This is a genomic window from Paracoccus sphaerophysae (genome assembly GCF_000763805.1).
Taxonomy (GTDB): Bacteria; Pseudomonadota; Alphaproteobacteria; order Rhodobacterales; family Rhodobacteraceae; genus Paracoccus; species Paracoccus sphaerophysae.
Genome location: NZ_JRKS01000020.1, coordinates 1 through 50,832, shown reverse-complemented (window position 1 = coordinate 50,832; position 50,832 = coordinate 1). Strand labels below are relative to the sequence as shown.

Genomic DNA, 50,832 nt, shown 5'->3' with positions numbered 1-50,832 from the left:
CAGCCGGCCCCGTCGGTTCGCCCCCTACCCCGCCGGGGCCGGCTGCGCCCGCTCCACCAGCCGCGCCAGGAAGCTGGCCCCGATCGGCGCGATCTCGTCGTTGAAGTCATAGGCCGGGTGATGCAGCCCCGCGCCCGGGCCCTGCCCCAGGAACAGATAGGCGCCGGGCCGGGCCTGCAGCATATAGCTGAAATCCTCGGCCCCCATCTCGCGCGGGCACTCGGCGTCGACGTGATCGACGCCCGCCACCTCGCGCGCCACCTGTGCCGCGAACGAGGCGCAGGCGGGGTCGTTCACCGTCGCCGGATCGCCGGTCTGGTAGTCCAGCACCGCCTCGACCCCGAAGCTCGCCGCCTGGCCGGCGACGATCTCGGCCATCCGCCGCATGACCATCGCCTGCACCTGCGCGTCGAAGGTCCGCACCGTGCCGTTGATATAGGCGGTGTCGGGGATCACGTTGTGGGCCGATCCGGCGTGGATCTGGGTCACCGAGACCACCAGATCGTCGATCGCCTTGTGGTTGCGGCTGACGATCGACTGGATCGCCTGCACGATCCCCACCGCAGCGATCACCGGGTCGGCGGTCTCGTGCGGCATCGCGCCATGCCCGCCGCGGCCCTTGATGTGGATGTCGAACGCATCGACCGCGGCCATCAGCGGACCGGGCGTAGTCTCGAACCGGCCCAGCGCGACATTGGGCGAATTGTGGAGGCCATAGACCTGCGTGATCCCGAAGCGGTCCATGATGCCTTCGTCCACCATGACCTTGGCCCCGCGCCCGCCTTCCTCGGCCGGCTGGAAGATCAGCGCCACGCGGCCCGAGAAGTTGCGCGTCTCGGCCAGGTATTTCGCCGCCCCCAGCAGCATCGTGGTGTGCCCGTCATGCCCGCAGGCGTGCATCTTGCCGGGGTGTTTCGAGGCATGCGCGGCCCCCGTCGCCTCTTCGATCGGCAGCGCGTCCATGTCGGCGCGCAGGCCGATGGTGGGGCCGTCACCCTGCCCGTTGATGATCGCCACCATGCCGGTCCGGGCGATGCCCTCGTGCAGCTCGTCGACGCCAAATTCGCGCAGACGTTCGGCGACATAGGCCGCCGTCTCGCCCAGGTCGAACTGCAGCTCGGGGTGCTGGTGCAGGTGACGGCGCCAGGTGGTCATCTCGTCGGCATAGCCTGCGATGCGGTTCAGGAGGGGCATGGGTGGACTCTTTCGGGCTGTCTGTGTCTGGTGCGGCCAGTCCATCCGAAGCGGGCAGGATTGTCCATGACCGACGCTACCTACGAAACCGGCCGCCTGATCGGGATCATGGCCGCGCTGCGCGATCCTGCCACGGGATGCCCGTGGGACATCGAGCAGGATTTCGCCTCGATCGCCCCCTACACGATCGAGGAGGCACACGAGGTCGCCGACGCCATCCATCGCAAGGCCTGGGACGAGCTGCCGGGCGAGCTGGGCGATCTGCTGCTGCAGGTGGTGTTCCACGCCCAGATGGCCTCCGAAGCGGGGATGTTCGACTTTGCCGACGTGGCGCGGGCGATTTCCGACAAGCTGGTCGCGCGCCATCCGCATGTCTTCGGCGACGAATCGCGCGACAAGTCGGCCGCCCAGCAGGTCCGCGACTGGGAGACGATCAAGGCCACCGAACGCGCCGCGCGGGCCGAGCGTGGCGCGCTGGACGGGGTGGCGCTTGGCCTGCCGGCGCTGACCCGGGCGATCAAGCTGCAGAACCGCGCCGCGCGGGTGGGCTTCGACTGGCCCGCGACCGATCAGGTGCTGGACAAGCTGGCCGAGGAAACCGCCGAGCTGGTCGCCGCCCGCGACAGCGGCGATGCCACGCACCTGGCCGAGGAAATGGGCGATCTGCTGTTTGTGGTGGCCAACCTCGCTCGGCATCTGAATATCGACCCGGAAGAGGCGTTGCGGGCCGCAAACGCCAAGTTCACCCGCCGCTTCCAGTCGATCGAGGCGGCGCTGGCCCGCGACGGCCGCCGCCCCGAGGAGTCCGACCTGGCAGAAATGGACGCGCTGTGGGACGCGGCCAAGGCGGCCGAGCGGGGCCAGGCGCTATAGCAGCGCCTTGCGCAGCATGTTGAGGCCCACGGCCAGCAGGAACAGCGCAAAGATGCGCCGCAGCCGCCGCGCGTCGGTGCCGTGGGCGAGACTGGCCCCGATCGGGGCGGTCAGCAGCGTCATGGCGATGGTGATTGCAAAGATCGGCAGGTTCACCGACCCGACCGTCCCCGGCGGCGCGCCCGCGGCGGGCACGAACAGGAACGAGGCGACCGAGGGCAGCGCGATGATCGCGCCGAACCCCGCCGCCGTCGCCACCGCCCGGTGCATCGGCCGGCCGTGCAGCGTCAGCATCGGCACCCCCAGCGACCCGCCGCCGATCCCCAGCAGTACGCCGACCAGCCCGACGATGGTGGCCATCGCCCCGCGCCGCAGCCCGGTCGGGGGCGCGTCGGCGACCCGCCAGTCGGGCCGGCTGACCAGCATGAAGCTCGCCACCGCCAGGACCAGGACGCCGAAGATGAGCTTGAGGCTTTGCGTCGACAACCGCGACACCAGCCAGACCCCAAGGATCGCGCCGGCCATGATCCACGGCGCCCAGCTACAGATGATGTCCCACTCGACCGCGCCCTTTCGGTGATGGGCCAGCACCGAGCGGATCGAGGTGACGAAGATCGTCGCCAGCGAGGTCGCAAGGCAGACCTGCATCAGATCGCCCGTGCCATAGCCCGCCGCGGTCAGGATGGCAACGAAGGCGGGGACCAGCACGATCCCGCCGCCCACGCCCAGAAGCCCTGCGAGGATGCCGGCGAACGCACCCGCAGCCAGCAGCGCGGCAAGATAGGGCAGCATGTCCGCGGTCATCGCCAAGGTCGTCATCCCGTTCCGTCCGTCGTTCCGTCGGGCTTTAGCGCGCTATGCCGCGGGCGGAAAGCCACGCCCGTGTCATGCGCCGTCCGCCGCTCGGGCGGTCTGAAATATCCCGGGGCCGCGCCCCGGTCCGGCCTCGACCTCTACGCCGCGCCGACCGCAGCCAGCGCCGCGTCGTAATCCGCCAGCGACCCGGCCGCGCCGCGCTCGGACAGGATACGCTTCCAGGCGCGCGCGCCGGGGCGGCCGTGGAACAGCCCCAGCATGTGCCGGGTGATCTGGTGCATCCGCCCGCCCTGCTCCATGTGCCGCGCGAGCACAGCGCGCATCGCCTGCGCCGCTTCGACCGGACCGGCCAGCGGCGGCGCGTCGCCCCACAGCCGGTCGGCCTCGCCCAGGATCGCCCAGGGTTCGTGATAGGCCGCGCGGCCCAGCATCGCGCCGTCCATGACCGCAAGCTGGTCCCGCGCCTGATCCAGCGTCCCGATCCCGCCATTGATCGACAGGTGCAGCGCCGGGAAGGCCGCCTTCATCGCGTGGACCAGCGGATAGTCGAGCGGCGGGATCTCGCGGTTCTCGCGCGGGCTCAGCCCCTGCAGCCAGGCCTTGCGGGCGTGGATGATGACGCGGCGGACGCCGGCCTCCTGCATCGCGGCCAGGAAGGCGGGCAGCACCTCGTGCGGGTCCTGGTCGTCGACGCCGATCCGGCATTTCACCGTCACTTCGACCGGGCTAGCGTCCTGCATCGCGGCCACGCAGTCGGCGACCAGAGCGGGGGTCTTCATCAGGACCGCGCCAAAGCAGCCCGACTGCACCCGGTCGCTGGGGCAGCCGACATTCAGGTTGATCTCGTCATAGCCCCAGTCCGCGGCGATCCGCACGGCCTGGGCCAGCTGCGCCGGTTCCGACCCGCCGATCTGCAGCGCGACCGGGTGCTCGCCGTCGTGATCCAGCAGCCGGGTGCGGTCGCCGTGGACGATGGCGGGGGCGGTGATCATCTCGGTATACAGCAGCGCCCGGCGGCTGAGCAGGCGGTGAAAGCCGCGGCAATGCCGGTCGGTCCAGTCGATCATCGGCGCCACCGCCAGCCGCGCCGCCTGACGGGCCGCGCTGCCGGCCCACGGGTCTGGGGAGGCCGACAAGGCGGTGGAGACGCGGGCAAGGGTCATCGGGGGATCCGGGGCGGCTGGCAGACACCGTGCCTAGCACGACCCGCCCCGGCAATTCCAGCGCGCGGCTTGAGCCGGGGGCCGCCTCGCGGCCGGCGCGCGCCTGCGGGGGGCAAACCGCCCAGCGAGGAGTGCGGCGGGACTGGTTCCAGCCGTATCGCCCAAGCGCCAGCTTGCGACGGGCATCTGCGAGGCGGTGGAAGATTTCCTCACTGAGGCAGCGCTGTGAACGAGGGACAACGAAGAAAGACCAGGCGCACCACGGGGGCGGGATCAGGCTCCACCCGGGAAAAGGCCGCCCATGCGGGACACGGAGGCCTATGGGTGTCAATGCCGCTCGCTGTCTCAGGCAGAATTCCGTTCAGGACCGGCGGCCGGGAAATCCACGGGGTTCCGCCCACCAGCTTCGCCGGGGGCATGAACGGCAAGGCGGTCCCACGCCATGTCCAAGGCCAGCGGCAGCAACCGGCCGCTGCCAGGACAAAGGGCAAGGACAAAGGCCGCCTGCATGGAGGCGGACTGCATCTCGGTCAGGCCATCACGCCTCGGCAATGATATGTGCATCGGCCGGATTCCAGTGCACGAACAGTTCGCGCCCGATTTCGAGAGGAAGCGCGGCCAGCTGGTCATGACCCTTCTGGACGCGAATTTCCTGTCCGCCCGCTGCCTCCAGATAGATCGTGGCGACCGAGCCCACGAATTCCTCGCCGATCATGCGGGCTGCCAAGACGTTGCGCTCCCCCGCCGGGCGTTCGGCTGCAAGGTGGGTCTTCGTGTCGAGCACAGTCATCGTCGCCTGGGCTCCAGCCTCGAGACCGGTGATATTTTCTGTCGCAAAACTGCCGAGCGGTGTTTCGAGCGCGCTTCCGCCCTGCGCATCACGCGCCAGCGTTCCCTGAAAGATGTTCGACGATCCCAGGAATTCGGCGACGAAGCGCGTTCCGGGACGGCGGTAGATGTCCTGGGGCGTGCCGATCTGTTCGATCTTGCCCCGGCTCATGATCACCACACGGTCGGCCATGGAGAAGGCCTCGGACTGACTGTGGGTCACATAGACGAAGGTAATGCCCGTCTCGCGCTGGAGGTTTTTCAGGACCGACTGCATGCGGACCTTCAGCGCCGCATCGAGCGCGGACAACGGCTCGTCGAGCAACAGGATTTCCGGCTCGACCACCAGGGACCGGGCGAGGGCCACGCGCTGGCGCTGCCCGCCTGACAGCTGCGAGATGTTGCGTTCGGCGAATTCGCCGATGTGCATCCGCTCCAGCCACTGCTCGGCCCGGCGCCGTCGTTCGGCCTTGGGCGTCCCGCGCATCTTCAGCGCGAATTCGACATTCTCGCGCACATTGAGGAACGGAAACAGCGCAAGGCTCTGCCAGACCATCGGCGTGTCACGGCGCCAGGTCGGCAGGTCGTTGACCGGTTGACCCGACAGCCGGATCACCCCTTCACTCGGTGCCTCAAGCCCGGCGAGCATCCGGAGCGTCGTGGTCTTGCCGCAGCCGCTCGATCCCATGATGGCAAGAAATTCACCCTTGCGGATTTCGAAATCGAGGCGCTGGACAGCCACGAAACCACCGAACCGTTTGACCACGCCTTCAAAGGAAACGAGGGTGTCGGGGGTCATGCATTACTCCTCGTCGGCCGGTCGGGCATCACGCCGCGACAGCAGAAGTTGCGCCAGAATGACCAGCGTCATGGACAGGATGAAGACGAACGTGCCGATCGCGTTGATGCGCGGGCTGACCTGGCCCTGCAGGAAACCCAGCACCTTGACCGGAAGGGTCTCATTCAGGCCCGAGACGAACCAGGCGACGGCGAACTCATCGAACGATAGGGCCATGGTGATGAACAAAGCCCCGAAGATCGCCGGCGCGCAGAAGGGCAGGATGACATGGCGCATCGCCGCCCATTCCGAGGCGCCGAGGTTCCACGCGGCGGGTTCCAGCGCGGGGTCCATCTGCGACAGGCGCAGGCGTATGATCGCCATCGCGAAGGGGGCGCAGACGACGACATGGCTGATGATGACCGACAGCGCATTTCCCGACAGGTTGATGCGGGAGAGATAGGCCAGCATCGCCAAGCCGAGGATGATGACCGGGATTGTCGGCGGCAGCAGCGCCAGCGCCAGGTAGACCTGCTTGCCCGCGAACTTGTAGCGATAATCCGTATACGCGGCCCCGAACCCCAGCAGGGTCGAGATGACGCCCACGATCACGCCCACGATGAACGTGTTGCGTGCCCCGCTCCATACCAACGGATCATCTGCGACAGCGCGATACCAGTCGAGCGTGAAGCTGCCGAGCGGCAGCGAGGGGAAGCGGTCGGAGTTGAAGGAGAACACGAAACTCGCCGCAATGGGCGCGAAGACAAAGGCGTAAGCCAGGACCAGGTAGATCATCAGCCCCCGGTCGACCGTCCGATTGCGGTTGGGGTCATGGGCGCTCATTTCGTCTTACCCCTGTAGGCAAAGGTCACGGCCGTGAAGGCCACGATCATCAGCGTGCCGATCATCGACAGCGCGATGACCGCGGCGCGCGGCCATTGCTGGCCGGATTTCGTGGTGTCGGTGATCAGGATCGACAGCGTCGTGGGCTTTCCGCCCCCCAGATAGACAGGGCTGACGAAATCACCGAATGACAGGATGAAGCAGAACAGCGCCGCGATCACGAGCCCCGTTCGGGCGGACGGGATGATCACTTCGAACACCGTGCGCAGGCGCCCGCAGCGCAGATTGTGCGCAGCCTCGATCAGCGTGCGGTCGATGAAAGTCAGGCTGAATACCTGCAGCAGCACCACCAGTGGATAGCTGAGCGTCAGATAGCCCATCATCGTGGCACCCGGGGTGTTCAGCATCGCAAAGGGGCCAAGCCCGATCCAGCCAAGGATGGCGTTGAAGATCCCGTTGTCTGACAGGAAAATCTGCCAGGAATAGACCCGCACGAGGTAGCTGGTGAAGAAGGGGATCACCATCAGGAACACCGCCCAGCGCCGCGCCGTGTCGGACAGCTTGAAGGCAATGGCGTAGGCCGCCGGAAACGCCAGGACAGTGGTCAGGACCGAGGCCGCAGCGGCAAGGGCAAGCGTCGTGCCGTACGCCTGCCAGAACACGGCGCGGCCATAGATCGTCGTCCAGTTGACCGTGTCGAAGCCAGGCCGGAGGGCGAAGTTCTTGACGGTCCAGAAGGACAGAGCCACCAGGAACAGCAGCGGAAAGACGAAGAACAGGACCTGCCAGATCAAGAGCGGCAGCGAGAACGTCAGACCATAGAGAGAGATCGGGCGTCGCATCTACGGGTGGTCCTCTGGCGGGGGAAAATGGACCAGCGGGCTTCAGCACCGCCGGTCCGCACATGGAGGTGAGGTCACCCGATCAGGCGCCCTTGTACTCTGACCAGAAGTCGTTCCATGTCTCGAAATCCTGCTGGATCGGCCACTGGCGGAACTTGACGCGGCCGGTGCGGATCATGTCCATCGCGTTGCCCGGGTCCTTCGTCATGCCCTGACGCTTGGCCTCGTCGGGGTTCTCGGCCTGCAGGACGTCCCAACCCTTCTGGTTGGGGATCAACGCGGGATAGGCAGCCATCTGCGCGGACTTCGCCTGCCCCTTGGCCGAGGTGATGTACTGGATCCACTTCTTTGCCAGGTCGGCCTTGGCCGATCCCTTGCCGATCGAGAAGCATTCCGACCACTGCAAGCCGCCCTCTTCGGGGATGACGCTGTCCACCTTGGCGCCGTTCTTGCGCAAGACGCCGGTGATCCAGTCACCGATACCGCAGAAGGCGAGCATCTGGCCGTCGTTGAGCGACGAGAACGTCCCGCCGTAATCGAAGAACCCGCCGACCTGCGGGCGCAGGGACATCGTGCGTTCCTTCACGGCTTCCCAGCCGGCCTCGTCGATGTCGTAGGGTTCGGGATTTCCGTTCAGCAGGCTCATCTGGCCGAGATTCGGCAGGTGCCAGTCGAAATGTCCGACCTTGCCTTTCAGCTTGGGATCCCAGAACACCTTGTAGGTCGACGCCTCGGCCGCGGTCAGGGCGTCGGTGTTATAGGCCACGCCCAGAAAGCCGAAGCGGGCGATCAGCGAGAACAGTTTCCCGTCCTTCCAGTTGCCGGGGAAGTTCTGGAATTCGGGGAAGTAGTCAGCGATGTCGTAATCGGCCGGGTCGAGTTCCTCGACATAGCCGTTCTCGTTCAGTGCCGTCACGTATTCGGCGTCCGACAGGATGACGTCGAAGGTGCCGGGCGGCGATTGCGAGATCAGCCCCAGCATGTTGTCGCCACCGGTATAGTACTTGGGCACGAACTTGACGTTGTTGGCGGCTTCGAACTCGGCGACGATGTCGGGCTCGGCATGGCCGTACCAGGCGAGCATGGTCAGCTCGGTCGGCGCGGCAGAGGCGCGGCGGGCCAGCATGGGGGTCGCCAGCGCCGCGACCCCTGCGCCCAGCAAGGTGCGTCTTGTCAGGTCGACCGACATCCGGTGGGTTCTGGTCATTCAGGTACTCCCTCTTCATGGCCCGAAGGGTGCGTTGTTTCCGTGAGGTTAGGAGATGGGGCAGAGGCCGCAAAATCGGTTCTTGAAATCCACGCATAAGCGCGGGTTATCGGGAGATGCGTCCTGTCACGTCGGCACCGTACGGATACCTGATCCGACGCCCTCGATTCCGGCCACGAGGTCACTGACCAGCTGCAGTCCCGCCGGCGACAGGCGTGGATGCTTGTAGAACAGCCCGATCCGCAGCGGTTCGAGCCTGGGAAACCCCTCGTCTTCGGTCAGCAACCGCATCCCGGGCAGATAGGTGGCATGGGTCAATGCGGTCACGCAGAGCCCGTTCAGCACCGCGTTCTGCAGCCCCGAGATACCCGGTCCGGTGTAGACGATCCGCCAGCGCCGCCCGGCCGCATCCAGCGCGTCGATCATGCGCGCCCGGTAATCACACCCCTCCAGGTGGGCCCCAAGCGGCGCTGGACGCGCCGGATCGATGGCGAGGGTCTCGGACGCTGCCCAGACCGGCTGCTCAAGCCAGGCGCGTGAGAGATAGGGCATGCGCGTCTGCTCCATCGTCGCCACGATGACGTCCAGCTTGTCCGTCCGCAGCAGCTGGTGCAGTTCGCGGCTGAGGTCGCAGTGGATTTCCAGATCCACGCCGGGATGATGGTGAAGGAAGGTCGTCAGGGTGTTCTGAAGGAATGCCACTGCATAGTCCGTCGGCAAACCGATCCGCAGTACTCCAGCCACTTCCGAGCGATGGAAATAGCGCACCGCCTCGTCGTTGATGCGCACCATCTCGCGGGCATAGGACAGCAGCGCCTCGCCCGCAGGGGTCGGCAGTATGGTGCGCCCCTCGTGCGCCAGAAGGGGCGTGCGGACCAGATCTTCAAGTCGGCGGATCTGCAACGAGATGGCCGGTTGACTTCGACCGAGCAGTGCCCCCGCCTTGGAGTGCCCGCCCAGCTCGACCACGGCGATGAATGTGCGCAGCAAGTCGGTCGGGAGGTTGGTGAGCAGCGGCATGGATTTGCCCCGTCAATGGACGTATTGTCACAATCTATTTTTCTGATCGAGACCTCGCAACGTAGCTTTTGCAGCATGTCGGTGTAGGGGGTCCATTCATGAAGTACGCCACTGCGTTTGCCTCGGAAATGACCTGGCCGGATTATCACGCAGCAGTCCGTGAGGGGCAGACGCCGATCCTCATCCCCATCGGCTCGATGGAACAGCACGGCCACCACATGCCGCTGCATGTCGACGTGCTGCTGCCAACCGAATTCGCCCGGCGCGTGGCACTGGCCATCGGGGCGCTGGTCGCGCCGCCATTCACCTACGGCTACAAGTCGCACCAGAAATCGGGAGGGGGAAACCATCTGCCCGGCACCACCAGCCTGGACGGCGCCACGCTGGTCGCCAGCTTGAAGGACGTGGTGAAATCGTTCGCGAAACAGGGGGTGCGCAAGATCTGCCTGGTGAACGGGCACTTCGAGAATTCGTGGTTCATCGTCGAGGCGATAGACCTTGCGCTGCGCGAGGCGCGCTGGGACGGGATCACCGACCTCAAGATCGTGGTGCTTTCCTACTGGGATTTCGTCCACAACGAGGCGATTGCTCAGCTTTATCCCGGCGGTTTCCCCGGTTGGGACGTGGAACACGGAGGCGTTCTGGAAACCTCGCTGATGCTGGCGCTGCACCCGCATCTGGTCCATCTCGACCGCGCTGTGGATCACCCCCCCGCGACCTTCCCGCCCTACGACGTCTATCCCGTCCGCCCGGAATGGACGCCGCCCTCGGGCACCCTGTCCTCGCCCAGGGAGGCGTCGGTGGACAAGGGTCACATCCTGCTCGAGGTCTGCACGGCGGGGATCGTCGCAGCGCTGCGGACCGAGTTCGGCTGAGCGCACCCTCCGCGGAAACGGCGAAGGGGCCGGGTCGTCCGGCCCCTGTCCCTTGAACACCCGAAGGGTCAGTTCCGGATGATGTTGTGTTCGGGGCCGAAGGGGAAACCCGTGATGTTCTCGGCCCCGGTTTCGGTCACGATCAGGATGTCGTGTTCGCGGTAGCCGCCGGCGCCGGGTGCCCCTTCGGGCAGCATCACCATCGGCTCCATCGACACGACCATGCCTGGCTTCAGTTCGGTCTCGATATCCTCGCGCAGTTCCACCCCTGCCTCGCGGCCGTAATAGTGCGACAGCACGCCGAAAGAATGGCCGTAGCCGAACGACCGGTATTTCAGCAGGTCCCAGCCGCGATACATGTCATTCAGTTCCAGCGCGATTTCGTTGCACTTGGCGCCCGGGCGGATCAGCTCCAGCCCGCGGCGATGCACGGCCACGTTCTTTTCCCAGATATCAAGGCTCGCATCGTCGACATGATCGCAGAAGAGCGTGCGCTCCAGCGCGGTGTAATAGCCGAAGATCATGGGAAACGTGTTCAGCGACAGGATATCGCCCGAGGCGATCTTCTTGTTCGTGACCGGGTTGTGCGCCCCGTCGGTGTTGATGCCCGACTGGAACCAGGTCCAGGTGTCCATCAGCTCGACGAAGGGAAAGGAATTCGCGATCTCGCGGATCATCGCATTTGTACCCGCGATGGCGACCTCGTGTTCCGGCACACCCGCCTTGACTGCACCCGCCACGGCCCAGCCACCGACGTCGCAGATGCGCGCGCCGGTGCGGATCAGGGCGTGCTCTTCGGCCGACTTGATCGAACGCATCCACATCGAGGGCTGGGCGATGTCCACGAACTCAACGCCCGGCAGCGCGGCCTCCAGCGCTTTGCGATAGTCGAGGTGGACGTGGTCGAACTCGATCCCCAGCCGCCGGACGCCGGGCGTCAGCTGCCGCACGGCGCGGTAGAAGTTGTCGCGCCGCCAGTCGGTATAGGTGATGTTGTCGCCAAAGCTGCGCCGCCACGGCTGGCCGCCGTCGATCCCGGCCGAGATGGTGGTGGCGGCGTCCTGGGTGATGACCATCCCGTACTTGCGGCCGAAATAACAGTAGAGCCAGCCCGAGTAATAGTTGATGCAGTGATAGCTGGTGAACAGCGCAGCATCGACATCGTTCTCGGCCATCCAGCCACGCACGTCGTCCTGGCGGCGCTTCATTTCGGCGTCGGAGAACGGGGAATAGTCCTTGTCGCCATTGTGCCATTCCATGACGTGCAGCATGTCGTCGGTCATCGTGCGCCTCCCTTCGCGCGGTTCGGATCTCGCTGCGAAAGTAGCTCCCGAATGGGAGGCGCAGAAATTTGTTCTGGTTATGGCTGCATTTGCGCCGCGGCGGTGCGGGGGCGATCGACTGCCCGCGCCGTCAGTCTGAGCGCAAATGCTCCCAGCGATAGAACGCGCCCGGGGATGCGCGCGTGTTCCGGCTGTTCACGACCGACAGGGGCAAGGCCGTGCGCCAGACCGCGCCGGGTGTCCGAGCGGCTGGAAATCATCCTGACCGGGCCCTTGTCGCCGGCAGGACCCAGGACGCTGAACGACATGCTGGCGCGTCCGGGCGCCTGGGTCACATCCGAGCCCCATCGCGCCGCACGCGAGCAAGCTGATGACTGAGCCGCGTTCAGTCCCCGCGGCCAAGCCAAGGCGGGTTTTCGGCATAGATCTCGGCGATGGTCTCGCGCACCGTCGCGATGGCCGGCGAGCGGTCGCCCGTGCGATGACTCAGGATGACGGGCGAGACCGCCTGGGGGTCTGCAATCACCCGGTAACGCAGATCGGACCGCACCTGCCGCGCCGAGAGTGGCACGATACACAGGCCCGTGCCCGCCGCCACCAGGCCGAGAGCCGTCTGGATCTCTCGCACTTCCTCGACCTGTGCCGGTGGGACCTCGGCCTCGCGCAGCATGGCCAGGATGAAGTCGGCATAGCTTGGACGCGGCTCACGCGGATAGACGATCATCGCGCGCCCCGCGAGGTCGGCCAGCGGCATGGGGTCAGGCTCTGCGGCCAGGGGGTCATCGAAAGGCAGCGCCACGACCAGCCGTTCTTCGCGCAGCGTCGTGCCGGTGACGCCGGGATCCGAATGGCGCAGGCGGCCGAAGCCGATGTCGATTCGTCCTTCCTTCAGCGCGGTGATCTGTTCGGTGGACAGCAAGTCGATCAGCCGCAGGTCCAGGTCAGGCGCGCGGGCCCGCAGCTTGCGGATGAGCGCGGGCAGCCCGCCATAGAGGGTCGAGGCGACAAAACCGATGGACAGCACGCGGTTCTGGTTGCGGCCCACGCGGCGCGTGGCTTCGGCCATCTGTTCGACGCGGCCGAGGATCTGCAGCGCCTGCTCTTGAAACAGCCGCCCCGCTTCGGTCAGCCGCACCGGGCGGTGGCTGCGCGACAGCAGCTCCACCCCCAGTTCCTCGTCGAGGATCTGGATGTTGCGGCTGAGCGGAGGCTGGGCGATGTGCAGCTGTTCCGCCGCGCGGGTGAAATTGCGCTCGCGCGACGGTCACGAAATAACGCAGCTGGCGCAGGTCCATCCGTCATGCTCCGTTATAACGCCGCTTGGCGTCCCAGCCCACGCGGGAACGTGCCGTCGCATCATACTCTCAAGGTATCGTATCAAATACAAATGGTCTTGGACCCGCAGGCGGCGAATCAGGCAGTGTTCGGTGCATGGACCAGATCATCACCCCCCTGCACCTGACCAGCGCCGCCCCCGTGATCGAACGGGTCGACACGATGCTGATCGACTTGCCGACCATCCGGCCCCACAAGCTTTCGGTCGCGACCATGGACGGCCAGACGCTGATGCTGGTGCGCATCCGCTGCAGCGACGGGATCGAGGGCTGGGGCGAGGGCACCACCATTGGCGGTCTCGCCTATGGTGCCGAAAGCCCCGAGGGCATGAAGCTGACGGTGGACCGCTATGTCGGCCCGCTGCTGATCGGGCAGGACGCGACCCGCATCCAGGCGCTGATGGCCCGCGTCGGGCAGATGGTGAAAGATAACCGCTTTTCGAAATCCGCCGTGGAAACCGCGCTGCTCGACGCCCACGGCAAGCGGCTGGGCGTACCGGTCGCGGACCTGCTGGGCGGGCGGCGCCGCGACCAGCTGCCGGTCGCCTGGACGCTCGCCTCGGGCCAGACCGCCCGCGACATCGCCGAGGCCGAGCAGATGCTCGATGCCCGCCGCCACGACGTCTTCAAGCTCAAGATCGGCACCCGGCCCGTGCGCGAGGACGTGGCCCATGTCGCGGCCATCGCCCGCGCGGTCGAGGGACGCGCCACGGTGCGGGTGGATGTGAACATGGCCTGGTCCAAAACCGACGCCGCCTGGGGCCTGCCTGCCTTGGCCGATGCGGGCTGCACCCTGGCCGAGCAGCCGGTCGCCTCGGCCGCCGCGATGGGGCGCCTGATGCGCCGTTTCCCCCTTGCGCTGATGGCCGACGAGACGCTGACCGGGCCGGACAGCGCCTTTGTCATTGCGCGGGACGCGGGGGCGGACGTGTTCTCGGTCAAGCTGGAACAGTCGGGCGGCGCGTTCGGCGCGCTGCGCGTCGCGGCCATCGCCGAGGCGGCGGGCATCGGCCTTTACGGCGGCACGATGCTGGAAGGGCCGGTCGGGACCATCATCTCGGCCCATGCGTTTGCGACCTTCGCGCGGCTGGACTGGACACCGAACTGTTCGGGCCGCTGCTGCTGACCGAGGACATCCTGACCGAGCCGCTGTCCTACCGCGATTTCCACCTGGACCTGCCCACGGGGCCAGGCCTTGGCCTCACCCTCGATCCCGACCGGCTGGCGCGATTTGCCCGCAACGGGTTCGACCGGCGCACGAGAGGATAGCCCGTGCTGTTTCACGTCCGCATGGATGTTCACCTGCCCCGCGACCTGCCCGCCGGTGAACGCGACGCGATCCTCGCCCGCGAAAAGGCGTATTCCCAGGAATTGCAGCGCAGCGGCGAATGGCGCCACATCTGGCGCATCGCCGGGGCCTACGCCAACGTCAGCATCTTCGACGTGGCCGACAACGCCCGCCTGCACGAGATCCTGTCGGGACTGCCGCTGTTTCCCTTCATGACCATCGCCGTGATGCCGCTGCTGCGGCATCCGTCCGCCATCCGCGACGACGACACCTGAGCTGTCCGACCGACACCCCTTAGGAGGAGGAGCCTAGCCATGAGCGTCACCATCTTCGACCACCCCGACACCCAGGAGTTCCTGCGCGAGCTCAGCGGGCTGAACAACAGCGCGGGCAGCGCGCGCATGAAGGAAATCACCCATCGCCTGATGTCGGACCTGTTCCGCGCCATCGACGACCTGAACATCACGCCTGACGAATACTGGCAGGGCGTGGCGTGGCTCAACGACCTGGGCGCCGCGGGCCAGGCGGGGCTGATCTCGCCCGGTCTGGGGGTCGATCACTTCCTGGACGAGCGGCTGGACGCCATCGACGAGGCCCTGGGGATCGAGAACCCGACCCCCCGGACCATCGAAGGCCCCCTGTACGTGGCCGGGGCCCCGGAATCGACCGGCTTCGCGCGCCTGGACGACGGCACCGCCGAGGGCCAGACGCTGGTGATGCACGGCGTGGTTCACGACGCCCAGGGCCCCCGCTGCCGGCGCCAAGGTCGAGGTCTGGCATTGCGACACGCGGGGCTTCTATTCGCACTTCGACCCCACCGGCCAGCAGGCGCCCTTCAACATGCGCCGCACGATCTATGCCGACGAGAACGGCCGCTACAGGTTCCAGTCGATCCTGCCCTCGGGCTACGGCGTGCCGCCCGGCAGCCCGACCGAGAAGCTCCTCTCGGCGCTCGGGCGTCACGGCCAGCGGCCCGCGCATATCCACTTCTTCATCAGCGCGGACGGGCATCGCAAGCTTACCACCCAGATCAACATCGAGGGCGATCCGCTGATCAACGACGACTTCGCTTATGCGACCCGTGACGGGCTGGTGCCCGCGGTGCGCGAACGCAGCGACGAGGAATCGATCCACGCCAACGGCCTGAACGGTCCCTTCGCCGAGATCGAATTCGACATCCACCTGACCCCGCTGGTCGACGGCGTGGACAACCAGGTCAACGAACAGCGCCGCCGCGCCGCCGCGTAAGGCGCGACGCGTCCACCACCCGAACGTCAACCCGTGAACCGGCAGGGGCCAAGCGCCACGCGCTTCCCCTGGGAGGAGGCCCCATGACCGCGATCATCCGACCCCAAGACGACCTCGCGACGCTGTTTGCCACCGCCGTCGAGGACAATCACCAGAACGGCACGCTCCGCAAGCGTTCTCATTTCGGGTTCCTCCTCGCTGCTTTATGCGAGCGTGGCGCAGCTTTACGATCTGCCGGTGCGGGGTGCGGGGCGCGGGGCTTGGCTGGGCCTCGGGCGTTGGACGGAGCGGGGCCATCGTCGGCCCGACGCTGGGGGGCGTGCTGCTGGCCCAGCAACTGCCGCTGCGCGAGGACTTCCTGATCTTCGCGATCCCGGCCGCGGTTGCCGCCGCCGCCATGCTGGTCTTTGCGCTGGCCAGCGCGCGTACCCGCGTCCCCGTCGCGGTGGCTTCGGCTTTGGAATGACACTGAGCCGGCGCGGGGCCATCTCCTCGGGCCGGACCTGCCGCTGGAAGGACCCATCATGCGCAGCGTGACCGTGAACGGCGTCGATCTGCATGTCCGCGACGATGGCCCGGCGGACGACCGCCCGCGCGGCCCTAAGTGCAGTTCGTGATGGGGGTGAAGAACGCGATGCCGGTCGATCGCGACGTGTTCGACTATTACATCCGCACCGTGCATCGCCTGTTCGGCACGGACGCGCCGTGGTGTGCGGCGGGCATCGAGGCGCATCAGGTCACGCTGAACGAATGGGCCATCGGGGCCGGCGGGCATGCGCGCACGGGGCTCGAGGACAACGTGCGGCTGGACCGCACGATGCTCGCGCCGTCGAACGCCGCGCTGGTGCGCCGCGCCGCCGAGATCGCCGCACGCCACGGCCGGCCCGTCGCCACACCCGAACAAGCGCGCGAGATCCTGGGGCTCACGCAAGTGACACACAAAGATTCGTGATATCGGCTGGATAGGTTATCTGCGCATGGATGAGTTCGCCATGGCGTCTCGCGCGGGGGCCGGGGCGGCTGGCAGACGCCGGCCCTGGCACGACCCGCCTCGGCAATTCCCGCGCGCGGCTTGAGCCGGGGGCGCCGCGCCCCTATCTTTGGCCCAAGCGCGAAAGGCATCCCCATGTTCTCGATCCCCGGCAAGCCGCCCGTCACCATCACCCCCGCCGCCGAGGCCCGCATCGCCCGGCTGATGGGGGACAGGAACGCCTCGGGGCTGCGGATCGGGCTGAAGAAGGGCGGCTGCGCGGGCATGGAATACACGATGGAGCTGGCCGAATCCGCCAATCCCGGCGACGAGGTGGTGGAGCAGGGCGCAGCGCGGGTGCTGATCGCGCCCACCGCGCAGATGTTCCTGTTCGGCACCCAGATCGACTATGCGAGCGGGCTTCTGGACAGCGGCTTCCGCTTCGTGAACCCGAACGTGACGGATTCCTGCGGCTGCGGCGAATCGGTGCGGTTCGAGCCGCTGGCCGGGTCGGCCGCGCAGCAGAATGGCTGAGCGCCCCCCCTCGCCCTTGGTCCCCCGCCCCTGACACCGCGCCCTTGAACCCGGGAGGTGTGGCGGCTAGGCCCTGCCCGACCCGTCAAGGAGGATGTGATGGCCCCCCGCAAGCTCGCCGCCGGCAACTGGAAGATGAACGGAACCCTCGCCGCGCTGGCCGAACTGGACGCGCTGGCGCGTGATCACGGCGAGGCGGGGGTCGACGTCCTGATCTGCCCCCCGGCGACGCTGATCCACGCCATGTCGTCGCGCGCAGGCCAGGGCATCGCCGTCGGCGGGCAGGACTGCCACGCCAAGGACAGCGGCGCCCATACCGGCGACATCTCGGCCCCGCAGTTGCGCGACGCCGGCGCCAGCCACGTCATCGTCGGCCATTCCGAGCGTCGCACCGACCACGCCGAAACCGACGGCGAGGTCGCCGCAAAGGCGATCGCCGCGCACAAGGCCGGGCTGGTCAGCGTGATCTGCGTGGGCGAGACCGAAGCGGAACGCGACGGCGGCCAGACGCTGGACGTCATCGCCCGCCAGCTGGCAGGATCGGTCCCCGACTGCGCCACCGCGGCCAACACCGTCATCGCCTATGAGCCCGTCTGGGCCATCGGCACCGGCCGCACGCCCACCGGCGACCAGATCGCCGAGGTCCACGCCGCGATGCGCGACGCGCTGGTGCGGCGGTTCGGCGACGGCGCCGATTTCGCGCTGCTGTATGGCGGCAGCGTCAAGCCGTCGAACGCGGCCGAGATCTTTGCCATCCCCCATGTCGACGGCGCGCTGGTAGGCGGCGCGAGCCTCAAGGCGAGCGATTTCGGGCCGATCGTGGCGGCGCTGGCGGCGGCCTGACGCCGCCGGGCGCGGGCGAACTTATGTCTGCGCTTCAAGCGCAAAACCCCGCCCATGACGTGAAGCCCCGCGCGGTCAGGCCGCGGCGCGAAGGCCGCGGACAGCGGTGCGATACGCCGCCTCGATCTCGTGACGTCGGACATGGCGGCCGTCACGGACGACATGCCGCCCGCCGGACCACACCTCGCCGACCATGTCGCTGCCGCCGGCCATCGCAAAGCTGTCGAGGATGGTATCTCCGGCCAGCCCGTCCAGATCCGGGTGGCTCATGTCCAGCGCCAGCAGGTCCCCCAGCGCGCCCGGCCGGATCGCGCCGCTGTCGCGCCCCGCGGCCTGCGCGCCGCCTTCGGCCACGGCCTGGAACATCCGCCGCCCGGTAGACAGCTCGGGCGTCGCCAGCGCCGCGCGCGAGTGGTCGCGCAGCCGCTGGCTGGTTTCCAGCTGGCGCAGCTCCTCGGCCAGCGAGATGCGGATGTTGCTGTCCGAGCCGACCGAGATCGCCCCGCCCGCGCCCAGCCAGCGCACCCCGTCGAAGATGCCGTCGCCCAGGCTCGCCTCGGTCAGCGGGCACAGCCCGGCGATGGCGCCGGTGGCGGCCAGCGCCTCGGTTTCATGCGGCAGCATCTGGGTGATGTGAATCGGGCACCAGCGCGGGCTCAGGTCCAGATTGGCAAGCGCCCATTCCGCCGGCCGGGCGCCATAGGCGGCCAGCACCTCGTCCAACTCGGGCTGCTGTTCGGCGAGATGCAGGTGGATCGGGCCGTCGGTCAGCGCCGCGAGCGCCGCGAAATCCTGCGCCGCGACCGCGCGCAGCGAATGCGGCGCGACCCCCAGCCGGGCGTCGGGCAAGGCGCTCAGCGCCCGGCGGGCGCCGTCCACCAGCCGCCCGAAGCGGTCCAGGTCGTTGCCGAATCGCAGCTGCCCCCCGGCCAGCGGGCGGCGGTCGCAGCCCCCATACTGATACATCACCGGCAGCAGGGTCAGCCCGATCCCCGACTGCCCGGCCGCCGCCGCGATCCGCGCCGACATCTCGGCGATGTCGTCATGCGGCGTGCCGTCGGGCTGGTGGTGCAGATAGTGGAACTCGACCGAGGCGCCGAAGCCCGCCTCGAGCATCTCAATCTGCACGAAGGCGGCGATCGCCTGCAACTGCTCGGGCGTGATGACGTCGACGAAGCGATACATCAGCGTCCGCCAGGTCCAGAAGCTGTCGCTGCCCTGCCCGCGGCGCTCGGTCAGCCCGGCCATCGCGCGCTGGAAGGCATGGGAGTGGGTGTTGGCGGGCGCCGGCAGCAGGACGCCGACCCGCACCGCATCCGCGGGCGCGGCCGAATCGGGCGTGGCCGCCGAGATCCGCCCGTCCGGGCCAAGGCTGACGGTCACGTCGCTGGCCCAGCCCTGCGGCAGCAGCGCCTGGGCGGCATGGATCGCGGTCATCGTGATTTCTCCATCTTGACAGCAATATGTGCAGTCATAATAATCCACCGCACACGCCGCACAAGCCCGGATCGACTGCCGCATGATACTCACCGACCTGACCCTGGCCGAGGCCGACCGCAGCGGTTTGCGGCTGACCGCCGACGCCGCCATCGTGCTGGACGGCGACCGCATCGCCTGGGCCGGGCCGCGCGCCGAGCTGGCGCAGGACGGCGAGACCCGCAGCCTGGGCGGCCGGCTGGTGACGCCGGGGCTGATCGACTGCCACACGCACCTGGTGTTCGGCGGCGACCGGGCGCAGGAATTCGACATGCGCCTGAACGGCGCCGGTTACGAAGAGATCGCGCGCGCCGGCGGCGGCATCCTGTCGACCGTCCGCGCCACCCGCGGGGCCTCGGACGACGAATTGCTGGCCGCGGCCCTGACCCGCGCCGACCACCTGATCCGCGAAGGCGTGACCACGCTCGAGATCAAGTCGGGCTATGGCCTGGACGTCGGCACCGAGCTGCGGATGCTGCGCGCCGCCCGCGCCGTGGGGCGTGAGCGCCAGGTCCGGGTCGTCACCACTTGGCTTGCCGCCCACGCGCTGCCGCCGGAATACAAGGACGACCGGGCCGCCTATCTGGACGAGGTCGTCATCGCCGGGATGGACGCCGCCCATGCCGAGGGGCTGATCGACGCCGTCGACGGCTTCTGCGAGGGCATCGCCTTTTCGGTGGACGAGATGGCCCGCGTCTTTGACCACGCCGCCGGGCTGGGCCTGCCGGTCAAGCTGCACGCCGAACAGCTGTCCGATCTGGGCGGCACTGCGATGGCGGCGCGGCACGGGGCGATCTCGGCCGATCACCTGGAATGGCTGGGGCAGGACGGGATCGACGCGATGGCTGCCGCGGGCACCGTCGCGGTGATGCTGCCCGGCGCCTTCTACACCCTGCGCGAGACGAAGCTGCCACCGATCGCCGACCTGCGCGCGGCGGGGGTGCCGATGGCGCTGGCCACCGACTGCAACCCCGGCACCTCGCCGCTGACCTCGCTGCTGCTGACGATGAACATGGGCGCGACGCTGTTCCGCATGACGCCGGCCGAATGCCTCGCCGGCGTCACCGCCCATGCCGCCACGGCGCTGGGGCTGGCCGACCGCGGCCGGATCGCGCCCGGAATGCTCGCCGATCTCGCGGTCTGGGACTGCGCCCATCCGGCGGAACTGTCCTATCGCATCGGCTTCAACCCGCTTCACGCCCGCATCCTCGGAGGCGACCTTGACTGACACGCTGACCCTTACCCCCGGCGCGGCCACGCTGGCCGAACTCGAGCGTGTCTGGCGCGAGGGGCTGGCCGTGCGGCTGGATGCCTCGGCCCGCCCGCGCATCGAGGCCTCGGCCGCCCGCATCGCCGCCGCCGCCGCCGGGGACCAGCCGGTCTATGGGGTGAACACGGGCTTCGGCAAGCTCGCCTCGGTCCGCATCGCGCCCGAGGACACCGCAACCCTGCAGCGCAACCTGATCCTGTCGCATTGCTGCGGCGTGGGCGAGCCGGTCGAGGAACCGACCGTCCGCCTGATCATGGCGCTAAAGCTGCTGAGCCTCGGCCGCGGCGCCTCGGGCGTGCGCCCGGTGCTGGTCGATCTGCTGGAGGCTATGTTGGCCCGCGGCGTCACCCCGATGATCCCGGCGCAGGGCTCGGTCGGGGCCTCGGGCGACCTCGCGCCGCTGGCGCATATGGCGGCGGTGATGCTGGGCGAGGGCCGCGCGTTCTTCGAGGGCCGCGAGATGCCCGGCGCCGAGGCTCTGGCCGCCGCGGGGCTGACCCCGGTCGAACTCAGCGCCAAGGAGGGGCTGGCGCTCATCAACGGCACGCAGGTCTCCACCGCCTTTGCGCTCGCGGGCCTGTTCGACGGCTTCCGCGCGGCGCGGGCGGCGCTGGTCGCCTCGGCCATGTCCACCGACGCGATCATGGGATCGACCGCGCCGTTGCTCGACGAAATCCACACGCTGCGCGGCCATCGCGGCCAGATCCTCGCGGCGCGCGTGATCCGGGGGCTGATGGAGGGGTCGGAGATCCGCGAAAGCCACCGCGAGGGGGATCAGCGCGTGCAGGACCCCTATTGCATCCGCTGCCAGCCGCAGGTGACGGGCGCCTGCCTGGACATCCTGTGGCAGGTCGCGCGCACGCTGGAGATCGAGGCGAATGCCGCCACCGACAACCCGCTGGTGCTGACCGAGGTGGACCGCATCGTCTCGGGCGGGAACTTCCACGCCGAGCCGGTGGCTTTCGCCGCCGATCAGATCGCGCTGGCGCTGGCCGAGATCGGCGCGATCAGCCAGCGGCGCATCGCGCTGATGGTGGACCCGGCGATGAACTTTGGCCTGCCGGCCTTCCTGACCCCCGATCCGGGGCTGAACAGCGGGCTGATGATCGCCGAGGTCACCTCGGCCGCGCTGATGAGCGAGAACAAGCATCTGGCGAACCCCTGTTCGGTCGATTCGACGCCGACCAGCGCCAACCAGGAGGATCATGTCAGCATGGCCGCCCACGGCGCCCGCCGGCTGAAGCGGATGAACGCCAACCTTGCCCATATCGTGGGGATCGAGGCGATCTGCGCCGGCGCCGGGCTGGATGCCCGCGCGCCGCTGGCGACCTCGGGGCCGCTGCGGGCGGCGCTGGACCGGCTGCGCGAGGTGGTGCCGCCGATGGGGCAGGACCGCTATCTGGCGCCGGAGCTGACCGCCGCCGCAGCGCTGGTCGCGTCCGACGCGCTGGCCGAGGCCACGGGTGGGTTGGCCGAGATCGGGGTCTGAGCGATGGCCGGAACGTCGAAACCGCTGGACGGGCTGCGCGTCCTTGACCTGTCGCGGGTGCTGGCGGGGCCCTTCGCCACCGCGATCCTCGCCGATCTGGGGGCCGAGATCGTCAAGCTGGAACCCCCGCAGGGCGACGATTACCGTCATATCGGCCCGTTCCGCGACGGCGAATCGGCGCTGTTCTCGCTGACCAACCGGGGCAAGCGGTCGATCGTCGTCGACCTGAAATCCGAGGACGGCCAGGCGCTGGCCCGCAGCATCGCCGCCAGCTGCGACGTGGTGATCGAGAATTTCCGCCCCGGCGTGGCCGCCCGGCTGGGTCTGGGCGCCGACCGGCTGCGGGCGGAAAACCCGGGTGTGGTGGTCTGTTCGATCTCGGGCTTCGGCCAGTCGGGACCGGATGCGGGGCTCCCCGCCTATGACATCGTCGTGCAGGCCATGTCCGGCTGGATGGACGCCACCGGAGAGGAAGGCGGCGCGCCGCTGAAGGTCGGCGAGGCGCTGGGTGACACCGCTGCCGGACTATATGCCGTCATCGGGGTGCTGGCGGCGCTGGTCGGGCGCGGGCGCACCGGCCAGGGCGCGACGCTGGACGTGGCGATGCTGGATTGCCTCGTGGCGATGCTGCCGACCAGCCACGCGCTGCATCTGTATGCGGGCCAGCACATCGCCCGGGTCGGCAACCGCCATCCGCTGTCGACCCCCTTCGGCGCCTTCCGCACCGCCGACGGCCATGTGATCGTCGCCGTGCTGGGCGCGCGGCAGTTCGCGGCGTTGTGCGCGCTAAGCGGCCGCCCCGAGGCTGCCGCCGACCCGCGCTTTGCCACCGACGAGGGGCGCACCGCGCATGAACCCGAGATCCGCGCGATGATCGAGGGCTGGTCCGCCGCTCTGCCGACCTCCGACGCCGTGGCTGCGCTGCGCGAGGCGGGAATCCCCACCGCGCCGATCATGTCGCTGGCCGACCAGCTGGGCTCGGCCCATGCGCAGGCGCGCGGGCTCGCCTCCGAGCTGCCGCATCACCGTCTGGGCCGCGCGCCGGTGGTGGGCCAGCCGGTCCGCTTCGACGGCAACAAGCCGCTGGCCGCCCAGGGTGCGCCGGCCCTGGGCGCCGACACCCGCGCCGTGCTGGACGGGCTGGGGCTGTCCGCGGACCAGATCGCCGGGCTGATCGCGGCCGGCATCGTGAACGAGGCAAAGCCATGAATGACTACGACCATCTTCTGAGCGACTCCGAGCGCGACTTTCTGTCCGTGCTGCAGCGCTTTGCCGCCGACGAGCTGGTGCCGCGCGCCGCCGCCACCGACGAAAGCGGCGCGTTCGTTCACGCCCAGCTGGCCGGTCTGGCGGCGCTGGGAATGATGGGCGCCAACCTGCCCGAACGCTGGGGCGGCGCGGATATCTCGGCCCACGCGCTGTTCGAGGCGGTGGCGGCGGTCGCCGGCGGCTGCGGGTCGACCGTGTCGGCGCTAACGGCGCATTACCTCGCGACCGATTCGATCCTGATCGGGGCCGACGACACGCTGCGCGCCCGCATCCTGCCCGACGCCGCCGAAGGCAAGCTGCTGGGCGCCTTTGGCCTGACCGAGCCGAACGCCGGGTCCGACCCCGCCGACATGCGCACCCGGGCCACCCGCGAGGGCGACGGCTGGCGCATCCGCGGGCGCAAGTGCTTCATCTCGAACGGCGGGGTGGCCGATTTCATCGTCGTCTATGCGGTGACCGACCCGGACGCCGCGCATCGCGGGATTTCCGCCTTCGTCGTCGAAAAGGGCACGCCCGGGCTGACTCCGGGCCGGGTGGAACAGACCATGGGGCTGCGTGGCGGCCATGTGTGGGAACTGGACCTCGACCTGACCGTCCCGGACGCGAACCGCGTCGGGGCCGAGGGCTCGGGCTTCCGCACCGCCATGCAGGTGCTGGACAACGGCCGCATCGAGGTCGCCGCGATGGCCACCGGCATCGCCCGCGCGGCGCTGAGCGCGGCCCGCGACTGGGCCAAGACCCGAATCATCGGCGGCGAGCCGCTGGCCGCGCGGCAGGGCATCCAGTGGATGCTGGCCGACATGGCGACCGACCTGTCAGCCGCCGAACTGCTGGGCCACGAGGCCGCCCGCCAGCGCCAGGCGCTGCATGACGGGTCGGGCAAGCGCTTCAGCACCGCGGCCAGCAAGGCCAAGCTGTTCGCCTCCGAAGCCGCCGGCCGCATCGCCGACGCGGCGCTGCAGATCCACGGCGGCTATGGCTTCACCCGCAACTTCCCGCTGGAACGCCATGTCCGCGACCTGCGGATCATGCGGATCTACGAAGGCTCGTCCGAAATCCAGCGCAACATCATTGCCGGCCGCCTGCTGGCCTGAGAGGGACATGATGAACATTCCGACCCCCAACCCGCGCCACAATGCCCGCGACATCTACCCGGCGACGGGCACCGAGATCACCGCGAAAAGCTGGCTGACAGAGGCGCCGCTGCGGATGCTGATGAACAACCTGCATCCCGACGTGGCCGAGAACCCGCACGAGCTGGTCGTCTATGGCGGCATCGGCCGCGCCGCCCGCACCTGGGACGATTTCGACAAGATCGCCGCGGCTTTGCGCGAACTGGACGAGGACCAGACGCTGCTGGTGCAGTCCGGCAAGCCGGTCGGCGTGTTCCAGACGCACAAGGACGCGCCGCGGGTGCTGATCGCCAACTCGAACCTCGTGCCGCACTGGGCAACGTGGGAACATTTCAACGAACTCGACCGCAAGGGGCTGGCGATGTACGGCCAGATGACCGCGGGGTCGTGGATCTATATCGGCACCCAGGGCATCGTGCAGGGCACCTACGAGACCTTCGCCGAGGCCGGACGGCAGCATTATGACGGCAGCCTCAAGGGCAAGTGGATCCTGACCGCGGGCCTTGGCGGCATGGGCGGCGCGCAGCCGCTGGCCGCGGTGATGGCCGGCGCCTGCTGCCTCGCCGTCGAATGCGACGAGACCCGCGCCGATTTCCGCATCCGCACCCGCTATTGCGACGAAAAGACCCACAGCCTCGACGAGGCGCTGGCGATGATCGACCGCTGGACCAGCGCTGGCGAGGCGAAATCCGTGGCGCTGATCGGCAACGCCGCCGAGGTGTTCCCGGAACTGGTGCGCCGGATGAAGGCGGGCGAGCCGATGCCGAACAGCCGCCCCGACATCGTCACCGACCAGACCTCGGCCCATGACCCGATCCACGGCTATCTGCCGCTGGGCTGGTCGGTTGCGGAATGGCGCGCCCGCCAGGAAACCGAGCCGAAGGCCGTCGAACACGCCGCCCGCGCCAGCATGATGCGCCACGTCGCGGCGATGGTCGATTTCTGGAACGCCGGCGTGCCGACCGTCGATTACGGCAACAACATCCGCCAGGTCGCGCTTGAAGAAGGGCTGGAGAACGCCTTTGCCTTCCCGGGCTTCGTGCCGGCCTATATCCGCCCGCTGTTCTGCCGCGGCATCGGCCCGTTCCGCTGGGCGGCGCTGTCGGGCGATCCCGAGGATATCTACAAGACCGACGCCAAGATGAAGGAGCTGTTCCCCGAGAACACCCACCTGCACAACTGGCTGGACATGGCGCGCGACCGAATCGCCTTCCAGGGCCTGCCGGCGCGGATCATGTGGATCGGCCTTGGCGACCGGCACCGCGCGGGGCTGGCGATCAACGAGATGGTCCGCAATGGCGAGCTGAAGGCGCCGGTGGTGATCGGCCGCGACCACCTCGATTCGGGGTCCGTGGCCAGCCCCAACCGCGAGACCGAGGCGATGAAGGACGGCTCCGACGCGGTGTCGGACTGGCCGCTGCTGAACGCGCTGCTGAACACGGCCTCGGGCGCAACCTGGGTGTCGCTGCATCACGGCGGCGGGGTCGGCATGGGGTTCTCGCAGCACTCCGGCATGGTGATCTGCTGCGACGGGACCGAGGACGCCGACCGCCGCATCGCGAGGGTGCTGTGGAACGACCCGGCCACCGGCGTCATGCGCCACGCCGATGCGGGCTATGACATCGCCATCGACTGCGCCCGCGAGCACCAGCTGAACCTGCCGGGCATCCTGGGATGAGGCTGGTCCGGCGGGCGGAGCTGACGCCGCAGCCGTGGCGCAACGGCGGCGGCGTGACGTGGCAGATCGCCGTCGGCCCCGACGGCGCCGACGTGGCCCGGTTCGACTGGCGGCTCAGCATGGCCGAGGTGGCGGCGGACGGCCCGTTCTCGGCCTTCGCCGGCATCGACCGCACGCTGACGCTGCTGCAGGGCGCGGGGCTGGAGCTCGATTTCGGCGGCGCGGCCGTGCGGCTGGTGCCCGGCGATGCGCCGCTGTCCTTTCCGGGCGATGCGGCGGTGACGGGACGCCTGAGCGGCGGCCCCGTGACTGACCTTAACGTGATGACGCGGCGCGGCGTGCTGTGCCACCATGTCGCGCAGATCGGTGCGGGCGAGGCGCTGCCGCCGGGCTGCGTCGCGCTGGTGGCGCTGGGCGCGCAACCGGACCCCGCCGGCGGCTCCCCCTTGAGCCCTGGCGATACGCTGCTCGCCGATGCGGCGGGCGGGCTGGACACGATCACGGCAGCCGGCCCCGCGCTGGCGGTGGTGATCCGCCCGGCCCGCGCACGACACTGGATTTCCGGCGCGACCGACGGTTAGATCGGCCCGCCACAGTTGCGGCGCCCGCCGGGCAGGGGCGCCGCCTGCATAACCCGCCCGACAGGAGAGGAACGACCCATGACCATCCGCACGTCCCTGAAATCCGCGCTGTTCGGCGCCGCGGCCCTGGCGATGGCCGCCACCGGCGCACTGGCCGACCAGCTGGCCGACATCAAGGCCGCCGGCAAGATCGTGACCGCGACCGACATGCACTATGCGCCCTTCGACATGCTGAACAACGGCACGTACGAGGGCATGACCAAGGACCTGTTCGACGAGGTCGCCAAGGAAATCGGCGTCGAGCCGGTCTATCAGGACATCCCGTGGACGGCCGAGCTGCCGGGGCTCGAGGTCAAGAAGTTCGACATTGTCATCGCCCCCGTCACCGTGACCGCCGAACGGCTGGAGCGTTACACCTTCACCCCGCCGATCGCCGACGCGACCGTGTCGCTGGTCAAGGCGGCCTCGAACAAGGACCTGACCAAGCCCGAGGACATCAAGGGCAAGACCGTCGGCGTTCAGCAGGGCACCGCGCAGTTCCGCCAGCTGGAAGCCTATGGCAACGAGCTGGGCGGCGTGACCGTCAAGGAATACGGCACCACCGACGAGGCCTATGCCGACCTCGCCGCGGGCCGGCTGGACGCGGTGGCGGGGTCGCTGCCGAACCTCACCTACCTGGTGAAGAACCGCCCCGAGACCTTTGCCCTGTTCGAGCCGGCGCAGTTCGGCAAGCCCAGCTATTTCGCCTGGGTGCTGCGCAAGGGCGATGACAGCGAAAGCCTCCGCAAGGCCATCGAGGACGCGATCAAGAAGATGACCGACGACGGCCGGATCAAGGCGATCCAGGAAAAATGGCTGGGCACCGCCACCGACCTGCCGCTGGAGCCGGTGGCGAACTGACCCCGGGCGCCTGCGCCCTTTGAACCACGCTTCGGGCGATCTTCGCCCGGGGCCACGCCCGGGCGCTGTCCGCCCCGGTCCCCCCTTGTCGACAGGCCGTGATGTTTTCCATCCAGACATTCCTTGACGCCTTCGTGCCGCTCGCCTGGGCAGCGCGCTATACGCTGTTGGTGTCGTGCCTGGGCATCGCGCTGGGGCTGGTGATCGGCGTCGTGGTCTGCGCGATGCGGCTGTCCGGCTCGCGGCTGGCGCGCGGGATCGGGGCGCTGTGGGTCAGTTTTCTGCGCGGCGTGCCGCTGCTGGTGCAGCTGCTGCTGATGTTCTACCTGCTGCCGGTGATCGGCATCGACGTGCCTCCGCTGGTCGCCGCCGTGGTCACCGTGGGCATCTGCGCGTCGGCCTATATCTCGGAAATCTGGCGCGGCGCGATCGGCGCATTGCCGGGGGGACAGACCGAGGCCGCCCAGGCGATCGGCATGGGCCCGGCGACGATCTGGCGCCGGATCATCCTGCCGCAGGCGGTGGTGATGTCCCTGCCGGCGCTGGTCAACGAGCTGATCCTGCTGGTCAAGGCGTCCTCGCTGGTCTCGGTCGTGGGCATCCTGGAACTGACCCGCGCCAGCCAGGCGCAGGCGGCCACGACCTTCCGCCCGCTGGAAGTCTACCTGGCCGCGGCCTGCATCTACCTGGCGATCAACCTGTGCCTCGCGGCCCTCGGCCGCTGGCTGGAACACAGGATGGCGATCTGATGGAGCTGTCGGTTCTTCAGCAATACGGCCCGATGCTGCTGCGCGGCTTCGGCATCACGGTGTTCTGCTGGCTGGCGGGCACGGTCTTGTCGATGGCTCTGGGCCTGATGATCGCGCTCGCGCAACGCTACGGGCCGCGCTGGCTCAACTGGCTGCTGCGCGCCTATATCGAGGTGATCCGCGGCACCCCGTTCCTCGTCCAGCTGTTCGTGCTGTATTACGGTGGCCCGCTGGTCGGGCTGCGGCTGGACGCGCTGCCCGCGGGGCTCTTGGGCCTGACCGTCTATGGCAGCCCCTATTTCGCGGAAATCTTCCGCTCGGGCTTCGGCGCCGTGCCGCATGGCCAGATCGAGGCCGCGCGCGCCGTGGGCATCCCGGAACCCTCCATCGTGCGGCGCATCCTGCTGCCGTTGGCGCTGGTGTCGGCGCTGCCGGCGCTGGTCAACTTCTCGATCATCCTGACCAAGGAAACCGTGATCCTGTCGATCATCACGGTGCCCGAGCTGATGTATCAGACCCAACGCATGTCCACCGAAACCTTCCGCTATCTGGAAGCGAACTTCGTGCTCGCGCTGTTCTTCTGGGGGCTGGTCGAGACGATTTCGCGGCTGGGCCGCAGGCTGGAAGCCCGCGTGACGCGGCATATCGAAAGAGGCTGAGATGACGCAGGCCGCATCGGTCGACATGACCCGGATCAACAAGTTCTACGGCCCCTTCCAGGCGCTGCGGGATGTCAGCCTGCACATCCCGCCCGGCAAGGTGACCTGCCTGATCGGCCCGTCCGGGTCGGGCAAGTCGACGCTGCTGCGCTGCATCAACTTCCTGGAACGCTATGACGCGGGCGAGATCCGCATCGACGGCCAGCTGATCGGCTATGACACGCCCGGCGGGCGGCTGATGTCGGGGCGCCGCCTGCGCGAGATGCGGCGCGACATCGGCATGGTGTTCCAGCAGTTCAACCTGTGGCCGCACATGACCGCTCTGCAGAACGTGGCCGAGGGGCTGGAACGGGTCCGCGGCCTGCCCCGCGCCGAGGCCGAGGCGCAGGCCCGCGCGGCGCTGGACAAGGTGGGGCTGGGCGACAAGACCGCGAACCACCCGGCCCGGCTGTCGGGCGGCCAGCAGCAGCGCGTCGCCATCGCCCGCGCCATCGCCATGCAGCCGCGGGTGATGCTGTTCGACGAACCGACCAGCGCGCTGGACCCGGAACTGGTGGGCGAGGTGCTGGCGGTGATGAAGCAGCTGGCCGCCGAGGGCATGACGATGGTCGTCGTCACCCACGAGATGGGCTTTGCCGCCCATGTCGCGGACCGCGTGGCGTTCATGGAACGCGGTGAGCTGGTCGCGGCGGGGACCCCGGCGGAAATCTTTGCCAACCCGCGCGACGAACGCATCCGGGCGTTCCTGCACAGCTATCACGAACGCAACGCCTTCGAGGTGTGACCGCGTGGCCGGCCCTGTCGGGTCGGCCCAGCCGGTCAGCCTTGCCTGTCAGCCCAGCGCATACCCCGTGCCGCGCACGGTACGGACGGGGTTGTCGCCGCCATAGGCCATCAGCGCCTTGCGCAGCCGGCCGACATGCACGTCGATGGTGCGGGTATCCACATAGATGTCGCGCCCCCAGACCCGGTCCAGCAGCTGTTCGCGGGTCCAGACCCGGCCCGGACGTTCCATCAGCGTGCTGAGCAGCCGGAACTCGGTCGGCCCCAGATGCAGCGACTTGCCCGACCGGAACACCCGGTGTTCGCCGGAATCGAGGATGATGTCCTGAAAGCTCAGCCGTTCGCCCATTGTGGTCGGGCGGGTGCGGCGCAGCTGGGTGCGGACGCGGGCCATCAGCTCGACCACCGAATAGGGTTTCACCACATAGTCGTCGGCGCCGGTTTCGAGGCCCCGCACCCGGTCGCCCTCGTCCGACCGGGCCGACAGCATGATGATCGGGATGTGCCGGGTCTCGGGGTCGGCCTTGACGCGGCGGCAGATCTCGATCCCCGAGACGTTGGGCAGCATCCAGTCCAGCACCATCAGATCGGGATTTTCCTCGGCCACCAGCAGCATCGCCTCGTCGCCGGTCTCGGCGGCGGCGACGCGGAAGCCCTCGGCCTCGAGGTTGTAGGTCAGGACCTCGCGCTGCGCGCTTTCGTCCTCGACAAGCAGGACGCAGGGTTGCTGGACGCTCATGCCGGTTCCTCCTGGTCAGATCGGCGGGCGGGGCCTCAGCTCGCGGTGGGGCCAGGCTCGGGCGGACGCCCCACGCTTTCGCTTTTCGGGCGCGGATCGTCGGGCAGTTCGCCCGAGACGAGATACAGCACCTGTTCGGCGATCGAGGTGGCGTGGTCGCCCATCCGTTCGATGTTCTTGGTGATGAAATGCAGGTGCATGCAGGCGGTGATGTTGCGCGGGTCTTCCATCATGTAGGTCAGGAACTCGCGGAACAGTGCGTTGTACATCTGGTCGACTTCCAGGTCGCGGGCGCGTACGTCGGCAGCAAGCGCCGCGTCGCGGTGGACATAGCTGTCCAGCGCGTCCTTCATCAGCTTTTCGACCGTCTGCGACATCCGCCGCAGCGCCATGCCGGCACCGTCGATGGGCGGCATGTGGGCCAGCACATGGGTGCGCTTGGCGATGTTCTTGGCGTAATCGCCGACCCGTTCCAGGCTGGCCGAGATCTTGATGACGGTCAGCACCACGCGCAGGTCGGTAGCGTTCGGCGCCCGCAGGGCGATCAGCCGCGCCGCCTCTTCGTTGATCTGCAGTTCCAGCTGGTCGATGGCCTTGTCGCGGCGGCGGACCTCTTCGGCCAGATCCTCGTCGCGCGCTTCCAGCGCCGCGGCGGCTTCGCTGATCGCGGATTCCACCAGCCCGCCCATCTTGACGACCAGCGCCTGGACGGTTTCGAGGTCGCGGTCGAAGGCGGATGCGATGTGGCGGTCGGTGGTGTTCATGCTGACTCTCCCGAAAGGTCCGTGATCAGCCGATGCGGCCCGAGATATAGCTTTCCGTCCGCGGGTCCTGCGGGCGGGTGAAGATGTCGTCGGTGGCGCCGTATTCCACCAGGTTGCCCAGGTGGAAGAACGCCGTCTTCTGGCTGACGCGCGCGGCCTGCTGCATCGAGTGGGTCACGATGACGACCGAGAACTGCGAGCGCAGCTCGTCGATCAGTTCCTCGACCTGGGCGGTGGCGATGGGGTCCAGCGCCGAACAGGGTTCGTCCATCAGCAGCACCTCGGGCGAGGTCGCCACGGCACGGGCGATGCACAGCCGCTGCTGCTGGCCACCGGACAGGCCGGTGCCGGTCTCGGACAGCCGGTCCTTGACCTCGTCCCACAGCGCCGCGCCGCGCAGCGCCTTTTCGACCACCTCGTCCAGTTCCGCCTTGTTGCGGGCCAGGCCGTGGATGCGGGGGCCATAGGCCACGTTGTCATAGATCGACTTGGGGAACGGGTTCGGCTTCTGGAAAACCATGCCGACGCTGGCGCGCAGCTGCACCGGATCGACGCGGCGGTCATAGATGTCCTCGCCGTCCAGCAGCATCCGACCCTCGACCCGCGCGATCGGGATGGTGTCGTTCATCCGGTTCAGGCAGCGCAGGAAGGTGGACTTGCCGCAGCCCGACGGGCCGATGAAGGCGGTCACGGTCTTGTCCAGGATATCGACATCGACATCCTTGATCGCGTGCTTGTCGCCGTACCAGACTTGCACGTCGCGGCACTGGAACTTGATCGCCTTCGCATCGGTATCCACGGTTCTCTCCGCCAGTCTCATGTCGTTCATCTTAGGGATCCCCGTGTTCGCTCACCAGCGTGTTCGCTCACCAGCGCCGTTCGAACTTGCGGCGCAGGAAGATGGCCAGAAGGTTCATCGCCAGAAGGAAGACCAGCAGCACGATGATGGCGCCCGATGCGCGTTCGAAGAACGCCGGATCGGCGCGCCGCGTCCAGTTGTAGATCTGCACCGGCAGCGCCGAGGCCGGGTCGAACAGACCCTCGGGCGGCGCGGACGGATATTCCTTGACGAACGCCACCATGCCGATCAGCAGCAGCGGCGCGGTTTCGCCCAGCGCGTGCGCCAGGCCGATGATGGTGCCGGTCAGGATGCCCGGCATCGCCAGCGGCAGGACGTGGTGGAACACCGTCTGCATCTTCGACGCCCCCACCCCCAGCGCCGCGTCGCGGATCGACGGCGGCACGGCCTTCAGCGCGGCGCGGGTGGCGATGATGATCGTGGGCAGCGTCATCAGCGTCAGCACCAGCCCGCCGACGATGGGCGCCGAGCGCGGCAGCCCCATGAAGTTGATGAACGCCGCCAGGCCAAGGATGCCGTAGACGATCGAGGGCACCGCGGCGAGATTGGCGATGTTGACCTCGATCAAGTCGGTCAGTCGGTTCCGGGGCGCAAATTCTTCCAGATAGATCGACGCTGCGACCCCGATCGGCAGCGACAGCACCAGCACGATCAGCATCATGTAAAGCGAGCCGAGGATCGCCACCCCCAGCCCCGCCGCCTCGGCACGGGTCTCGGACGCGTCGGGGTTGGTGATGAAGTCGCTGTTGAACCGCGTCACCAGCGCGCCGTCCGCCTTCATCGCGTCGGCCAGAGCCAGCTGCGCGGGGCTGGTCTTGATGTCGGCGGCGGCGGATTCGGCGGTCACCCGGCCCTTGAAATAGCCGTCGATGCGCGACGAGGTCAGCGCTGGCACGGTGACCACCTGGCCGACCAGTTCGGGGTTGTCCAGCACCTGCTGGCGCAGGTTGGCTTGCGCCTGTTCGGACAGGAAGGATTTCAGATCGGCGTCGTCCAGCCCGTCGATCTGGATGTTCTTGCTGGCGACATAGGACTTCATCCCGTCCATCAGCAGCTTGCCGTAGCTGAGGGTCAGGACCTTCGACATCTCGGCCGGGTCGCGGTTGCCCTTGGGATCGACGACGGCGGCGTCCAGCGTCACCGGAATGGTGGCGTAGGTCTGGCGAAAGGCGCTGGCCCCGTCCGACAGGATCGCGAACAGCAACCATGCCAGCGCCGCCACCGCCACCGCGATCGCGGCGATGCCATAGGCGCGGAACCGCGTTTCGGCGGCGTTGCGGCGCCGGGTGCGGGCGTCTGGTTCCAGCAGGGACTTTCGCGCGGGCGGGACTGCGCCCACCGGGCGGGGCAGTTGGGATGCGGCGTCGGTCATTCGTACTGCTCCCGGTACTTGCGGACGATGTAGAGGGCGAAGACGTTCAGCCCCAGGGTGATGACGAACAGCGTCAGGCCCAGGGCAAAGGCGACCAGCGTCTCGGGGCTGGCAAAGTCGTTGTCGCCGGTCAGCTGGCCCACGATCTTGACGGTGATGGTGGTCATCGCCTCGAACGGGTTGGGGCTGATCTTGGCCATCGCGCCGGCGCCCAGCACGACGATCATCGTTTCGCCGATGGCGCGGGACGCGGCCAGCAGGATGGCGCCGACGATGCCCGGCAGGGCCGCAGGCAGCACGACGTTACGGATCGTTTCCGACGGGGTGGACCCCAGCCCCAGCGACCCGTCGCGCAGCGACTGCGGCACCGCGTTGATGATGTCGTCGGACAGCGAGCTGACGAACGGGATCAGCATGATCCCCATCACGATCCCCGCCGTCATCACTGACGAGTTGGAACTGCCCAGCCCGGTCGGGATGGCGATCCAGTCGCGGATCAGCGGACCGACCGTGACCAGAGCGAACAGACCATAGACGATGGTCGGGATGCCGGCCAGCACCTCGATCACCGGCTTGACCCAGGTCCGCACGCGCGGGGTGGCGTATTCGCTCATGTAGATCGCGGCGAACAGGCCGATCGGCACCGCCACCAGCAACGCGATCAGCGAGATGTAGAGCGTCCCCCACAGCAGCGGCAGCATCCCGAGCTTCGAGCCGCCGCCGAACGAGGGCGTCCATTCGGTCCCGAAGAAGAAGTCCTGCCACGGATACAGGCGGAAGAAGTGGATCGATTCGAAGACCAGCGACAGCACGATGCCGACCGTCGTGGCGATCGCGATCAGCGAACACAGGATAAGCAGGCCGCGCACCACCTGCTCGACCACGTTGCGGGCGCGGAACTGCGGCGTGGTGCGCATCAGCGCGAAAGCCATGCCGCCCAGCGCCAGGATCAGCGCCAGCCCGGTCAGCACCCGCCCGGCGGCGGAGTTGATCCGGCGATAGTCGCGGGCGGCGGCCAGGACCTCGGGGGTCTTCGCGATCTCGATGTCGGCCTCGGCCAGCCGGTCCATCGCGGGGGCGTCATCGGCGCCAAGCGCCGCGGCCTCGCCGGCGCTCAGCACGCCGCGGGCGACCGCAGCGGTCAGCCCGCGCGCGGTGCGCTGGACATCGGCCAACACCAGGCTGCGGCTTTCCGCGTCCGCCATCACGTCGGCGGGCAGATGGCCGCGCACCACCTGGTTCACGGCCAGCGGCTGCGCCAGCGTCCAGACCAGCAGCAGCATCAGCGCCGGGACGGCGGTGAACAGCGCCGCGTTCCAGGCGTAATAGCCAGGCCGCGAATGCAGCCGCCGGGTATTGCCGTCCACGCTGCGGATGGCGCGGGCGCGGCCCAGGACATACGCGCAGGCGGCCAGAGCCAGGACGGAAATCATGATCCAGAACGGCGGCATCGTCATTCGCCTTTGTCGCGCGGCGCCGGCGGGCGGCGGTGGCGCATCCGGGGAAAGGGGCGGCGGGGCGGCGCCAGGGCCCGCCCCGCCAACGGTCAGTCGGCGATCAGTTCGCGCCCAGAACCTTGCCTTCGGCGACGGCGGCCTGCACGTCGGCCAGCTTGGGGTCCGGCACCAGGCCGTAGGTGGCCAGCGGGCCGCCCGGACCGGCGATCGCGTCCGACACGAAGAACTCGGCGTATTCCTGCAGGCCCGGAATGGTGCCGATATGGTCCTTCTTGACGTAGAAATACAGCGGACGCGACACCGGATATTCGCCCGACGCGATGGACTCGGTCGAGGGCGTCACGCCGTTGATCGTGGCGACCTTCAGCTTGTCGGTGTTGTTCTCGTAGAACGACAGGCCGAACACGCCGACGCCGGCCTTGTTGCTGTCGATGCGGGCCAGGGTCTCGGTATAGTCGCCGTCGATGTCCACCGACTTGCCGTCGGTACGGACGGCCTTGCAGGCGGCCTCGCCCTTCTTCTCGTCGCCGCCGTTGGCCGCGACCAGCGCCTCCAGCGCACCGGCCTCCTTGCAGCCCTCGATCAGGACCTTCTCCTCGAACACCTCACGGGTGCCGTGCTTGGTGCCAGGGACGAAGGCGATGATGTCCTGGTCGGGCAGCGCCGGGTTCACGTCCTTCCACTTGGCGGCGGTGTTCGCGGTCACCTTGCCGTCGACGACGACGTCCTTGGCCAGCGCCAGGAACACGTCCTTGGGGGTCAGCACGAAATCGGCGCCGGCCTTGTCGCTGGCAAAGACGATGCCGTCATAGCCGAACTGCACTTCGATTATGTTGGTCACGCCGTTGGCCTTGCAGGTCTCGATCTCGGCATCCTTGATCTTGCGCGAGCTGTTGGCGACGTCGACGGTATTCTCACCCACGCCTTCGCAGAACTGCTTGAGGCCGGCCGACGACCCGCCGCCCTCGACCACCGGCGCCGGGAAGTCGGTGTTCTCGGCAAAGGCCTCGGCCACGATGGTGGCGTAGGGCAGCACGGTCGACGACCCGGCCACCTGGACGTTGTCGCGCGCGGCGGCGGCGGTCGCCGACAGCGCGACGATGGCCAGCGCCGAGGCGGAGAATTTCATCATGTTCATGGCAGGCTCCTGCGGGGTTGGGTTGGCTTTACAGCCATGCGGGCCCATCTAGCGGCCGAGTGCGACGATTCTGTGACAGCAACAAGACGATCCCATGTCACCCGGACCGCCACCGTGACCGCGGCCCGGCAGACAGCACGGCATTGACGCTCGCGCCCTTTCAGGCTTGCCTGTCGCCGGATCACGAAAGGACCTGCCCATGCTGACGATCCACGGCGTCACCCGTTCCCGCGCCTCGCGCCTGATCTGGCTGTGCCACGAGCTGGGGCTGGGCTTTACCCAGGTCCCGGTGATCCAGGCCTATCGCCTGCCCGACCCCGATGCCCCGGACGCGCCGATGAACACCCGCTCGCCCGCCTTCCTGGCGCTGTCCCCGGCCGGGGCGATCCCGGTGCTGGAGGATGACGGCCTGGTGCTGTCGGAATCGCTGGCCGGGACGCTGTATCTGGCGCGCAAGTACAACGCCGCCGGCATCGGTCCCCACGACGAGGCCGAGAACGCGCTGATGCTGCAATGGTCGTTCTACGCCGCGACGGCGATCGAGCCCGACGCCCTGACCATCCTGTTCCTGCACGCCCGCGGCCAGGAACAGCCGGGCGAGGATGCCGCGATGGTCGCCAACGCCGCCGAGCGGCTGGTGCGGCCGATGACGGTGCTGGACCGCCATCTGGCGGCGCACGGCCATCTGGTCGGCGGCCGCTTCACCGCGGCCGATCTGAACATGGCCGAGGTCGTGCGCTATGCGCAGGGCTACGGCGCGCTGATGGGCCAGTTCCCGGCGGTCGAGGCGTGGCTCGCCGACTGCCAGGCCCGCCCGGCCTTTCAGACCATGTGGCGGGCACGGTTGGCCGAGCCGGAGTGACGCAATCCCTTGCAGGCTGGGGGGGCGTGCGCCCCAAACCCTTGCCCGGCGATGGCCTGTCGTGAGATAAGCCGCCATCCATAAAAGAAACGAGCAGCGATGTCCGACGATCTTCTTTCCGCCGCCCCGGGCGCGGCCGACAGCTATTCCGCCGCCTCGATCGAGGTGCTGGAGGGGCTGGAGCCGGTCCGCAAGCGCCCCGGCATGTATATCGGCGGGACCGACGAACGGGCGCTGCATCACCTGGTGGCGGAAATCCTCGACAACTCGATGGACGAGGCCGTCGCGGGTCATGCCAGCCGCATCGAGGTCGAGCTGCTGGCCGATGGCTCGGTCGTGGTGCGCGACAACGGCCGCGGCATCCCGGTCGATCCGCACCCCAAGTTTCCCGGCAAGTCGGCGCTCGAGGTGATCCTGTGCACGCTGCACGCCGGCGGCAAGTTCACCGAAGGCGCCTATCAGACCTCGGGCGGGCTGCACGGCGTCGGCGCCTCGGTCGTGAACGCACTGTCGGACCGGATGGTGGTCGAGGTGGCGCGGAACCGCGAATTGTGGCGGCAGTCGTTTTCGCGCGGCATCCCCGACGGCCCGGTGGAAAAGGTCGGCCCGGCCCCGAACCGCCGCGGCACTACGGTGCTGTTCCATCCCGACGAACAGATCTTCGGCCACCACCGGCTGAAGCCGTCGCGGATGATGCGGATGGTCAAGTCCAAGGCCTATCTGCATTCCGGCGTCGAAATCCGCTGGCGCTCGGAAATCGACGACGGCGAGACACCGGTCGAGGCGACCTTCCACTTCCCCGGCGGCCTCGCGGACTACCTGGGCGAGCAGCTGGGCACCGCCAGCACCTATGCCGACCGACCCTTCGCCGGGCTGGTCGAGTTCCGCGAACGCTTCGGCGTGCCGGGCAAGGTCGAATGGGCGATCAACTGGACGCCCTCGCGCGACGGCTTCATCCAGTCCTACTGCAACACCGTGCCCACCCCCGAGGGGGGCACCCATGAGGGCGGGTTCTGGACCGCGATCCTCAAGGGCATCCGCGCCTATGGCGAGCTGACGAAGAACCGCAAGGCCGAGAACATCACCCGCGACGACCTGCTGACCGGCGGCTGCGCGCTGGTCTCGTGCTTCATCGCGGAACCCGAATTCGTCGGCCAGACCAAGGACCGCCTCGCCACCACCGAGGCCGCCCGGCTGGTCGAGGGCGCCGTCCGCGATCATTTCGACAACTGGCTGGCGGCGGACACCAGGTCGGCGGGCGCGATCCTCGACTTTCTGGTGCTGCGGGCCGAGGAGCGCCTGCGCCGCCGGCAGGAAAAGGAAACCGCCCGCAAGTCGGCGACCAAGAAGCTGCGCCTGCCGGGCAAGCTGGTCGATTGCAGCGCCACCAACCGCGAGGGAACCGAGCTGTTCATCGTCGAGGGCGATTCGGCCGGCGGCTCGGCCAAGTCGGCCCGCGACCGCAACACCCAGGCGCTGATCCCGCTGAAGGGCAAGATCCTCAACGTGCTGGGGGCAGCCTCATCGAAACTGGGGCAGAACCAGGAAATCTCGGATCTGTGCCAGGCGCTGGGGGTTGGCATGGGGTCGCGCTTCAACATCGACGACCTGCGCTATGACAAGATCATCATCATGACCGACGCCGACGTGGACGGGGCGCATATCGCCTCGCTGCTGATGACGTTCTTCTTTACCCAGATGCGGCCGCTGATCGACAAGGGGCACCTGTATCTCGCCTGCCCGCCGCTGTATCGCCTGACCCAGGGGGCCGAGCGCATTTATGTCGCCGACGACGCCGAGAAGGAGGTGTGGCTGGAAAAGGGCCTGGGCGGCAAGGGCAAGATCGACGTGCAGCGCTTCAAGGGCTTGGGCGAGATGGACGCCAAGGACCTGAAGGACACGACGATGAACCCCGCCACGCGCAAGCTGATCCGGGTGTCGATAGACGACGAGGACGGCGGCGAGACCGGCGATCTGGTCGAGCGGCTGATGGGCAAGAAGCCGGAACTGCGCTTCCAGTACATCAGCGAGAATGCGCGCTTCGTGGAAGAGGCCGGGCTGGACGTGTGACGGCTTGACAGCGCGAATTAACGTGCATACGTAAATGTTCGAGTGGGACGAGGCGAAACGCGCGAGTTTGGCACCGGATCATCAGTGAGAAGGGCGAACCGACGTGAGCAGGCTGTCTTCCATCCCTGAACCGCTGGTCGACGATCAGGGCGACGTCTGCGAGCTGACAGCGGCCGATCTGGCCCGCTTCCGCCGCTCGACCGAGATCCCCGAACTCGCCGACATCGTCCGCCGCGGCCGCCCGCCTCTGCCCGAGGCCGACCGCAAGCAGCGGGTGACGATGTATCTCGACCGCGACCTCGTCGCGGCGCTCAAGGCCGATGGCCGGGGCTGGCAGACGCGCGCTAATGCGCTGCTGCGCAAGGCCAAGGGTCTGTGAGCCCGCTCGCCCTGTCCGAGGCCCATGTCGCCCGCGCCACCCGCGCGGTGGACGTGCCGCTGCACGATCCGCGCTGGCATGAACTCACCGATGCCGACCTGCAGGCGCTGGCCGCGCGGATCACCCGCGACCAGCCCCGGCCGATCCCGGTCTTTGCCTATGGCTCGCTGATCTGGAACCCCGGCTTCGCCGTGGCAGCCCGGCGCCGGGCCGTCGCGCATGGCTGGCACCGCAGCTTTTGCCTGGGACTGGATCACTGGCGCGGCTCGCCCGACTGCCCGGGCCTGATGCTGGCGATCGAATCGGGGGGCGCGTGCGAGGGCCTGCTGATGGAAATCGCGCCCGAAGGCGATGACGAGGCGCTGAAAGTCCTCTTGAAGCGCGAGCTGGTCGCGCATGAGCTGGCCGACAACTACCGCTGGATCGAGGTCGAGACCGACCGCGGCACCGAAGCCGCGCTGACCTTCTATGCCGACCCGGTGATGCCCAACGTGGTGCATCTGCCGCTGGCCGAGCAGGCCTGGCGCATGGCCCATGCCTGCGGCCCGGCCGGGTCCTGCGCCGAATATCTGCACCGCACCGCGCAGGCCCTCGCCGGGCACGGGCTGAACGACCCCTACATCGCCGACCTCGAGCGGCTGACCGCGGCCGAGATCGCCAGCTGGCCCTCCGAGGCGCCGCCGATCGGGGATACCTGAGGCCGTCCTAGCGCTGCAGCGTCTGCAGATAGCGGAGGATGCCGACCAGCCGGGCGGGGGTGGGCCGGGTGCCGTCGCCGGCGTCGAACATGACCGTCGGGCCGTCGCGCAGCTCGTCTTAGGCCGGCATGTGGCTGTCCGAGGCGCCCATCGTGTGCCCGTCGATCTGCTCCATCGCCCCCAGCCACGGGAAGCTGCCGCCGTTCTTTCGGGCCATGAGGCTCAGATCGGCGACGGGCGGGTTCATGCCCGCCGCGGCCGGGCCGTTCCCGCGCCCCTGCGGCCCGTGGCAGGCGACGCAACGCTGGGCATAATCCGACGCCCCTGCCGCGATGCTGTCGGGGGCGCGTGTGTCGGTCTCGGTCCAGCCGGCCAGCAGGGCGGCGGCAAGCAGGGCGGCGGGAATGGCTGGTCTCATGGCTGTCCCTTCTGGTTTTCCGCGACTGTGGGCAAGCGGCGGGGGGGGGTGCAAGCGGCGTCAGCCAGACGCGGCGGCGCCCAACCGGACCACCCGATCCATCCGCCCCGCCAGTTCCATGTTGTGGGTGGCGATAAGCGCCGACAGGCCGGTTTCGCGGACGACCTCCATCAGCACGGCAAAGACCTGATCCGAGGTCGCGGGATCGAGATTGCCGGTCGGTTCGTCGGCCAGCAGCAGCGCCGGCGCGTTGGCGAGCGCGCGGCAGAAGGCCACGCGCTGCGCCTCGCCGCCGGACAGCGCGGCCGGGCGGTGATCCTCGCGCGCCGCCAGCCCGACGCGGCCCAGCAGCCCGGCGGCCCGCGCCCGCGCCGCGGCCTCGGGCACGCCGTTCGCCAGCTGCGGCAGGACCACGTTTTCCAGCGCGCTGAACTCGGGCAGCAGGTGGTGGAACTGATAGACGAAGCCCAGCTCGCGCCGCCGCGCCTCGGTCCGGGCGCGGTCGCCCTGCCCGGTCATGTCGCGCCCGTTCAGCACCACCCGCCCCGCGTCGGGCGTGTCCAGCAGCCCCGCGATGTGCAGCAGCGTCGATTTCCCCGCCCCCGAGGGCGCGACCAGCGCCACCACCTCGCCGCGGGCGACGCTCAGGTCCAGCCCGCGCAGCACCTCGACGGCGGCCGGGGTGCCGGGATTGTAGGTCTTGCCGACCCCTTCGAGCCGCAGCACGTCACTCATGGCGCAGCGCCTCGACCGGGTTCATCCGCGCCGCGCGGCGGGCGGGAAAGATGGTGACAAGGAAGGACAGCACCAGCGACAGGCCGACCGCCTTGGCGATGTCGATGCCGCGCAGCTCGGCCGGCAGCTTGTAGATGCCGCGCACCGCCGGGTCCCACGCCCCGCCGCCGGAAAACCAGTTCACCGCCGCCATGATGCTGTCGATGTTCAGCGCCAGCAGGACGCCGAGGATCACCCCGGCCAGCGTCCCCAGCACCCCGGTGAAGGCGCCGCACAGGAAGAAGACGCGCAGGATCGCGCCCTCGGTCAGCCCCATCGTCCGCAGGATGCCGATGTCGCGGCCCTTGTTCTTGACCAGCATGATGAGGCCCGAGGTGATGTTCATCGCCGCGATCAGCACCAGCACAGACAGGATCACGAACATCACGTCATCCTCGATGTCCAGCGCCGACAGGAACGACCCCGAGGCATCGCGCCAGGTCCAGACCACACTGCCCGGCAGCGCCTGCATCAGCGGCTGGGTCAGCGCGTCCACGCCCTCGGGGTCGGCGGCATAGACCTGGATCTCGTCCACCTCGCCCTCGCGGTTGAAATAGGACTGCGCCTCGGGCAGCGGCATGTAGATGCGGGTGCGGTCGATGTCATAGCGCCCGGCGGTGAAGATATAGACGACCTCGTAGGTGGCGATCCGCGGCGTGGTCCCGAACGCCGTCTGCGCCCCTTGCGGCGAGATCAGCTGCACCCGGTCGCCGATCCCGGCCCCCAGGTCGCGGGCGATGCCCGAGCCGATGGCGATGCCGCGGTCGAAGGCCGCGATGTCGCCCGCCCCGGTGGCGGGGTCCGCGACGCGCGGGATCGCCTTCAGGTCCTCCAGCGTCAGGCCGTGGACCTCGGCCACGTTCGAGCGGTCGCCGACGCTGGCCATGACCTGCCCCTTGACCACCGGATCGGCGCGGGTGACGCCCGGGATCGCGCGGATCCGCTCGACCGCGGCGGCATAGTCGGGGATGGTGCCGGCGACGGTATAGACCTCATCGGTCAGGTCGTTCACGATCTGCTGGGGCGGCATGTAGACGGTGGTGTGGGCGTTCGCACCCAGGATGGTGTCCACGAACTCGGTGCGGAACCCCGACCGGACCGCCAGCGTGGCGATCAGCGCCATCACCCCCAGGGCGATGCCGATCAGGCTGATCCAGGTCATCGTAGAGACCCCGCCCTCGGCGCGGCGGGCGCGCAGATAGCGCCAGGCGATCAGGAATTCGTAACGCGAGAACGGGGGCGGGTTCGCCATGCAGCGGCCTTTCGACGGGTCGCGGCAAACTGGCCATCCGGGCGCGGCTTGGCAAGCCGACAACGGCGTGAACTGGGGCGAGGGCCGCCCGACGGGCCAAGGGGCGGGCGCCGTGGCCCGCCCCTTGCGCGCGTCACAGGACGAAATCGCCCGCCGCGTAGGTGGCCGCGGTGGCGGCGCCGTCGATGACGCGGATCACCAGCTCGATGGCGGCGTCCGCGTCGGTGTTGGCGTACAGCATCGTCGCGGTCCCCGAATTGGCCAGCCACATCGTCCCGGCACCGCCGGCGACGGTGCCATGAAAGACGAAGGCCTGGTCGCCCGCGACAAGGTCGTTGGCGTCCACAGCGGCCAGGTTGATCCGGTCGCCGCCCGCGATACCCGCGCGCTCGAACCCGTCGATCCAGTCCACGCCGGTCGCGCTGGACGATTCGGAGGTGGCGAAGAACTGGAAGACGTCGGCGCCGACGCCCCCGATCAACCGGTCCGAGCCGGCGCCGCCATGCAGCACGTCGTCGCCGGCCCCGCCGACGATGATGTCGAACCCGCCGCCGCCGCGCAGGACGTCGTTGCCGGCGTTGCCCCACATCTTGTTCTGATCCGCGGTCCCGATCAGCGTATCGCCGAGGCCGCCTGCGGCGACCCATTCGAACCCTGTGAAGCTTTCGCCGGCCGAATTCGTGGCGCCGCTGGTCATGTCGTAGAACACCCCGGCGGCCGAGTTGGTCACATAGATCAGGTCGACGCCGGCGCCGCCTTCCAGCGTTTCGTTGGTGCCGAACCCGCCGACCATGCTGTCATTGCCGGCATCGCCCAGGAACGTGCCGCCGCCGGGGCCGGCGATGATCCGGTCGTCACCGTCGCCCCCGTAGATGAGGTTGACCCCGCCGCCCGCGTTCAGCGTGTCGTTGCCGCCCTGGCCGCGGATGGTGTCGTTGTCTTCCTGGCCAAAGATCTGGTCCGCTCCGCCCGATCCGACGAGCAGATCGTGACCCAGCCCGCCAAAGATGGTATCGCCCACGGTCGAGCCGTCGATATCGCCCTGGGTCATCGCGTAGATGGCGTCGTTGCCGGCATTGCCGTACAGGCCGTCGCCGTCGAAATTGCCCATGATGACGTCGTTGCCGGAACCGCCGATGACGATATCGGCGCCCGCGCCGGCATCGACCCAGTCGGCCACGCCGTTGTCGCCGCCCCCGGCCTCGATCCGGTCGCTGCCGCCGCCGCCCAGCATCGTGTCCGCGCCGGCATCGCCGTACAGCGTGTCGTTGCCGAAGCCTCCGTCCAGCCGGTCGTTCCCGGACCGTCCCGACAGGATGTCGTTGTCGCCATCGCCCGCGATCGTGTCGCCGCCGCCCGATCCCAGCAGGCTGTCGTTGCCGGCGCCGCCGCTGATGACGTCGGCAATGGACGATCCGTCCAGATCGGCGCTGGTCATCGCATAGATGGTGTCGTTGCCGCCGCCGCCGTTCAGCACGTCGCCGTCGAACCCGCCCAGGATGAAATCCGCGCCGGCGCCGGCGATCACGGTATCGGCGCCGGCGCCGCCCTCGAAACGGTCGCCGCTTCCCACATCCGCGCCCACATCGAGCCTGTCGTTGCCCAGGCCGCCGATCAGCGTGTCATAGCCCAGGTCGCCATACAGCGTGTCGTTTTCGGACCCGCCGTCCAGGTAGTCGTTACCGCCCCGGCCGGCGAGGATGTCGTTGTCCGTCCCCCCGTGGATGCTGTCGTTCCCCAGCGAGCCGATCAACGAATCGAGCCCGCCGGCGCCGAAGATCCAGTCGCCCACCCCCGAGCCGTCCATATCCGCCGACGTCATCGCGAAGATGGTGTCGTTCCCCGCCCCGCCGTTGAGCGAATCGCGATCCAGGCCGCCATTGATCAGGTCGTTGCCGATCCCGGCCACGATGGTGTCGTTGCCGCCAAGCCCATTGATGGTGTCTCCGGCCCCGTCCGACAGCCATTGCAGCGGGGTCAGCAGGCCGACGCTGGCCGTAAACCCCGACACGACGGACCCGGCGATGGCCGTGTTGGCACCGAAATTTCCGGTAAAGGTAACCATCTCCCGTTCTCCCCAGTGGTGGCGCGTCAGTTGCCGCTTCGGGCCGGAACGGCCGGGCGGGCGTCGCGCTGTCCTTCGATGCGGGAAAGTTTACCACCCGGCCGGCCGGGGCCGCGTCCCCCGTTCGGGGGATATGCCGGTGCAAGCGTCTATCGCGCGGCAAAGATGCGCGCGACCAGTTCGGCCTGGCGATGGGTGTCGGTCTTCTGGAAGATCTGCTTGAGATGATGGCGCGCGGTTTCCCGCGACATCGCCAGCCTGGCCGCCGTGTCCGACAGCGACTGGCCGGCGGCCAGGCTGGCGGCCAGTTCCGCCTCGCGGCGAGTCAGACCAAGGTCCTGCATCAGCGCCGAGGGATCGCAGCCTGTGGCGTCCAGGCAGATGGGCTGGACCGTGACCAGCAGGACCGGACGGTCCCGCCACCGCGTCGGCACCGCCTGCAGGCGGCAGGAGGGCAGCGCAGGGTTGCGCGGCGGCAAGGGCAGATCCAGCCCGTGCCCGGCCCGCGCCGCACGTTCCACCCGCGCCAGCACCGCTGCCGCGTCCTGCCATTCCGCGAGGCAGAGCCGCGTCTGGGCCGCATCCAGCAGCGGCGGCCGATGGGTCGCCGCGGCGGCGTTCGCCTCGAAGACACGCCCGCTGGCCGTAATCAGCACCGCGGGCACGGTCAGCGCGCCCGGCAACGTCCCGCCAGCCGCCGCCCCCTGCCGGCACGGGCCGTCCTGCATCCCCAGCGCGGCGCTGCGCAGCAGATGCGGGCGCAGCCAGTCCAGCAGGCGCACCGCCTGCGGCGAAAACCCCGGCTCGTCCGCCTCGCGTTCGAAGGTGAACACGAACCGGCGCCCGTCCCCGGTGCAATGCTGTGTCGCGGTCTGGTCCCACAGGCCCAGCCGGCGCAGCGTTTCGACCGCGGGGCGGCGGGCGACGGCGGGGGGAAAGGCGCTTTCATGGGCAAAGCCGTCATGTCCGACGGCCCTCAGGCGGCGGGCGCAGGAATTGAACAGCCCCGCTGCGATGAAGTCGGCCAGCGCCCGCTCGGTCCGGCGCGTTGCATGGAACACCGGCCGGCGCCCCGATCCGCCGTCCATGATGAGACAGCCGCTGGCATAGCCGGTCGCGGCGCACACGCCGGTCAACGCGTCGGGCCACCGGTCGGCGCTGAGCGCGGCCAGATAGATCAGGTCCAGGATCGCTTCGGTCTGGCGCGGCATCTGCTGCCCGCTCTCCCCCATCGGGTGCCCGTCGAGTCTACCACTTCCGGGCCCGCCGTTCATCAACAGATTGACTGCCTGACCCAAGCGCCATCCGCCGGCCCGCGCTTGCCGCGGCTGCCCGGGCCTGCGACAAGCCCGGCATGGCCAAGTCCGTCACCGCCTTTACCTGCACCGCCTGCGGCGCCGCGCATCGCAAGTGGTCCGGCCGCTGCGAGACCTGCGGCGAATGGAACACCATCGTCGAGGAAGCGCCGCTAAGCCAGGGCCCCGGCCGGGGCCTTGGCGCCACCCGCGGCCGGGTCATCCCGCTGGCCGGGCTGTCCAGTTCGGAACCGCCGCCGCCGCGCGCGCCCTCGGGCATCGCCGAGCTTGACCGGGTGCTGGGCGGCGGGCTGGTGCCGGGCAGCGCGATCCTCGTTGGCGGCGATCCGGGGATCGGTAAATCGACCCTGATGCTGCAGGCCGCCGCCGCCTTTGCCCGCAGCGGCACCAGCGCCGTCTATGTCAGCGGCGAAGAGGCCGGCGCCCAACTGCGGATGCGAGCGCAGCGGCTGGGCCTCGCCGACGCGCCGGTGCGGCTGGGGACGGAAACCGCGCTGCGCGACATCCTGACCACGCTCGACGCCGAACGCCCCGACGTGGCGGTGATCGATTCGATCCAGACGCTGTGGAGCGACACGGTCGAGGCCGCGCCCGGCAGCGTGGGCCAGGTCCGCGCCGCCGCGCACGAGCTGGTGACCTTCGCCAAGCGCACCGGCGTCGCCGTGGTCCTCGTCGGCCACGTCACCAAGGAGGGCCAGATCGCCGGCCCCCGCGTGGTCGAACACATGGTCGACACCGTGCTGTATTTCGAAGGCGAGCGCGGCCACCAGTTCCGCATCCTGCGGGCGGTCAAGAACCGCTTCGGCCCGTCGGGCGAGATCGGGGTGTTCGAGATGACCGGCGGCGGGCTGGCCGAGGTCGCCAACCCCTCGGCGCTGTTTCTGTCCGAACGCGGCCAGCCGGTGCCGGGCAGCGCGGTCTTTGCCGGGATCGAGGGCACCCGCCCGGTGCTGACCGAGATCCAGGCGCTGGTCTCGCCCTCGACCCTGGCCTCGCCCCGCCGGACGGTGGTGGGGCTGGACGGCGGGCGGGTCTCGACCATCCTTGCCGTGCTCGAGGCGCGCTGCGGGATTCCCTTCGCCGGGCTCGACGTGTTCCTGAACGTCGCGGGGGGCATGCGGGTCGCCGAACCCGCCGCCGACCTGGCCGTCGCCGCCGCCCTGCTGAGCGCGCGCGAGGATCACGCCCTGCCCGCCGAGACTGTCTTTTTCGGCGAGCTGAGCCTGTCGGGGGCGCTGCGGCCGGTCGGCCAGGCGGAAAACAGGTTGAAAGAAGCGCAGAAACTTGGTTTTTCCCACGCCATCCTGCCCGAGGTCCAGAGGGTCGAGGGCGGGAACGGTATCCGGCTGTCGCGGGTTGCCGATCTGACAAGTTTCACGGGCGAGACGTTCGGCGCGGGATGACCGGCCCCGATCCCCGCCCCAGCTCGGGCAAAGACCCGTTACGAGGGCGGTTAGATGGACGGTTTCACCATGATCGACGGCATCGTCGCTGCGGTCATCATCCTGTCGGCCATCCTGGCCTATTCCCGCGGCTTCGTCCGCGAGTCGCTGGCCATCATGGGGTGGATCGGAGCCGCGGTGCTGGCCTTCATCTTCGCCTCGTCGGTGCGGCCGCTGATCGCGCAGGTGCCCTATCTGAACAGCCTGATTTCCGACAACTGCGAACTGGGCACGATTGCCGGCTTCGCCGTCGTGTTCGCCCTGGCGCTGGTGCTGTTTTCCATCCTGACGCCGCTGTTCTCGTCGGTGGTGCAGCGCTCGGCCCTGGGCGGGGTTGACCAGGGGATGGGCTTCCTGTTCGGGGTCGCGCGCGGCATCATGCTGGTCGTGATTGCCTTCATCGTCTATGATCGGGTGATGTCGACCCAGCGCATCGCGCAGGTGGACAACTCGCGCTCGGCGCAGGTCTTCCAGCAGATGAGCGGGCGCCTGAACCAGCAGATCCCGCAGGACGCGCCCGGCTGGCTCGCCAGCCGGTTCGAGCAGCTGGTCGGAGATTGCGGTCCCACCGGCACGGCGCCGGCCGCTCCGGCGACCACGACGACAACCACGACCACCGGACCGGCCGCGCCCGCCAACTGAGCCTGGCTAGAACGGCGCCCGCCTGCGGGTGACTGTGCGCCCGCGGCCCGGTCACCCCGTGACTTTGCCGGCTGCGTCCCCTATGTGTCGCGCAGCCGTCATCCGACTCGTGGGGCCGATCATGCAGCCATTCCTTGCCGACCCCTTCGACAGCGACCGGCTGCACGAGGAATGCGGCGTGTTCGGCGTGAATGGTGTGGCCGAGGCGGCGAACTTCGTGGCGCTGGGGCTGCACGCGCTGCAGCATCGCGGGCAGGAGGCAGGCGGCATCGTCGCCTTCGACCCCGACACCGGCTTCAACAGCGCCCACCGTTTCGGCTATGTCCGCGACAACTTCACCAAGGCGTCGCTGATGGAAACGCTGCCGGGCGAGCTCGCCATCGGCCATGTCCGCTATTCCACCGCCGGCGCCAAGGGCCCGGCGATCCGCGACATCCAGCCCTTCTTCGGCGAATTCGCCATGGGCGGCTGCGCCGTCGCCCATAACGGCAACATCACCAACGCGCTCGCCCTGCGGCGCGAACTGATCGAGCGCGGCAGCATCTTCCAATCCGGCAGCGACAGTGAATGCATCATCCACCTGATGGCGCGGTCGATCCAGCGCAACATCCCCGAACGGATGAAGGACGCGTTGCGCCGGGTCGAGGGCGCGTTCAGCGTCATCGCCATGACCCGCACCAAGCTGATCGGCGTGCGCGACCCGCTGGGCGTCCGCCCGCTGGTGCTGGGGCGGCTGTCGGGGGACGGCTATGCGCTGGCCTCGGAAACCTGCGCGCTGGACATCATCGGGGCCGAGTTCGTGCGCGAGATCGAGCCGGGCGAAATGGTGGTGATCTCCAAGGGCAAGGTCGAGACCTCGCGCCCCTTCGGCCCCTCGACGGGCCGCTTCTGCATCTTCGAGCACGTCTATTTCAGCCGCCCCGATTCGATCATCGGGGGCCGGTCCGTCTACGAAACCCGCAGCCAGATCGGCGTGGAACTCGCCCGCGAGGCGCCGGTCGAGGCCGACATTGTCTGCCCGGTCCCCGACAGCGGCACCCCGGCGGCGATCGGCTATGCGCGGGAAAGCGGCATCCCCTTCGGCATGGGGATCATCCGCAACCAGTATATGGGCCGGACCTTCATCGAGCCGACTGAACAGATCCGCAACATGGGCGTCCGGCTGAAGCTGAACGTGAACCGCGCGCTGGTGCGCGGCAAGCGAGTGGTGCTGGTCGACGATTCCGTGGTGCGCGGGACCACCAGCCGCAAGATCAAGGACATGATCCTGGATGCCGGCGCGGCCGAGGTGCATTTCCGCATCGCCAGCCCGCCGACCGCCTGGCCGTGCTTCTATGGCGTCGACACGCCCGACCGCGACAAGCTGCTGGCGGCGCGGATGACGCCCGACGAGATGCGGGAATGGATCGGGGTGGACAGCCTCGCCTTCGTGACGCTGGACGGGCTGTATCGGGCGGTTGGCGAGGCCCACGGCCGCAACGATTCCTGCCCGCAATATTGCGACGCCTGCTTCTCGGGCGACTACCCGGTGGCGCCGTTCGACCAGCTGGAACGCGGCTTCCGGATGAAGCCCGACCCGCTGTCGGGCGATGCCGAGGCGCAAGAGGACCAGACCGGATACGAGCCGGTCGACCACACCCTGACCCCGAACAGCGCGACCCGGGCAGCCGAGTAGCGCGCGCCGCTAATCCCGGCGGCCCAGCGGCCAGTCCAGGGCCGCCGTCGCGGTCCCGTCCACGATGTCGGTCGCCAGCCGCGCCCCGGCCTGTTCGGCCAGACGCGCGGCGATGGTCAGCCCCAGTCCCGTCCCCTCGGACGCCGGGTCGCGGTCCAGCCGGCCCAGCCGGAACCGCGCGCCCGGCGCGGCGGGGTTGCGGACCGTCAGCCGCGGGCCCGCCGACAGCGTGACCCGCACTGGCCCGGTGCCGTGGCGCAGCGCGTTTTCGACCAGGTTGCGGATCAGGATCGCCAGCCCGTCGGCATCGCCCTGCACCACCGCCTCGTCCAGGTCGCCGTCGTCATAGCGCAGCGGCCGGCCGGGGCGCGCCGGCAGGTCGGCCAACACCAGCGGCACCAGCCGGGTCAGGTCGATCGGCATCCGCGCCAGCCCCACCCCCGATTCCGCCCGCGCCAGCTGCAGCAGCCGTTCGCTGAGCGCGGCGATTCGGTCCAGCGCGGCGATCACCCGCTGCGCTTCGGTGGCCGCCTCGGGCCGGGCGGCGAGCAGCTGCGCCTCGGCCCGGGCGGCGGCGACGGGGGTGCGCAGCTCGTGCGCGGCATTGGCGGCAAACTCGCGCTCGGCCGCCAGCACGGTCTGGATGCGGGCCAGATAGCGGTTCAGCCCGGTCGCCACCGGCGCAAGCTCGGACGGGAGCCCGGCCGGGTCCAGCGGCGCCAGATCGGCCGGATCGCGGGCGGCCAGCACCCGCGACAGCCCGGCGACCGGGCGCACCGCCTGCCCCAGCGTGCGCCGGATCACCCACATCAGCGCCAGCGCCACCGGCAGCATCACCAGCACCAGCCCGCGGATGCTTTCCAAGAGCTCGGCGCGGCGGTCGTCCAGCCGCTCGCCCAGCTCGACGCTGCGCCCGTCGGCCAGCGGCGCGCGGGCAACGGCCCAGCCGGCGCCGGTCCAGATTGGCGCGGGGGACCCGTCATC

The 50,832-nt window shown here is 68.9% G+C and carries 48 protein-coding genes and 4 pseudogenes; 27 read left to right on the top strand and 25 right to left on the bottom strand.

Annotated elements, in window-relative coordinates; genetic code table 11:
- Positions 1-24: 24 nt before the first annotated feature.
- Positions 25-1,194, bottom strand: coding sequence for a M20 aminoacylase family protein (locus tag IC63_RS08125; RefSeq protein WP_036718880.1), 1,170 nt, complete (start codon positions 1,192-1,194; stop codon positions 25-27).
- A gap of 66 nt (positions 1,195-1,260) precedes the next feature.
- On the opposite strand from IC63_RS08125, the gene mazG reads away from it, so the two are divergent.
- Complete coding sequence (mazG, locus tag IC63_RS08120) at positions 1,261-2,067, top strand: nucleoside triphosphate pyrophosphohydrolase (protein WP_036718877.1); 807 nt, start codon at positions 1,261-1,263, stop codon at positions 2,065-2,067.
- Here mazG and IC63_RS08115 read toward each other — a convergent pair.
- The 8 genes and pseudogenes from IC63_RS08115 to IC63_RS08085 form a co-directional block, all read right to left on the bottom strand.
- Entirely contained in the window at positions 2,062-2,886 is an 825-nt protein-coding gene (locus IC63_RS08115) for a sulfite exporter TauE/SafE family protein (RefSeq protein ID WP_036718874.1), read from the bottom strand. The genes mazG and IC63_RS08115 overlap by 6 nt on opposite strands.
- A gap of 134 nt (positions 2,887-3,020) precedes the next feature.
- Positions 3,021-3,950: a tRNA dihydrouridine(20/20a) synthase DusA gene (dusA, locus tag IC63_RS08110; RefSeq protein WP_036718906.1), complete on the bottom strand. Its 930-nt coding sequence runs from the start codon at positions 3,948-3,950 to the stop codon at positions 3,021-3,023.
- Between the two features lie 188 nt (positions 3,951-4,138).
- Positions 4,139-4,266 (bottom strand): annotated as a pseudogene (locus IC63_RS18760) (IS3 family transposase); the annotation flags it as partial.
- Positions 4,267-4,584: 318 nt separating this feature from the next.
- Complete coding sequence (locus IC63_RS08105; RefSeq protein WP_036718873.1) at positions 4,585-5,673, bottom strand: ABC transporter ATP-binding protein; 1,089 nt, start codon at positions 5,671-5,673, stop codon at positions 4,585-4,587.
- A 3-nt stretch (positions 5,674-5,676) separates the two neighbouring features.
- A complete protein-coding gene (locus IC63_RS08100; RefSeq protein WP_036718871.1) occupies positions 5,677-6,495 on the bottom strand; it encodes an ABC transporter permease in 819 nt (272 codons plus the stop codon).
- Positions 6,492-7,337 (bottom strand): ABC transporter permease, encoded by an 846-nt coding sequence (locus IC63_RS08095; protein ID WP_036718869.1) that lies wholly within the window; start codon positions 7,335-7,337, stop codon positions 6,492-6,494. Before IC63_RS08095 ends, IC63_RS08100 begins: the two co-directional genes overlap by 4 nt.
- 82 nt (positions 7,338-7,419) lie before the next feature.
- Positions 7,420-8,544, bottom strand: coding sequence for an ABC transporter substrate-binding protein (locus IC63_RS08090; protein WP_036718867.1), 1,125 nt, complete (start codon positions 8,542-8,544; stop codon positions 7,420-7,422).
- A gap of 126 nt (positions 8,545-8,670) precedes the next feature.
- A complete protein-coding gene (locus IC63_RS08085; protein ID WP_036718866.1) occupies positions 8,671-9,564 on the bottom strand; it encodes a LysR substrate-binding domain-containing protein in 894 nt (297 codons plus the stop codon).
- Positions 9,565-9,662: 98 nt separating this feature from the next.
- Here IC63_RS08085 and IC63_RS08080 point away from each other — a divergent pair, with 98 nt between their 5' ends.
- Positions 9,663-10,439 carry a creatininase gene (locus tag IC63_RS08080; protein ID WP_036718864.1) on the top strand — a complete coding sequence of 259 codons (777 nt, stop codon included), beginning with the start codon at positions 9,663-9,665 and terminating at the stop codon, positions 10,437-10,439.
- Between the two features lie 68 nt (positions 10,440-10,507).
- Here the strand turns inward: IC63_RS08080 and IC63_RS08075 are convergent, their stop codons facing one another.
- The 3 genes and pseudogenes from IC63_RS08075 to IC63_RS19230 form a co-directional block, all read right to left on the bottom strand.
- Positions 10,508-11,722 carry a M24 family metallopeptidase gene (locus IC63_RS08075; protein ID WP_036718862.1) on the bottom strand — a complete coding sequence of 405 codons (1,215 nt, stop codon included), beginning with the start codon at positions 11,720-11,722 and terminating at the stop codon, positions 10,508-10,510.
- Positions 11,723-12,107: 385 nt separating this feature from the next.
- A complete protein-coding gene (locus IC63_RS08070; protein ID WP_232222550.1) occupies positions 12,108-12,887 on the bottom strand; it encodes a LysR substrate-binding domain-containing protein in 780 nt (259 codons plus the stop codon).
- Between the two features lie 6 nt (positions 12,888-12,893).
- Positions 12,894-12,941 (bottom strand): annotated as a pseudogene (locus tag IC63_RS19230) (hypothetical protein); the annotation flags it as partial.
- A gap of 212 nt (positions 12,942-13,153) precedes the next feature.
- Between IC63_RS19230 and IC63_RS08065 the strand changes: the two are divergent.
- From IC63_RS08065 to tpiA, 8 genes and pseudogenes are all read left to right on the top strand, one after another.
- A complete protein-coding gene (locus IC63_RS08065) occupies positions 13,154-14,182 on the top strand; it encodes a muconate/chloromuconate family cycloisomerase (RefSeq protein WP_269634714.1) in 1,029 nt (342 codons plus the stop codon).
- A 146-nt stretch (positions 14,183-14,328) separates the two neighbouring features.
- Positions 14,329-14,619 (top strand): muconolactone Delta-isomerase, encoded by a 291-nt coding sequence (gene catC / locus IC63_RS08060; protein ID WP_036718860.1) that lies wholly within the window; start codon positions 14,329-14,331, stop codon positions 14,617-14,619.
- A gap of 39 nt (positions 14,620-14,658) precedes the next feature.
- Positions 14,659-14,880, top strand: a pseudogene (locus IC63_RS19175) (dioxygenase); the annotation flags it as partial.
- 271 nt (positions 14,881-15,151) lie between these two features.
- Positions 15,152-15,592 (top strand): annotated as a pseudogene (locus tag IC63_RS18745) (dioxygenase family protein); the annotation flags it as partial.
- Positions 15,593-15,836: 244 nt separating this feature from the next.
- Positions 15,837-16,058, top strand: a complete 222-nt coding sequence (locus IC63_RS08050; RefSeq protein WP_036718858.1) for a hypothetical protein — start codon at positions 15,837-15,839, stop codon at positions 16,056-16,058.
- 150 nt (positions 16,059-16,208) lie between these two features.
- The gene (locus IC63_RS08045) at positions 16,209-16,544 is read left to right on the top strand and encodes a 3-keto-5-aminohexanoate cleavage protein (RefSeq protein ID WP_408633549.1); all 336 of its coding nucleotides are present in this window, start codon (positions 16,209-16,211) and stop codon (positions 16,542-16,544) included.
- A 174-nt stretch (positions 16,545-16,718) separates the two neighbouring features.
- A complete protein-coding gene (locus IC63_RS08040) occupies positions 16,719-17,096 on the top strand; it encodes a HesB/IscA family protein (protein WP_036718856.1) in 378 nt (125 codons plus the stop codon).
- A gap of 99 nt (positions 17,097-17,195) precedes the next feature.
- Positions 17,196-17,939 (top strand): triose-phosphate isomerase, encoded by a 744-nt coding sequence (gene tpiA / locus IC63_RS08035; protein ID WP_036718853.1) that lies wholly within the window; start codon positions 17,196-17,198, stop codon positions 17,937-17,939.
- 75 nt (positions 17,940-18,014) lie between these two features.
- Here tpiA and IC63_RS08030 read toward each other — a convergent pair whose 3' ends face one another.
- Positions 18,015-19,376 (bottom strand): formimidoylglutamate deiminase, encoded by a 1,362-nt coding sequence (locus tag IC63_RS08030; protein WP_036718849.1) that lies wholly within the window; start codon positions 19,374-19,376, stop codon positions 18,015-18,017.
- An 82-nt stretch (positions 19,377-19,458) separates the two neighbouring features.
- Between IC63_RS08030 and hutI the strand changes: the two genes are divergently transcribed.
- The 10 genes from hutI (at position 19,459) to IC63_RS07980 (ending at position 29,927) form a co-directional block, all read left to right on the top strand.
- Positions 19,459-20,643 (top strand): imidazolonepropionase, encoded by a 1,185-nt coding sequence (gene hutI, locus IC63_RS08025; protein WP_036718846.1) that lies wholly within the window; start codon positions 19,459-19,461, stop codon positions 20,641-20,643.
- Positions 20,636-22,174, top strand: coding sequence for a histidine ammonia-lyase (hutH, locus tag IC63_RS08020; RefSeq protein WP_198026281.1), 1,539 nt, complete (start codon positions 20,636-20,638; stop codon positions 22,172-22,174). The genes hutI and hutH overlap by 8 nt, the downstream gene beginning before the upstream one ends.
- A gap of 3 nt (positions 22,175-22,177) precedes the next feature.
- On the top strand, positions 22,178-23,383 hold the full coding sequence (locus IC63_RS08015) for a CaiB/BaiF CoA transferase family protein (protein WP_036718843.1): 1,206 nt from the start codon (positions 22,178-22,180) through the stop codon (positions 23,381-23,383).
- Positions 23,380-24,537: an acyl-CoA dehydrogenase family protein gene (locus IC63_RS08010; RefSeq protein WP_036718840.1), complete on the top strand. Its 1,158-nt coding sequence runs from the start codon at positions 23,380-23,382 to the stop codon at positions 24,535-24,537. The genes IC63_RS08015 and IC63_RS08010 overlap by 4 nt, the downstream gene beginning before the upstream one ends.
- Positions 24,538-24,547: 10 nt before the next feature.
- Positions 24,548-26,254, top strand: coding sequence for a urocanate hydratase (gene hutU / locus IC63_RS08005; RefSeq protein WP_036718901.1), 1,707 nt, complete (start codon positions 24,548-24,550; stop codon positions 26,252-26,254).
- On the top strand, positions 26,251-26,835 hold the full coding sequence (locus IC63_RS16965) for a HutD/Ves family protein (protein WP_052041997.1): 585 nt from the start codon (positions 26,251-26,253) through the stop codon (positions 26,833-26,835). Before hutU ends, IC63_RS16965 begins: the two co-directional genes overlap by 4 nt.
- Before the next feature lie 78 nt (positions 26,836-26,913).
- Positions 26,914-27,735, top strand: coding sequence for a transporter substrate-binding domain-containing protein (locus IC63_RS07995; RefSeq protein WP_036718838.1), 822 nt, complete (start codon positions 26,914-26,916; stop codon positions 27,733-27,735).
- A gap of 101 nt (positions 27,736-27,836) precedes the next feature.
- Positions 27,837-28,484, top strand: a complete 648-nt coding sequence (locus IC63_RS07990; RefSeq protein ID WP_036718835.1) for an amino acid ABC transporter permease — start codon at positions 27,837-27,839, stop codon at positions 28,482-28,484.
- A complete protein-coding gene (locus IC63_RS07985) occupies positions 28,484-29,143 on the top strand; it encodes an amino acid ABC transporter permease (protein ID WP_036718832.1) in 660 nt (219 codons plus the stop codon). The genes IC63_RS07990 and IC63_RS07985 overlap by 1 nt, the downstream gene beginning before the upstream one ends.
- Before the next feature lies 1 nt (position 29,144).
- Complete coding sequence (locus IC63_RS07980; RefSeq protein WP_036718829.1) at positions 29,145-29,927, top strand: amino acid ABC transporter ATP-binding protein; 783 nt, start codon at positions 29,145-29,147, stop codon at positions 29,925-29,927.
- A 48-nt stretch (positions 29,928-29,975) separates the two neighbouring features.
- On the opposite strand, the gene phoB is transcribed toward IC63_RS07980, so the two are convergent.
- From phoB to IC63_RS07950, 6 genes are all read right to left on the bottom strand, one after another.
- Positions 29,976-30,665 carry a phosphate regulon transcriptional regulator PhoB gene (gene phoB / locus IC63_RS07975; RefSeq protein ID WP_036718827.1) on the bottom strand — a complete coding sequence of 230 codons (690 nt, stop codon included), beginning with the start codon at positions 30,663-30,665 and terminating at the stop codon, positions 29,976-29,978.
- Positions 30,666-30,700: 35 nt separating this feature from the next.
- Entirely contained in the window at positions 30,701-31,429 is a 729-nt protein-coding gene (gene phoU / locus IC63_RS07970) for a phosphate signaling complex protein PhoU (protein ID WP_036718823.1), read from the bottom strand.
- A gap of 25 nt (positions 31,430-31,454) precedes the next feature.
- Positions 31,455-32,258, bottom strand: coding sequence for a phosphate ABC transporter ATP-binding protein PstB (pstB, locus tag IC63_RS07965; protein ID WP_036718822.1), 804 nt, complete (start codon positions 32,256-32,258; stop codon positions 31,455-31,457).
- A gap of 37 nt (positions 32,259-32,295) precedes the next feature.
- Positions 32,296-33,660, bottom strand: coding sequence for a phosphate ABC transporter permease PstA (gene pstA / locus IC63_RS07960; protein WP_036718820.1), 1,365 nt, complete (start codon positions 33,658-33,660; stop codon positions 32,296-32,298).
- Entirely contained in the window at positions 33,657-35,111 is a 1,455-nt protein-coding gene (gene pstC, locus IC63_RS07955) for a phosphate ABC transporter permease subunit PstC (protein WP_036718896.1), read from the bottom strand. The genes pstA and pstC overlap by 4 nt, the downstream gene beginning before the upstream one ends.
- Before the next feature lie 106 nt (positions 35,112-35,217).
- A complete protein-coding gene (locus IC63_RS07950) occupies positions 35,218-36,255 on the bottom strand; it encodes a PstS family phosphate ABC transporter substrate-binding protein (RefSeq protein ID WP_036718818.1) in 1,038 nt (345 codons plus the stop codon).
- Positions 36,256-36,454: 199 nt separating this feature from the next.
- Between IC63_RS07950 and IC63_RS07945 the strand changes: the two genes are divergently transcribed.
- The 4 genes from IC63_RS07945 (at position 36,455) to IC63_RS07930 (ending at position 40,264) form a co-directional block, all read left to right on the top strand.
- Entirely contained in the window at positions 36,455-37,117 is a 663-nt protein-coding gene (locus IC63_RS07945) for a glutathione S-transferase family protein (RefSeq protein WP_036718815.1), read from the top strand.
- A gap of 99 nt (positions 37,118-37,216) precedes the next feature.
- Positions 37,217-39,187 (top strand): DNA topoisomerase IV subunit B, encoded by a 1,971-nt coding sequence (parE, locus tag IC63_RS07940; protein WP_036718813.1) that lies wholly within the window; start codon positions 37,217-37,219, stop codon positions 39,185-39,187.
- 103 nt (positions 39,188-39,290) lie between these two features.
- Positions 39,291-39,566 (top strand): BrnA antitoxin family protein, encoded by a 276-nt coding sequence (locus IC63_RS07935; RefSeq protein ID WP_036718810.1) that lies wholly within the window; start codon positions 39,291-39,293, stop codon positions 39,564-39,566.
- Positions 39,563-40,264, top strand: a complete 702-nt coding sequence (locus IC63_RS07930) for a gamma-glutamylcyclotransferase (protein WP_036718808.1) — start codon at positions 39,563-39,565, stop codon at positions 40,262-40,264. The genes IC63_RS07935 and IC63_RS07930 overlap by 4 nt, the downstream gene beginning before the upstream one ends.
- 118 nt (positions 40,265-40,382) lie before the next feature.
- Here the strand turns inward: IC63_RS07930 and IC63_RS07925 are convergent, their stop codons facing one another.
- The 5 genes from IC63_RS07925 to IC63_RS16960 all read right to left on the bottom strand — a co-directional run bounded on the left by IC63_RS07925 (position 40,383) and on the right by IC63_RS16960 (position 45,984).
- Positions 40,383-40,682, bottom strand: coding sequence for a c-type cytochrome (locus IC63_RS07925; RefSeq protein WP_052041995.1), 300 nt, complete (start codon positions 40,680-40,682; stop codon positions 40,383-40,385).
- Between the two features lie 60 nt (positions 40,683-40,742).
- A complete protein-coding gene (locus IC63_RS07920) occupies positions 40,743-41,417 on the bottom strand; it encodes an ABC transporter ATP-binding protein (protein WP_036718805.1) in 675 nt (224 codons plus the stop codon).
- Positions 41,410-42,708, bottom strand: coding sequence for a lipoprotein-releasing ABC transporter permease subunit (locus tag IC63_RS07915; protein WP_036718804.1), 1,299 nt, complete (start codon positions 42,706-42,708; stop codon positions 41,410-41,412). The genes IC63_RS07920 and IC63_RS07915 overlap by 8 nt, the downstream gene beginning before the upstream one ends.
- Before the next feature lie 133 nt (positions 42,709-42,841).
- Positions 42,842-44,773 (bottom strand): calcium-binding protein, encoded by a 1,932-nt coding sequence (locus tag IC63_RS07910; protein ID WP_052041993.1) that lies wholly within the window; start codon positions 44,771-44,773, stop codon positions 42,842-42,844.
- 149 nt (positions 44,774-44,922) lie between these two features.
- A complete protein-coding gene (locus IC63_RS16960) occupies positions 44,923-45,984 on the bottom strand; it encodes a helix-turn-helix transcriptional regulator (RefSeq protein ID WP_052041991.1) in 1,062 nt (353 codons plus the stop codon).
- Between the two features lie 143 nt (positions 45,985-46,127).
- Here IC63_RS16960 and radA point away from each other — a divergent pair, with 143 nt between their 5' ends.
- The 3 genes from radA to purF all read left to right on the top strand — a co-directional run bounded on the left by radA (position 46,128) and on the right by purF (position 49,848).
- A complete protein-coding gene (radA, locus tag IC63_RS07900) occupies positions 46,128-47,492 on the top strand; it encodes a DNA repair protein RadA (protein WP_036718802.1) in 1,365 nt (454 codons plus the stop codon).
- Between the two features lie 54 nt (positions 47,493-47,546).
- The gene (locus IC63_RS07895) at positions 47,547-48,173 is read left to right on the top strand and encodes a CvpA family protein (protein ID WP_036718800.1); all 627 of its coding nucleotides are present in this window, start codon (positions 47,547-47,549) and stop codon (positions 48,171-48,173) included.
- A gap of 121 nt (positions 48,174-48,294) precedes the next feature.
- Positions 48,295-49,848, top strand: a complete 1,554-nt coding sequence (gene purF, locus IC63_RS07890; RefSeq protein WP_232222549.1) for an amidophosphoribosyltransferase — start codon at positions 48,295-48,297, stop codon at positions 49,846-49,848.
- Between the two features lie 9 nt (positions 49,849-49,857).
- Here purF and IC63_RS07885 read toward each other — a convergent pair.
- On the bottom strand, positions 49,858-50,832 hold a 975-nt coding region (locus IC63_RS07885; protein WP_332257762.1), incomplete at its 5' end, for a histidine kinase dimerization/phospho-acceptor domain-containing protein.

What these genes read in the sequence shown, in the direction of transcription:
- IC63_RS08125 (WP_036718880.1), bottom strand. Translation starts at nt 1,194, where the DNA reads ATGCCCCTCCTGAACCGCATCGCAGGCTATGCCGACGAGATGACCACC.
- mazG (WP_036718877.1), top strand. Translation starts at nt 1,261, where the DNA reads ATGACCGACGCTACCTACGAAACCGGCCGCCTGATCGGGATCATGGCC.
- IC63_RS08115 (WP_036718874.1), bottom strand. Translation starts at nt 2,886, where the DNA reads ATGACGACCTTGGCGATGACCGCGGACATGCTGCCCTATCTTGCCGCG.
- dusA (WP_036718906.1), bottom strand. Translation starts at nt 3,950, where the DNA reads ATGATCGACTGGACCGACCGGCATTGCCGCGGCTTTCACCGCCTGCTC.
- IC63_RS08105 (WP_036718873.1), bottom strand. Translation starts at nt 5,673, where the DNA reads ATGACCCCCGACACCCTCGTTTCCTTTGAAGGCGTGGTCAAACGGTTC.
- IC63_RS08100 (WP_036718871.1), bottom strand. Translation starts at nt 6,495, where the DNA reads ATGAGCGCCCATGACCCCAACCGCAATCGGACGGTCGACCGGGGGCTG.
- IC63_RS08095 (WP_036718869.1), bottom strand. Translation starts at nt 7,337, where the DNA reads ATGCGACGCCCGATCTCTCTCTATGGTCTGACGTTCTCGCTGCCGCTC.
- IC63_RS08090 (WP_036718867.1), bottom strand. Translation starts at nt 8,544, where the DNA reads ATGACCAGAACCCACCGGATGTCGGTCGACCTGACAAGACGCACCTTG.
- IC63_RS08085 (WP_036718866.1), bottom strand. Translation starts at nt 9,564, where the DNA reads ATGCCGCTGCTCACCAACCTCCCGACCGACTTGCTGCGCACATTCATC.
- IC63_RS08080 (WP_036718864.1), top strand. Translation starts at nt 9,663, where the DNA reads ATGAAGTACGCCACTGCGTTTGCCTCGGAAATGACCTGGCCGGATTAT.
- IC63_RS08075 (WP_036718862.1), bottom strand. Translation starts at nt 11,722, where the DNA reads ATGACCGACGACATGCTGCACGTCATGGAATGGCACAATGGCGACAAG.
- IC63_RS08065 (WP_269634714.1), top strand. Translation starts at nt 13,154, where the DNA reads ATGGACCAGATCATCACCCCCCTGCACCTGACCAGCGCCGCCCCCGTG.
- IC63_RS08045 (WP_408633549.1), top strand. Translation starts at nt 16,209, where the DNA reads ATGGGGGTGAAGAACGCGATGCCGGTCGATCGCGACGTGTTCGACTAT.
- IC63_RS08040 (WP_036718856.1), top strand. Translation starts at nt 16,719, where the DNA reads ATGTTCTCGATCCCCGGCAAGCCGCCCGTCACCATCACCCCCGCCGCC.
- tpiA (WP_036718853.1), top strand. Translation starts at nt 17,196, where the DNA reads ATGGCCCCCCGCAAGCTCGCCGCCGGCAACTGGAAGATGAACGGAACC.
- IC63_RS08030 (WP_036718849.1), bottom strand. Translation starts at nt 19,376, where the DNA reads ATGACCGCGATCCATGCCGCCCAGGCGCTGCTGCCGCAGGGCTGGGCC.
- hutI (WP_036718846.1), top strand. Translation starts at nt 19,459, where the DNA reads ATGATACTCACCGACCTGACCCTGGCCGAGGCCGACCGCAGCGGTTTG.
- IC63_RS08015 (WP_036718843.1), top strand. Translation starts at nt 22,178, where the DNA reads ATGGCCGGAACGTCGAAACCGCTGGACGGGCTGCGCGTCCTTGACCTG.
- IC63_RS08010 (WP_036718840.1), top strand. Translation starts at nt 23,380, where the DNA reads ATGAATGACTACGACCATCTTCTGAGCGACTCCGAGCGCGACTTTCTG.
- hutU (WP_036718901.1), top strand. Translation starts at nt 24,548, where the DNA reads ATGAACATTCCGACCCCCAACCCGCGCCACAATGCCCGCGACATCTAC.
- IC63_RS16965 (WP_052041997.1), top strand. Translation starts at nt 26,251, where the DNA reads ATGAGGCTGGTCCGGCGGGCGGAGCTGACGCCGCAGCCGTGGCGCAAC.
- IC63_RS07995 (WP_036718838.1), top strand. Translation starts at nt 26,914, where the DNA reads ATGACCATCCGCACGTCCCTGAAATCCGCGCTGTTCGGCGCCGCGGCC.
- IC63_RS07990 (WP_036718835.1), top strand. Translation starts at nt 27,837, where the DNA reads ATGTTTTCCATCCAGACATTCCTTGACGCCTTCGTGCCGCTCGCCTGG.
- IC63_RS07985 (WP_036718832.1), top strand. Translation starts at nt 28,484, where the DNA reads ATGGAGCTGTCGGTTCTTCAGCAATACGGCCCGATGCTGCTGCGCGGC.
- IC63_RS07980 (WP_036718829.1), top strand. Translation starts at nt 29,145, where the DNA reads ATGACGCAGGCCGCATCGGTCGACATGACCCGGATCAACAAGTTCTAC.
- phoB (WP_036718827.1), bottom strand. Translation starts at nt 30,665, where the DNA reads ATGAGCGTCCAGCAACCCTGCGTCCTGCTTGTCGAGGACGAAAGCGCG.
- phoU (WP_036718823.1), bottom strand. Translation starts at nt 31,429, where the DNA reads ATGAACACCACCGACCGCCACATCGCATCCGCCTTCGACCGCGACCTC.
- pstB (WP_036718822.1), bottom strand. Translation starts at nt 32,258, where the DNA reads ATGAACGACATGAGACTGGCGGAGAGAACCGTGGATACCGATGCGAAG.
- pstA (WP_036718820.1), bottom strand. Translation starts at nt 33,660, where the DNA reads ATGACCGACGCCGCATCCCAACTGCCCCGCCCGGTGGGCGCAGTCCCG.
- pstC (WP_036718896.1), bottom strand. Translation starts at nt 35,111, where the DNA reads ATGCCGCCGTTCTGGATCATGATTTCCGTCCTGGCTCTGGCCGCCTGC.
- IC63_RS07950 (WP_036718818.1), bottom strand. Translation starts at nt 36,255, where the DNA reads ATGAACATGATGAAATTCTCCGCCTCGGCGCTGGCCATCGTCGCGCTG.
- IC63_RS07945 (WP_036718815.1), top strand. Translation starts at nt 36,455, where the DNA reads ATGCTGACGATCCACGGCGTCACCCGTTCCCGCGCCTCGCGCCTGATC.
- parE (WP_036718813.1), top strand. Translation starts at nt 37,217, where the DNA reads ATGTCCGACGATCTTCTTTCCGCCGCCCCGGGCGCGGCCGACAGCTAT.
- IC63_RS07925 (WP_052041995.1), bottom strand. Translation starts at nt 40,682, where the DNA reads ATGAGACCAGCCATTCCCGCCGCCCTGCTTGCCGCCGCCCTGCTGGCC.
- IC63_RS07920 (WP_036718805.1), bottom strand. Translation starts at nt 41,417, where the DNA reads ATGAGTGACGTGCTGCGGCTCGAAGGGGTCGGCAAGACCTACAATCCC.
- IC63_RS07915 (WP_036718804.1), bottom strand. Translation starts at nt 42,708, where the DNA reads ATGGCGAACCCGCCCCCGTTCTCGCGTTACGAATTCCTGATCGCCTGG.
- IC63_RS07910 (WP_052041993.1), bottom strand. Translation starts at nt 44,773, where the DNA reads ATGGTTACCTTTACCGGAAATTTCGGTGCCAACACGGCCATCGCCGGG.
- IC63_RS16960 (WP_052041991.1), bottom strand. Translation starts at nt 45,984, where the DNA reads ATGCCGCGCCAGACCGAAGCGATCCTGGACCTGATCTATCTGGCCGCG.
- radA (WP_036718802.1), top strand. Translation starts at nt 46,128, where the DNA reads ATGGCCAAGTCCGTCACCGCCTTTACCTGCACCGCCTGCGGCGCCGCG.
- IC63_RS07895 (WP_036718800.1), top strand. Translation starts at nt 47,547, where the DNA reads ATGGACGGTTTCACCATGATCGACGGCATCGTCGCTGCGGTCATCATC.
- purF (WP_232222549.1), top strand. Translation starts at nt 48,295, where the DNA reads ATGCAGCCATTCCTTGCCGACCCCTTCGACAGCGACCGGCTGCACGAG.